We start from the raw sequence: 41,733 nt of genomic DNA on the forward strand, positions 1-41,733 counted from the left end.
TACCTGCTGGACACCGCGCCAAAGGCCGGCGAACAAATCGTCTGGGCTGAATCCAACGCCGTGGTCTACGCCAACAGCGTGCTGGGCGCGCGTACGCAGAAGTACCCGGACTTCCTCGATATCTGCATTGCCCTGTGCGGGCGAGCGCCGTTGACCGGCTGCCATCTCGACGACCCGCGCAAGGCCCGGCTGATCGTCGACGTGCCGGCGCTGGGTCACGTCGATGACAGTTTCTATCCGCTGCTGGGCTATCACATCGGCGGCCTGGCGGGCCGGCGCATTCCGTTGATACGTGGCCTGGAACACGCCGCGCCCACCCTGGACGACCTCAAGGCCTTTGGCGCCGCGTTCGCCACCACCAGCGCCGCGCCGTTGTTCCACATCGCCGGGGTGACGCCCGAAGCCCTTGATCCGGCCGATGTCCTGGAGCGCGACGTCACCTTGGCGCAGGAAAGCGTCGATGCCGCAGGCCTGCTTGCCAGTTGGCGTGAGCTCAACAGCGCCCGGGACAACTGGGTGGACGTGGTGTCCCTGGGCAATCCGCATTTCTCCCTCAGTGAATTCGCCACCCTCGCGACCTTGTGCGCGGGCCGGGTCAAGCATCCGTATGTGGTGCTGGCGATCACCTGCGGTCGGACGGTGTTGGAACAGGCGCGCAGAGCCGGGTATCTGGCCGCCATCGAGACCTTCGGTGCAGTGCTGGTGACCGACACCTGCTGGTGCATGTTGGGCGAACCGGTGATCCCGCCCCACGCCACCACCCTGATGACCAATTCCGGCAAATACGCCCACTACGCACCCGGCCTGGTCGGTCGCGGCGTGCACTTTGCCGCCCTTGCCGAATGCGTCGAGGCCGCGTGTACCGCCGCAACCGCCGGCCAGCCGCCGACGTGGCTGCAACCCACCCGCACCGGGAGCCAGCCCCATGTTTGACTACAGCTTCCAATGGCGCCCGGCCTTGCGCGCCCTGCCCGACATGCTCGCCGGGGCCTGGGTGACGTTCGAGACCGCTGCGCTGTCGATGATTTTCGGCGTACTGATCGCCCTGGTGCTGACGGTAATGCGCCAGGCCCCGAATCGCTTGCTGCGGGGCGTGGGCAATGGCTGGGTGTCCATCGCCCGCAACACGCCCTCGCTGTTCCAGATCTACATCCTCTACTTCGGCCTCGGCTCCCTCGGGCTGCACGTCAGTTCCTGGCTGGCCTTGCTGGCCGGGATCACCTTCAACAACGCCGGCTACCTGGCGGAAAACTTTCGCGGCGGTCTCAAGGCCGTGCCCGGTACGCAAATGCGCGCCGCCCGCTCCTTGGGGATGAGCGCCTTCCAGGCGTACCGGATGATCATCGTCCCGCAACTGTTGCGCATCGTGTTCTACCCGTTGACCAACCAGATGGTCTGGGCGGTGTTGATGACGTCCCTGGGCGTGGTCGTCGGCCTGAACAACGACCTCACCGGTGTCACCCAGGAATACAACGTCAAGACCTTCCGCACCTTCGAATACTTCGCCCTCGCGGCGGTGCTGTATTACCTGATCGCCAAGCTGATCGTCGGGTTGGCCCGGCTGTTGTCCTGGCGGCTGTTTCGGTATTGAGGAGCGTGGGTCATGTTCTCTACAAGCCTCAGCGTTAACGACCTGCTGTATTTGCTCGAAGGGGCCTGGGTCACGCTGCAACTGACCGTCTGGTCGATCCTTTTGGGCACCCTGGCCGGGTTGCTGTTCGGTCTGTTGCGGGCGTTGTTGCCACGGGCCAGCCTGCCGTTGGCCTGGTTGCTGGACGTGTTCCGCAGCGTGCCGCTGCTGATCCAGTTCGTGCTGTTCAACTCGCTCAAGAGCATTGCCGGCCTGAACCTCAGCGCCTTCGCCGTCGGTTGCATCGTCCTCGGCGTCTATGCCGCGGCTTACTTCACCGAGATCGTCCGCGGTGGCGTGCTGGCGGTGCCGTTGAGCACCCGTCGAGCCAGTCGGTCACTGGGCCTGAGCTATGTGCAGGACCTGCGGTTCATCGTCCTGCCGATTGCCACGCGGGTGGCGTTTCCCGGCTGGCTGAACCTGGTGCTGGGCGTGATGAAAGACACCGCGCTGGTGATGTGGATCGGCATCGTCGAATTGCTGCGGGCATCGCAAACCATCGTCACGCGCATTCAGGAACCCCTGCTGGTGCTGTGCATCGCGGGCCTCATTTACTACGTCATGAGCCTGGTGGTCGCCCGCTTTGGCGCACGCCTGGAAAGAAGGTGGCAGGAAAATGATTGAGATCGAAAACGTGCACAAATCCTTCGGTGACCTGGAAGTGGTCAAGGGTGTGAGCCTGACGGTGGACAAGGGCGAAGTGGTGTCGATCATCGGCGGTTCCGGCTCCGGTAAGTCGACCCTGCTGATGTGCATCAACGGCCTGGAACCGATCCAGAAAGGCAACATTCGCGTGGACGGCATCGAGGTCCATGACCGCGCCACCGACCTCAATCGCCTGCGGCAGAAGATCGGCATCGTCTTCCAGCAATGGAACGCCTTCCCTCACCTGACCGTGCTGGAGAACGTGATGCTGGCGCCGCGCAAGGTGTTGGGCAAAAGCAAGCAGGACGCCGAAGCACTGGCGGTGCAACAGCTTGAGCATGTGGGCCTGGGGGACAAGCTCAAGGCCTTCCCAGGCAAGCTTTCCGGCGGCCAGCAGCAACGCATGGCCATCGCCCGGGCGCTGGCGATGTCACCGGACTACATGCTCTTCGACGAAGCCACCTCGGCCCTGGACCCGCAACTGGTGGGTGAAGTGCTGGACACCATGCGCATGCTCGCCGAAGACGGCATGACCATGGTGCTGGTGACCCACGAGATCCGCTTCGCCCGGGACGTGTCCGACCGCGTGGCGTTCTTTTGCAATGGCCGGGTCCATGAAATCGGGCCGCCGGACCAGGTGATTGGCAACCCGATGCAGCCGGAGACGGCGGCGTTTCTCAAGTCGGTGAAATAACGGATGGCCCTATCGCGAACAAGCTCGCTCCCACAGGGGACCGCATTTCAATGTGGGGGCGAGCTGGCCCGCGATGAGGCCCGGCCAGACAACACAAGGATTTGATCCATGCGCTCATCAAAAATCATCCATGTAGTCAGTTGCCACGCCGAAGGCGAAGTCGGCGATGTGATCGTCGGCGGCGTCGCCCCACCACCCGGTGCCACCGTGTGGGAACAGTCACGCTGGATCGCCCAGGACCAGACCCTGCGCAACTTTGTCCTCAACGAGCCCCGTGGCGGCGTGTTCCGCCACGTCAACCTGCTGGTGCCGGCCAAGGACCCGCGGGCGCAGATGGCGTGGATCATCATGGAGCCGGCCGATACCCCGCCGATGTCCGGCTCCAACTCGCTGTGCGTCGCCACCGTGTTGCTGGACAGCGGCATCCTGCCAATGACCGAACCCCAGACCCGACTGGTGCTGGAAGCACCCGGCGGCCTGATCGAAGCGGTGGCCGACTGCCGCGACGGCAAGGTGCAACGGGTCGAGATCAAGAACGTGCCCTCCTTCGCCGACCGCCTCGATGCCTGGATCGAAGTCGAGGGGTTGGGCTCGTTGCAGGTGGACACCGCCTACGGCGGCGACAGCTTCGTCATCGTCGACGCCCAGCGCCTGGGCTTTGCCATTCGCCCCTTTGAGGCCGCCGAGCTGGTGGCCGTGGGCTTGAAGATCACCCGCGCCGCCAACGAACAATTGGGCTTCGTGCATCCGCTGAACCCCGACTGGTCGCACATCTCGTTCTGCCAGATCGCCGCGCCCATCGTCCAGGAAAACGGCATCGCCACCGGCGCCAATGCCGTGGTGATCCAGCCCGGCAAGATCGACCGTTCTCCCACCGGCACCGGTTGCTCGGCACGTATGGCGGTGCTGCACGCCAAGGGCTTGATGCAGGTCGGCGAGCGTTTTATCGGCCGCTCGATCATCGGCTCCGAATTCCACTGCCGCATCGACTCTTTGACCGACGTGGCCGGACGCCCGGCGATCTACCCGTGCATCGCCGGGCGGGCGTGGATCACCGGGACCCATCAGCTGTTGCTCGACCCGGCCGATCCGTGGCCCCAGGGCTATCGGCTTTCGGACACCTGGCCTGGCGCATGATCTTTCAACTTGCACACACCCCTGTGGCGAGGGGATTTATCCCCGTTGGGCTGCGAAGCAGCCCCCTGGTTCCTACTGATACACCGAGTCGCCAGATTTCAGGACCGCTTCGCGGCCCAACGGGGATAAATCCCCTCGCCACATACCGTTAACCACCGGAGACAACCATGAGCAAACGCATCAACTGGAGCGGCGTCTTCCCTGCCGTCACCACCCAATTCAACGATGACTTTTCCATCAATCTGGAAAAAACCCACCAAGTGATTTCCAACGTCATCCGTGATGGCGTTTCCGGCCTGGTGGTCTGCGGTTCGGTGGGGGAAAACACCTCCTTAAGCGCCGAGGAAAAAATCGCCGTGACCGAAGTCGCGGTAGATGCCTCTCGCGGCCGCGTGCCGGTGATCTGCGGCGTGGCCGAGTTCACCAGCGTGCAAGCCGCCAAGGTTGCCAACGCAGTGCGCAAGGTCGGCGTCGATGGGGTAATGCTGATGCCGGCGCTGGTCTATGGCTCCAAGCCCTTCGAGACCGCCGAGCATTTCCGCTACGTAGCCCGGCATGCCGATGTGCCGCTGATGGTCTACAACAACCCGCCGATCTACAAGAATGACGTGACACCGGACATCCTGATTTCCCTGGCCGATTGCGACAACGTGGTGTGTTTCAAGGACTCCTCCGGCGACACCCGGCGCTTCATCGACGTGCGCAATGAAGTCGGCGACCGCTTCGTGCTGTTCGCCGGCCTCGATGACGTAGTGCTGGAAAGCCTCGCCGTGGGAGCCGAAGGTTGGGTCTCGGGCATGTCCAACGTGTTCCCGCAGGAAGGCGAGACCATTTTCCGCCTGGCCCGCGCCGGACGGTTCGCCGAAGCGATGCCGATCTACGAATGGTTGATGCCGATCCTGCACCTGGACGCTCGCGCCGATCTGGTGCAATGCATCAAGCTGTGCGAAGCCATCGCCGGCCGCGGCAGCGCCCTCACCCGCCCACCGCGCCTGGCCTTGCCAGAGGAAGACCGGCTGTACGTGGAACAGATCATGGCCAAGGCCATGGCCAATCGGCCGGTGTTGCCGGATGTGGGGCTTTAAGGTCCGGCCTAACCCGCAAGCCCACCCTGTGGGAGAGGGCTTGCTCGCGGTAGCGGTCTGCCAGAGCCGGCTATGCTGGATGTGCCGTCCCTCTTCGCGAGCAAGCTCATTCCCACAACGTTTCGATGAGGCTTTCCATGAATTACTTCCTGGCCCAGGCCCTGAACAACCGATGGGCCAACCACAGACTGCTCGGCGCCTGCGCGCATCTGAGCGAGGCAGACTACACGGCGCCGCGCACGGGGTTCTTCCCGTCCATCCAAGCCACGCTGTGCCACATCCTGGAAGTGGACCGTTATTACCTCACCGCTCTGGAAGGCGACCGGGACGGCCAGATAAAGGACTTTTCTGAAACCCTGGCCTTTGCCCAACTGAAGCAAAGCCAAACCCAAACCGACCAGCGGCTGGTGGCGTTCTGCGAAGCCCTGCGGGAAACAGACCTCGCCCGCTGCGTCGACCTGGTGCGGGCCGACGGTGTCGTGCGCGAACGAATCGACCGGCTGCTGTTGCACCTGTTCGAACATCAGATCCATCATCGTGGGCAGGTCCACACCATGCTCAGCGCCACCCACGTCGAGCCGCCACAACTCGATGAGTTCTTTCTCGACTGCGACCGACCGTTGCGCAAGGACGAGGAACAGCGGCTTCAACTCGATGAACGGCGGGTCTGGCGCAATTACGTGTCTGGTTGAACCGCCCCCAAAAGGAAACCTTGCCATGAACGTTATCCTTCGTTGCATCGGTTTGGCGTCAATGCTGATGGCCACGGCAGCACTCGCTCACCACGGCTGGAGTGAATACGACGCCAGCACCCCCTTGGAACTCGACGGCACCATCAAGGAAGCCGGTTACTCCCATCCCCATGGCTACGTGCGCCTGCAGACCACCGACAAAACCTGGACCGTCGTGCTGGCCCCGCCGTCACGCATGGAGAATCGGGGCCTGACCAAAGACATGCTCAAAGCGGGTAACCGGGCCACCGTGGTCGGCTATACAAACCGCAACAAACCCGACGAATTGCGCGCCGAACGCATCACCATCGACGACAAGACCACCGAGTTGCGCTGATGCAGGCCTCCCAGGCTGGCGCGACCCAAGGCTGGATGGACCAACTGGGGGATTCATCCCTGGCGCTGGCCATGCGCAGCGAGCTGTGGCTCTACCCGCTGGTGGAAGTCGTGCACATCATCGGCTTTTCGGTGCTGGTGGGCGCGGTGGTGATGTTCGACCTGCGTATCCTGGGGCTATCCAAGGGCATCGCCGTGACTGCCCTGGCCCGTCATCTGCTGACCTGGGCCATTGCGGCCCTGCTGCTGATCGTGCCTGCCGGGCTGATGATGTTCAGCGCGCACCCCCATGATTTTGCCGGCAACGACGTCTTCGTCCTCAAGCTCTGCCTGATCGCGACGGCGGGCCTCAACGCCCTGGTGTTCCACGTTGGAACCTACCGCGGCGTCCAGCAATGGAATATCGGCCACAAGGCACCCGGCCTGGCCAAAATCCAGGCGCTGGTGTCGATGGCGCTATGGATCGCGGTGATCTGCTGCGGCCGCCTGCTGGCTTATACCTGAAAAAATGCGATGGCCGCTGCCGGCCATCGCCAAATCGCCCACCCGGGCGCTCTCAGATCCGTGCAGGAGACACGATGATCTTCACGTTGTGTTCCTTGTTGTTCACCAGTTCCTCGAAGCCCTGCCCGACGATCTCCTCCAACTGGATGCGCCCGGTCACCAGCGGCGAGATGTCCAGGCGTCCGTCGGCGATGAAGGCAATCACATCGGCGAACTCACCGTTGTAAGCCAGCGCGCCAAGCACTTGCTTCTCGGTGGAGACCAGTTCAAAGAAGTTGAACTCGCTCGGTTCCTCGAAAATGCCCACCAACACACATTTGCCGGCCTTGCGGATCAGGTCGATGGCCAGTTTGGCGGTGTGCTTGTTGCCGATGCACTCGAAACTGACATCGGCCCCCAGGCCACCGGTCAGGCGGCGGACTTCGGCCAGGGCGTCGCATTCGTTCGGATCGATCACATGACTGGCCCCGACTTCCAGGGCCTTGGCCTTGCGGGCACCGGACATTTCCAGGGCGATCACCTGGGCCGCCCCGGCGGCCTTGGCGCACATGATGGTGCACAGGCCGATGGTCCCGGCGCCGACCACCACGACGTTCTGGCCCAGCAGGCTCCCGGCTTTTTTCACCGCATGCATGCCCACCGCCAACGGCTCGATCAGCGCGCCGGCCTCGGCCGGGAAATCGGCGGGCAGTTTGTAAAGCAGGTTGGCTGGCACGTTGACCAGTTCCGCGAACGCACCGTTGTTCATCAGCCCGGTGAAGGCCAGGTTCTCGCAAATGTTGTAGAGGCCGTGGGTGCAGTAATAGCAGGTGCCGCAGTGCTGGCAGGCGTCCGCCGCCACCGGTTCACCGACACTGAAGCCTTCGACACCGGCGCCCAGTTCGACGATCTCGCCGCAGAACTCATGACCGAGGATGCACTGGCCCTTGATCCCGGTCAGCGGGTGTGGCGCGTCCACCGGGATGAACACCGGCCCGGCCACGTATTCATGCAGGTCGGAGCCGCAGATGCCGCACCATTGCACGCGGATCTGCACCCAACCGGCGGGCGGCGAAACCGGCAGTGGCACGTCTTCGACGCGGATGTCGTTGCGGCCATGCCAGACAGCGGCGCGCATGCTGCGGGTCGGCTTGATTGAAACGTTCATGACGTTGCCTCCAGAAGTTTTGTTGGGGCGACGAATCACCTCGCCGCCCGCTTGATCAGTGCTGCTCAATGAATGCCAGGATCAACGAGTTGACCTGTTCGGCCGCTTCCATCTGCACCATGTGACCCTGACCGGGCAGCACCTCGACCTGTGCGCTCAATCCTTCGCTGTGGGTCACTGGAATGATCGCGTCGTCGCTGCCCCAGACCACCAGGGTCGGCACCTGGCCGGCCTGTACCACTTCGCGCAGGTCGGTTTGCTGGCGGCCATCGGCGAATAACCTCGAGGACAGCTGTTGCAACGCGGCGTCCACACCCTCCAGGCGCTTGTACTTGAGCATGTCGTCAAGCATTTGCCGGTTGACCAGTTCGGCATTGGAAAACAGTTGCACCAGTTGCGGCTTGAGGGCGTTGCGGTTGGCCGCTTCGACAAAACCTTGCAGGTAGCTGCCGTTGATCTCCGAACCCAGCCCGGCGCTGCCGATCAAGGTCAGGGAACGCACCCGCCGGGGCGCCAGCCGTGCCGTGTTCAGCGACACGGCGCCGCCCATGGAATGCCCGACGAGGTGCACAGCGTTGATGTCCAGGTGATCGAGCAAGGCCAGCACCACGCCGCTCAACTCATCCAGATCGCCCCGTTGCAAGACCTTGCCGGACTCACCATGGCCCGGCAGGTCCAGCGCAATGACCCGGCGCCCGGCCGCCAACGCCTCATGGTTGAACAACCAGTTGTTCAAGTCGCCGCCGAAACCATGCACCAGCAACAACGGCGTACCGCCCTCGCCGCGCTCGAAATAGCGGATCAAGCGGCCATCCAATTCGACTTTCTGCGGTTTCGGCCCACTGTCTTCGTCGGCCGCATCGCCGGGCACAAAGGTCGATTGGAACTGTTCGATGACCGCGTCGATCTCGGCATCGCTGGCTTCGCCGTCGACCACGATGCCGAGCAAGGCGCCGACCGCCAGGGTTTCGTCCTGCCGGGCGATCTGGCGGCGCAGGACTCCGGAAAACGGCGCTTCGACACTGCTGGAGATCTTGTCGGTCTCGACGTCCATCACTTCATCGCCCTTGGTGATGGCCTGGCCCTCCTCCTTGAGCCAGGCATCGACCCGGCCCTCGGTCATCGACAGGCCCCACTTGGGCATGGTCAAGGTATGAATCTGGCTCATCAGCGCTTGCTCCACTCGATCACGTTGAGCACGGCTTGTTCGATCTTCGCCGCGTCAGGGATGTACAGGTCTTCCAGCGAATCGGAGAACGGCACCGGGGTGTGCGGCGCGGTGACCATTTCAATCGGCGCCTTGAGCGCGCCAAAGGCTTTCTGCGCCACCAGCGCCGAAATATCGGTGGCCATGGAACAGCGTGGGTTGGCCTCATCGATCACCACCAGGCGCCCGGTCTTCTCGACACTTTCGAGGATGCTGTCCTCGTCCAGCGGGCTGGTGGTGCGCAGGTCGATGACTTCGCAGTCGATGCCACGCCCGGCCAGGCTCCGCGCGGCGTCCATGGCGGTGTTGACGGTGCGCCCGTAGGACACGAGGGTCACGTCCTTGCCGTCGCGCAGGAAATTGGCCTCGCCAAAGGGGATGGTGTAGAGCTCTTCCGGCACCTCGCCCTGCATGCTGTAGAGCAATTTGTGCTCGCAGAAGATCACCGGGTCGTTGTCGCGGATCGCCTGGATCAGCAGGCCCTTGGCGTCGTAAGGCGACGATGGGCACACTACTTTCAGTCCCGGAATGTGCGTCCACAAGGACGTGAGCATCTGCGAATGCTGGGCGGCGGCGCGCAGGCCGGCGCCAACCATGGTGCGGATCACCAGGGGCGTGGAGGCCTTGCCGCCGAACATGTAGCGAAACTTCGCCGCCTGGTTGAGGATCTGGTCCAGGCAGCACCCGGCAAAGTCGACGAACATCAGTTCGCACACCGGGCGCACGCCGCAGGTGGCGGCCCCGACCGCCGCGCCGACGTAACCGATTTCCGACAGCGGCGTGTCCAGCACGCGTCCGGGGAACTGGTCGTAAAGCCCCTTGGTAACGCCGAGCACGCCGCCCCAGGCGTCGTTTTCACCGGGTGCGCCGGCGCCACCGGCCACGTCCTCACCCATGATGAAGACGCTGGAGTCGCGGCGCATTTCCTGGGCCAAGGCCTCGTTGATTGCCTGCTGATAGCTGATTTTTCTCGCCATGATGGGATTCTCTATTGTTGTTATTCAGGGGGGCGTTCAGGGATAGCTGACGTAGACGTCGGTCAGCAGGTCCGCCGCGGAGGGCTTGGGATCGGACTTGGCCTTGTACACGGCGTTTTCAATCAGCATGTCCACCTCCTTGTCGATCTGGTCCAACTGCTCGACGGTGAGCAAGCCGGCCCGAGTGGTGCGCTCGCGGAACTGCATCAGGCAGTCCTGGTTCTCGCGAAAATGCTTGACCTCGTCGGGCGCCCGATAGGTTTGAGCGTCGCCCTCGAAGTGGCCGTAGTAGCGGGTCAGCTTGACCTCGATCAGCGACGGCCCTTCCCCGGCACGGGCGCGTTCGACGGCGGCCCCGGCGGCTTCATGCACGGCAAAGAAGTCAAAGCCATCCACCGTCACTCCGGGCATGCCGAACCCGGCGGCGCGGTCGGCGATGTGATCGCAGGCCACTGACCAATTGGAGGCGGTGGCTTCGGCGTAGCCATTGTTTTCGGCGATGAACAGGCACGGCAGGTTCCACACCGAGGCCATGTTCATGGCTTCGAACACCGCGCCCTCGTTGGAGCCACCGTCGCCGAAAAACACCACGGCGACGCTGTCGGTGCCCTTGAGCCGGGCCGCCAAAGCCGCGCCGACCACCAGGGGCGCGCCGGCTCCGACAATGCCATTGGCGCCGAGCATGCCTTTCTCGAAATCGGCGATGTGCATCGAGCCGCCCTTGCCTTGGCAGACGCCGGTTTTCTTGCCGTAGATCTCGGCCATCATCCCGTAGACGTCCACGCCCTTGGCGATGCAATGGCCGTGACCACGGTGGTTGGACGCGATGCAATCGTCATCACCCAGGTGGGCCATGACGCCGGCGGCCGAGGCTTCTTCGCCGGCATAGAGGTGGACGAAACCGGGAATTTCGCCGGTAGCGAACTCCACGTGCAGGCGCTCTTCGAAGGCGCGGATGGTGCGCATCACCTGGTAGGCGTGCAGCAGTTGATCGTGGGTGAGCGGTGTCGACATTTTTATTCTCCTGGGGTGTCTTCTTGAAGATTCAGAGGGTGTTGCGGGTGTTCGCGGCCGATGGCCAGCAAACGGTGTTGCGCGGCGTAGGCCAGCGCCGCATTGACGTCGATGCTCAGCGGCCCGCCGGCATCGAGGGTGACCGTGGGCCGGTCCTGCGCGTTGAATTCGATTTCCCGCTCGCCGTCCAGGGCCAGAGTGCCGCTGGAGAGCGACAGGCCATGGGCGACACCGGGTTCCAGGGGGCCGGCGGCGAGCACGCCACAGCCCTGCAACAGCCCCGGCGCGAGCGGCACCAGCAGCGCTTCGGGGGATTGCGGGTCCAGGCGCATCCAGGCGCCACCCGGGGCCTGGCGTGAAACCGGAAACCACAAGCCGCACAGCGCCGACAGGCCAATGGATTGCGGTTCGGCGAAGGTCACGAAGACTTCGGCCAGGTCCTGTGCCCGACTGATGGCCCGGGCGCCGACAAACCGCAGCGACGACACGGCGACGTCCACCAGGGCGACTTCGCGCAGGCCACGTCCGGCATCACAGACCAACAAGCGCTTGTTGCGGCGCAAGCCGATCGAGTCCGGGATTCGGCCACTGGCGTACAACCCTCCGGCCAGGCCGGCACTGGTGGCCTCGCGCAGTTCGGGAAAGGCGTTGTTAGTGCCGGTGGACAGGGTCAGCAATGGGATGTCCCCCACTTCGGCGGCCACCGCCTTGTGGGTGCCGTCGCCGCCAAGTACGGCGATCAACGCCACCTCGCGCTCGGCCATCAGGCGTGCGGCCCGACGGGTGTCTTCGACGGTCTGGCGCAAGGTCAGGTCGAGGAACTCCAGGGCCGGCCAGTGGCTGCTGCGAGCCTGGCGGCTGTGGCTGTTCTTCAGCACGGCGGCGGCCATGCCAATCATGTCGGTGGGCATCAACACCTGTTCGACGCCAGTGGCGCCGAAAGCGGCCAGCAAGCGCTGGATCACCGAGACCTTGTCAGTGCTGGAAAACAGCCCGGCATTGGCGGTCAGGCGCCGCACGTCACGGCCCGATGCGGGATTGGCGATGATGCCCACGGTCAATGGCCGGCGACTCATGACGCCACCGTGGAGAGAGCAGGCACACGGCCTGGGCAGGAAACCATAGACACCTCGTTGTTATTATTGGATGACCCGTCGAGCGGGCTCCAGGGGTAGAGCAAGGGTGGTGCCAGTTGTGAAAAAAACCGGCTCAAAGCCCGGGCCAGAGCGGCCCTTCATGGGATTTTCGATGACGCGAACCAAGCCCCGGTGAGACGCTCCATGTCAGGCTGCACGAGGTTGCGGCGAGACCCTGAGACGTGGCGTCTCACACCACCCGAAGAACCCGTCGAGCTTGTCTGCACCCGGCGAACGGCGCTTAATGTGCGCACAACGATAAGAAGCTGAATCGGAGGCCCCTATGCTTTCCGCTCATTCCCGGGCGCACGTGGATTGCGTCAGCCGCGTGGTGAAAAACGCGAACCAATTGCCACAACTGCCGGTCCCGGACCTGATCCTCGACTCCTGGCGTCGCTCCCTGGAGCAACATCACCTGGACCCCGGTTCGCTGCAGGGTCCGCGCATCCTCTCCCAGGACGTGCTCAAGCAATGCCGCGAGCGCTCCGAGCTGTTCCTCAATATCGCCAGCGAAGAAGTGGCCCGCCTCCATGGCCGGGTCCGCGATGCCGACTACTGCGTGCTGTTGACCGATGCCCAGGGCCAGACCATCGACTATCGGGTGGAAACCACGATTCGCAATGACTGCCGCAAGGCCGGGCTGTACCTGGGCACCTGTTGGTCGGAGGGCGAGGAAGGCACCTGCGGCGTGGCGGCAGTGCTCACGGCCAAGGCCCCGGTGACGGTGCACAAGCGCGACCATTTCCGGGCGGCGTTCATTGGCCTGACCTGCTCCGCCGCACCGGTCTTCGACCCCCAGGGAGAATTGCTCGGGGTGCTGGACGTCTCGGCGGTGCGCTCGCCGGATGATCGGCGCTCGCAGCACCTGATCCGGCAAATGGTGGTGCAGAGCGCCCGGGAGATCGAACAGGCGTTTTTCATGAGCAGCGCCCAGGGTTACTGGGTGCTGCGGGCCCATCGCAACGCCGGCTACGTCGACAGCCAGCCGGACTTCCTGTTCGCCTGGGACGACGACGGTTGCCTGCAAGCCCTGAACCCGGCCGCCCGCCAATACCTGCTGCAGCATTACGGGCAGTTGCCGCAACACATCGGCCAGGTGTTCGACCAGCAGTTGCTGCACCGTGCCCGGGACGAAAGCCTCTGCTCGCTCGATCACACCATGCACGGGCGCTTGAGCGCGCCACGCCAGCGGGCCAGTTCACGTTCGCGGGTGGCGATGACCCCGTTGGAAATCGATCCACGCCTGGCCGACAGCCTGCGCCTGGCGGTGCGGGTCAAGGATCGCAACCTGCCGGTGCTGATCCAGGGCGAAACCGGTTCCGGCAAGGAAGTATTCGCCCGGCAGTTGCACCAGGCCAGCCAGCGCCGTGATCGCCCTTTCGTGGCGTTGAATTGCGCCGCTATTCCCGAAAGCCTGATCGAAAGCGAATTGTTCGGCTACGTCGCCGGCGCCTTCACCGGCGCCTCGGCCAAAGGCATGCAGGGCCTGCTGCAACAGGCCGATGGCGGCACCTTGTTCCTCGATGAGATCGGTGACATGCCCCTGGCCTTGCAGACCCGCCTGCTACGCGTATTGGCCGAGGGTGAAGTGGCGCCACTGGGCGCCTCCCGCCGCAAGGCCGTGGACATCCAGGTGATCTGCGCCACTCACCGCGACCTGGAGACCCTGGTGGCCGCTGGCGAATTTCGTGAGGATTTGTATTTCCGCCTCGGTGGTGCGCGTTTCCAGCTACCACCGTTGCGCGAACGCAGCGATCGGCTGGCGTTGATCAATCGAATTCTCGCCGAGGAGTCGGCGCTCTGCGGGGCAACAGTGCAACTGAGCGGCGCGGCGCTGGAATGCCTGCTCGGTTATCACTGGCCGGGCAATGTGCGCCAGTTGCGCCATGTGCTGCGCTATGCGTGCGCGGTGTGCGAAGCCAGCGTGGTCCAACTCAGCCACCTGCCCGAGTCAATGCACCACACGGACGCCGCCGATCACGGGCCGGAGCCGAGCGCCAGCCCGGAACGCCAGGCACTGCTCGATGCCTTGGTGCGCCACCGCTGGAAACCCACCGCTGCTGCCCGGGCCCTGGGCATTTCCCGGGCGACCCTGTATCGACGGGTAAACCTGCATGGCATCGAAATGCCGGGCCGCAGCCCGGCCTGAGGGCCTATCGTCGCGCCAGTTCATGACGGACACATTGTTCGTAGTAGGTCTGCTTGACTGCGGCCGGCTTGAGACGCGAGGCGCTGTTGTAGGTCTGCTCGGTAATGCCCAGGGCGGTCATGCGCATCCAGGGCCGGGGAAACTTGCGCACTTGCAGCTTCTTGCGCGCGCCGTACAGGCTGACGCCGGAAAGCTTCGACGCCTGCGCCCCTGCCGCGATGTCCGAACCCCAGCGGCACACCGACTGCTGGTTTTGCGTCAGCGCCCTGGCCTGGACCTCAAGCGAAACGGCGGCCAAGAGAAACGTCGCCACGACCCACATAGAAATACGCATAGGTTTGTCGCCCAACTTTCTGAAAGAAAAGAAGTTTGATCCTATGCAAATGAGCAAGGGGCCAGCACCGCTGCACCGACATGTGCCTATGTGAGCTTTTGTGGCGAGGGCGCTTGCTCCCGCTGGGCTGCGCAGCAGCCCCCCCCGAAATCGACCTGACAACTGGGTGCGTCAGGAAAATAAAGGGGCCGCTTCGCGCCCCAGCGGGAGCAAGCTCCCTCGCCACAGGTATCACTGGCCTGCCTTGGCCTCCTGCAACAACTGCTGGATCACCTGCTCCTGCTCGCCGTAGCGCCCTTCGCCAAAATGGCTGTAGCGCACCTGCCCCTTGGCATCGATGAAGTAATGGGCCGGCCAATACTGATTGTTGAAGGCGCGCCAGATCGCATACTGATTGTCGATCGCCACCGGGTAGTGGATGTCCAGTTTGCGTACCTGCTCACGGACGTTGTCGATGATCTTCTCGTAGCCGTATTCCGGGGTGTGGACACCGATCACCACCAGCCCGTCCTTTTCATACTTCTTCGCCCAACCGTTCACATAGGGCAAGGTGTGCTGGCAGTTGATGCAGTCGTAGGTCCAGAAGTCCACCAGCACCACCTTGCCCTTGAGTGATTCGCTGCTCAGCGGGGGTGAGTTCAGCCATTGCACCGCGCCGTCCAGCGCAGGCATGGTGCCCTGGGATTCGAGGGCCGGCATGGAACTTGCGCCAGCCTTGCTCACCACATAGTCGATGGCCTTGGGCACGTTTTCCAGCAGGCTTTTTTCCAAGGTGACCGATTGTTGGGAGGAAGTCGCCGCCAACAAGCGGTCATCCGCCCCGGTGCCAATCGCCACGGCCGCCAGCAACACCACCGCTCCCGTTCCCCGGCGCAGCCAGGTGGTGATCGGCAGCGAGAGTTTCAGGCGTCCGACCAGCCCGCGCCCGGCCAGGATCAGCGTCCCCAGGGACAAGGCACTGCCCAGGCCGTAGGCGAGCAGCAGCAGACTGGTTTGTGCGCTGGCGCCGTGCAGCATGGCCCCGGTCAGGATCACCCCGAGGATCGGTCCGGCGCACGGTGCCCAGAGCAACCCGGTGGCGACCCCGATCAGCACTGAAGCCACAGGCCCGGCCATCCGCCCGGCGCCGGCGTCCAGGCGATTGCCCAGGCTGACCAGCGGTCGCGCCAGCCAGGTGCCGACCCGACTGAAGATCAGCGACAAGGCAAACACCACCATCACCACCAAGGCGACTTGCCGGCCAACGCTGCTGGCACGCAGCACCCACTCGCTGCTGACCACCGCCAGGCTGGAGACCAAGGCAAACGTCAGCACCATGCCGCCAAGGGTCAGCAGCACCGAGCCACGGGAGCGATCGGCCCGGGCAAACAGAAACGGCACCACCGGAAGAATGCAGGGGCTGAGGATCGTCAGGATCCCGCCGAGAAAAGCGATCAGAAGCATGGCAACACCTCAAAATAATAAGCTGACATAGACCCTGTGGCGAGGGAGCTTGCTCCCGCTGGGCTGCGCAGCAGCCCCCGAAATCGACCTGACAACTGGGTACGTCAGGAAAATAAAGGGACCGCTTCGCGCCCCAGCGGGAGCAAGCTCCCTCGCCACAAAAGCAGGTCAGTTCTGGTTGCTGCAGTTGTCGGAAAACTTGCGGTAGTCCAACACCTGCTTGTGGCCTGCCGAATCCAGGTAGGTCATGTGGGCGTTGACCACGCCGCAGGTCGGCTCGGTGTCTTCGCTGAGGGACAGCACTTTCTGGATGTCCAGGTGGGTGCCGTAGGCGTAGGTTTGCGCCTGCACGTTGCTTTCGGCCCGGGCCGACAGTGTGCAAATGTTCAGTGCAGCGAATAGGCAGGCGGCGTAGATGGCTTTGCTGTTCATGGCGATTCCTCGATTCAATGGGTTTACCTGCCGAGGCCTGTTGTGTTGCCTCGATGGACGCCATTGAATGCCGCGCAGGTATCGCGCCTGTATCGAGCCAGGTGGCTTTTTGCATCGCTGTGTATCCGTCGCGCGCCAGATACACTGCAATACAAACCGCCGCGAGCCAGGCCAGCCGGTGCCTGTAGACTGCTCACAACGAAACGCCGAGGAGCTGGACACCATGGATCATGTCGATCACGTGTTGATAGTGGATGACGATCGCGAGATCAGAGAGCTGGTTGGCAACTACCTGAAAAAGAACGGTCTGCGCACCACTGTCGTTGCCGATGGCCGGCAAATGCGCGCCTTCCTGGAAACGACCCCGGTGGACCTGATCGTGCTGGACATCATGATGCCCGGTGACGACGGCCTCGTGCTGTGCCGGGAGCTGCGTGCCGGCAAGCACAAGGCCACGCCGGTACTGATGCTCACCGCGCGCAACGACGAAACCGACCGCATCATCGGCCTGGAAATGGGCGCCGACGATTACTTGGTCAAGCCCTTCGCCGCCCGTGAGCTGCTGGCCCGCATCAATGCCGTGCTGCGCCGCACCCGCATGCTGCCGCCCAACCTGGTGGTCACCGAAAGCGGTCGCCTGCTGGCGTTCGGGCGCTGGCGCCTGGACACCACCGCCCGCCACCTGCTGGACACCGACGGCACCATGGTTGCCTTGAGCGGCGCCGAATATCGTTTGTTGCGAGTCTTCCTCGATCATCCGCAACGGGTGCTCAACCGCGACCAGTTGCTTAACCTCACCCAGGGCCGGGACGCCGACCTGTTCGATCGCTCCATCGATTTGCTGGTGAGTCGCCTGCGCCAGCGCCTGCTGGACGACGCGCGAGAGCCGGCCTACATCAAGACCGTGCGCAGCGAAGGCTACGTGTTCTCGCTGCCGGTGGAGATCCTCGAGGCCTCGGTATGAACCTGTCGTTGCGCTGGCCGCGTACGCTGGCCTCGAGGCTGTCGCTGATCTTCCTGGTCGGCCTGATCCTGGCCCAGGGGCTGTCCTTCGGCGTCCAGTATTACGAGCGCTACCAGAGCGCCAAGTCGACCATGCTCGGCAACCTGGAAACCGACGTCTCGACCTCCGTCGCCATTCTTGACCGTCTGCCTGCCGCCGAACGCCCGGCCTGGCTGCCGAAACTCGCCCGGCGCAACTATGGCTACCTGCTCGACGAAGGCCAGCCCGGACAACCGATGGACCTTGCCGACGCGCCGATCTCGGTCAGTTCGATCCAGGAAGCCATCGGCCAGGCCTACGGCCTGACCTTCAAACAGATTCCCGGACCGAAAATGCACTATCAGGCGCACCTGCGCCTGGGGGACGGAAATCCGCTGACCATCGACGTACGCCCGGCAATGACGCCCCTCTCCCCCTGGCTGCCGATGGTGTTGCTGGGGCAGTTGGCGCTTTTGATCGGCTGCACCTGGCTGGCCGTGCGCCTCGCCGTCGGCCCATTGACCCGACTGGCCGAGGCGGTGGAAACCCTCGATCCTAACGCCCACAGCGTGCGCCTGGACGAGAAAGGCCCGACCGAAGTGGTGCATGCCGCCAAAGCGTTCAACGCCATGCAGGACCGCATCGCTGCCTACCTCAAGGAGCGCATGCAGTTGCTGGCGGCGATTTCCCACGACTTGCAGACCCCCATCACGCGTATGAAGCTGCGCGCTGAATTCATGGACGAGGGGATCGAGAAAGACAAGCTGTGGAGCGACTTGAACGAAATGGAGCACCTGGTGCGTGAAGGTGTGGCCTATGCCCGCAGCATCCACGGCGCCACCGAAGCCAGTTGCCGGATCAGCCTGGATGCGTTCCTCGACAGCCTGGCGTTCGACTACCAGGACACGGGCAAGGACGTGCAATTGACCGGGAAAAACGCCGCCGTCATCGACACCCGTCCCCATGCCCTGCGGCGGGTGCTGGTCAATCTGGTGGACAACGCCCTGAAGTTCGGTGGCTCGGCGCAGATCCATGTGCAGCTCGCCGACAACGGGCAATTGGCGATTCAGGTACTGGACCGCGGCCCCGGGATCAACGAGCAGGAACTGGCCGAAGTGCTCAAGCCGTTCTATCGGGTGGAAAGTTCACGCAACCGGGAAACCGGCGGCACCGGCCTGGGCTTGGCCATCGCCCAGCAATTGGCGATCGCCATGGGCGGCTCACTGACCCTGAGCAACCGCGACGGCGGCGGCTTGTGCGCCGAGTTGCGCCTGGCATTCGCAAGCTGACACAGCCCCTGCGGGAGCCGCCCCCGACCACAGGTCCGCGCCCTTGAAAAAATCGAAACCTTGGACGGCATACGCCGGTCAAGTCCTGTATGAACGTCAACCGCTGTACGTCGCGCCAAGCGACCGCAGCCTGAAACGAGGGACAGGCATGAGCATGACCGTCGGTGATTTTCTGGTGGAACGTCTTTACGAATGGGGGGTTCGCCGTATCTATGGCTATCCGGGCGATGGCATCAACGGCGTCTTTGGCGCCTTGAACCGCGCCCAGGGAAAAATCCGCTTCATCCAGGCCCGCCACGAGGAAATGGCCGCCTTCATGGCCTGCGCCCACGCCAAGTTCACCGGTGAGCTGGGCGTCTGCATCGCCACCTCCGGGCCCGGCGCATCCCACTTGGTGACCGGCCTCTACGACGCCCGGATGGACCACATGCCAGTGCTCGCCATCAGCGGCCAGCAGGCGCGCGCCGCGCTAGGCGGGCATTACCAGCAGGAACTGGACCTGGTCAGCCTGTTCAAGGACGTGGCCGGAGCATTCGTGCAGCAAGCCAGTGTGCCCGCCCAGGTGCGCCACCTGTTGGACCGCGCCGTACGTACGGCAGTGGGCGAGCGCCGGGTCACGGCATTGATCCTGCCAAACGATCTCCAGGACATGGAATACACCGCGCCACGCCACAAGCACGGTACGGTTCACTCCGGCGTCGGTTACCGCAAGCCCAGCGTCGTCCCCTACGAAGAGGACCTGCGCAAGGCCGCCGAGGTCCTCAATGCCGGCAAGAAAGTCGCCATCCTGGTCGGTGCCGGAGCGCTGCACGCCACCGACGAAGTGATCGCCATTGCCGAGAAACTCGGCGCCGGCGTGGCCAAGGCGCTGTTGGGCAAGGCCGCCGTACCGGATGATCTGCCCTGGGTCACGGGCACCATCGGCCTGCTCGGCACTGAGCCCAGCGACAACCTGATGGCCGGCTGCGACACCCTGCTGATGATCGGTTCCGGCTTCCCCTACGCCGAGTTCCTGCCCCCTGAAGGCCAGGCCCGGGGCGTACAGATCGACATTCAGGCGGACATGCTAAGCCTGCGCTATCCCATGGAGATCAGCCTGCACGGCGACAGCGTCGACACCCTGCGCGCCCTGCTGCCGCTGATCGAAGAAAAACCCGACCGCGCCTGGCGCAAGAAGATCGAGCATTGGCGCGAACGCTGGGAGCGGACCCTGGAAAAACGCGCCCTGGTCCCTGCCAAGCCGATCAATCCGCAGCGCGTCACCTTCGAACTGTCGCCCCGGCTGCCGGAGCGCGCCATCATCACCTGCGATTCCGGCTCCTGCGCCAACTGGTACGCCCGGGACCTCAAGATCCGGCGCGGCATGATGTGTTCGCTGTCCGGTGGCCTGGCGTCAATGGGCGCGGCCGTGCCCTACGCCATCGCGGCGAAGTTCTGTCATCCGGAGCGGCCGGTGATCGCCCTGGTGGGCGATGGCGCCATGCAGATGAACAACATGGCCGAGCTGATCACCGTCGCCAAATACTGGCGTACCTGGGCCAATGGCACCTGGATCTGCGCGGTGTTCAATAATCGGGATTTGAACCAGGTCACCTGGGAACAACGGGTCATGGAGGGCGATCCGAAATTCGCCGCCTCCCAGGACATCCCCGACGTGCCCTATCACCTGTTTGCCGAATCCATTGGCTTGAAGGGCATCCTGGTGCTGCACGAGGACGACGTGGCCACGGCCTGGGAAACCGCGCTGGCGGCGGGTCGTCCGGTGCTGATCGAGTTTCGCACCGACCCCGATGTGCCACCGCTGCCGCCGCACATCAAGCTGGAACAGGCGAAAAAGTTTGCCTCGACCCTGCTCCAGGGCGACCCGAACGAGCGAGGCATCGTGGTGGAGACCGCCAAGCAGGTCTTGGGCGCCCTGCTGCCGGGCCAGCGCACGGATAAAGAGTGAGGCACGACGCGATGCCAACCGTTGAGCTGCATCGTCGCTATGAACGGTCCCTGCTCCTGGCGTTCTGCGTGGTGTGGGGGTGGCTGGCCATTGCGCCGATAAAACGCAGCGACTGGCTGGCGGAGAACCTGCTGGTCATAGCCTTATTGGTGGTCCTGGTGACCGTTCATCGGCGATTCAGCTTTTCCCGACTGTCCGCCACGCTGTTGTTCGTCTTCCTTTGCATCCATGAAATCGGCGCCCATTACACCTATGCCAAGGTGCCTTACAACCAGTGGTGGCAGACCCTGACGGGAGGCCAGTCGCTTGATCAATTCATGGGGTTCCAGCGCAACCAGTTCGACCGGCTGGTGCATTTCAGCTACGGCCTGCTGCTGGCCTATCCGCTGCGCGAGGCCTTGCTACGGGTTACGCCAGCAACGGGGTTCAGGGGGTACTTCCTGGCCTGGAGCCTGATTCTTGCGTCGTCGGCGATTTACGAAATCATCGAATGGCTGGGCGGCGCCTACATCGGGGGCGATACCGCCAAGGCCTTTGTCGGCGCCCAACAGGACCCATGGGACTCACAAAAAGACATGGCCCTGGCGGCGCTGGCCGCATTCATGACCCTGCTGGCCGCCGCCGGGGTCAGTTACCTCCGCCAGCGGGACTTCGCCCTCGAATGGACGCTGCGCTTCAAGGCTCGCACCTGACGCAAGCCCCCATATCCGCCGGTTCCTGTGTGATCACGACTAAGTAAATCAGCTCACCAGCCGATATAAGACAGGTGCGGGTGAAATCGCTTTTTGGCTGATGACTTATTTTTATGATTGAAATTGCTGGCAATGACTCAACTGTCCTTTCCCCGGGTTCGCCAACCCGAAGTTTCACCCGTCGCACTTTTCCGGCCATCATGCTCCTGCTGTTTGTCATGTCCGCACTGGCGATCGCCGTGCTGCTCAACATCACCGGCGTCCAGGACCGCCGCGCCCGTGAACAGAGCCTGTTTTTCGCCCAGCAGGCCGTCGAGGGGATCCGCAAAGGTATCGGACGCGACCTGAGCGATTATTCCAAGTGGAGCGATGCCTACCGGCACCTGCATGTCAGCGTCGACAAGGAATGGGCCTACGACCAGGAAAACGTCGGCAGCAGCGTGTATTCGCTCTATGGCTACCAGGCCGTGTTTGTCATTTCGCCGACCGGCCAGACCGTCTATTCGGTGATCGACGGCCAGATGAGTGAGGTCAATGCCGACACCTGGCTGACCGGCGACTTGCGAGCGCTGTTGAAAAAAGCCGCCGCTGCGCAAAATCACGACGAAGTGGTCGTCGAGATGCTCCATCACGAGGACGCCCCTGCGTTTGTCGCCGCGTCCGCCATCACCATCGGCACGGACAGCAGCGTGCCCGAAATCCCCGGCCCGCCCAGCCTGATGCTTTTCGTCAAGGTCCTTGATCCCGGCGCCCTGGAAAACCTGGCGCGGGACTTCGCCCTGCCCGATGCCCATATCGCCAGGACACCGGGCCCCGCCGATACCGCCCAGCTGCTGCTCGACAACCTGACCCTGGAAGCCTTGGCCTGGCGGCCGCAGACCCCGGGCCAGGATCTGCGCAAAATCCTCCTGCCGTTGCTGGCCGTGGCGTTATTCGTGCTGGGGATTCTGGCCCTGGCCGTTCTGCGCCATGCCTTGGCCATGCTCCGCGCCCAGGAACGCCAGTACGCCAGCCTGCTGGCCCATCGCAAGGCGCTGGAACGCAGTGAAGAACGTTTCCGCGACATTGCCGAAGTTTCATCCGATTGGTTGTGGGAGGTCGATTCGACCGGGACCCTGACCTATCTGTCGGAACGCTTCGAACAAGTGACCGGCTTCAGTCCCACGCAGTGGCTGGGCAAACCCCTGCACCGTCTGCTTCACCCCCATGGCGGCTCGATCTCGATTGCCCAATGGCTGCTCGGCGGTGCCAACAGCGACTCCTCGGCGCCGCTGCTGTGCGAGTACACCGCGCGCAACCAGCGCATCCGTACCTGCAAACTCTCGGTGCGGGCCATCGAAGCGGGCACCCTGGGTTTTCGCGGCACCGCCACCGATATCACCGACGAATTGCGGGCACTGGCCCAGATCAAGCACCTGTCCCTGCATGATCCACTGACCGGGCTGGCCAACCGCAACCGCTTGTTCGATTGCCTGCGCGAGCACCTGGACCGAGCCGATCGTCCGCCCCTGGTGCTGCTGAACCTGGACATGGACCGATTCAAGCCGGTCAACGACTCCCTGGGGCATGCCGTGGGCGATAAAGTGCTCAAGGAGGTGGCGCATATCCTCCAGCAAAACGTGCGCGGAACTGATCTGGTGGCACGTCTGGGCGGTGACGAGTTTGTCATTGTCATGCCCGACCCGGGCGATGCCGACGATCTCGATCAACTCTGTGAACGGCTGATCGATTGCATGCAACGGCCCATGCACCTGGACGGCAATACCCTGTACCTGGGGGTCAGCATCGGCGTTGCCTGGTCGCAACCCGGAGACGAACGTGCCGATGAACTGTTGCGCCACGCCGACATCGCCTTGTATGCGGCCAAGGCCGCCGGCCGCAACACCTGGCGCGTGTATGTGGAAGCCATGGGCAACCTGGCCCGCGACCGGCGGCAATACGAACAGCAACTGCGCGACGCCATGCAACGGGATCAACTGGAACTGCGCTACTTGCCTCGCTTCGACGTGAGCGCCGAGCAATTGCACGGTTTCGAAGCCCAGACCTTCTGGCACCACCCCGAGAAAGGTGAACTGGGTGGGGCCGACTTCATACCGGTGGCCGAAACCTCGGGCCAACTGGAAGAGCTGGGTACCTGGATGCTGATCAACGTCTGTGAAGAGGCCGCCACCTGGCCGAGCGCCGTCAACGTCTCCATCGCGGTTTCCCCCCGGTGGTTCAACAGCAGCTTCCTGCTCGACCAGGTACAAGAGGCCCTCCAAGCAAGCGGCCTGGCGCCTCACCGGCTGACCCTGGAAGTGGCCGAAGGGGTTCTGCTGGCCGACCACAAGACCGTCGCCAGCACCCTCCATGCGCTCAAGGACCTCGGCGTGCGGATCAACATCGACAAATTCGGCACCAGCATCGCCTCCCTGCGCGAGGTACTGGACCAGCCGTTCGATGGCATCCGCTTCGATCGCAACATCCTGACGCAGCTGGGCCTGGAGGATGACAAGGAGGGCGTCCTGGCGATGATCCGATTGAGCCGCAGCGTAGGGCTCATGGTCACCGCCGAAGGCATCGAAAACGCCCGGCAATTCAGCCAACTGCGCAACGTGGCCTGCGACCATGTCCAAGGCCCCTACTTCGGCGCCGCCCTGGCCCGCTCGGAAATGGCCTCGTTCTTCACCACCCCGCGGTGGCTGTAACCCACTTCCTACCGCTATCGCGAGCAAGCCCACTCCCACAATAGTGGGCCCGTGGTGAACACAAGACTCATGAACACCCAAGATCACCTGTGGGAGCGAGCTTGCTCGCGATGACGCCGGCACAGCCAACCTCCCTGCAACCCACCCCCTTACAAACTCAACCGCCCCCGCTCTTCCTCAGTCAGCCGCTGGCGGTTCTGTTCGTCCAAAGGCCCCGCACCCAGGACCTGCACCGGGCTGGCCGGGTCGTAGGCCCGAGGCGCTTCGCGGCTGGCGCCGTCGCGGGACGGGGCCAGTTGCTCGGAGCCAAAACTCACCACCTGGACGGTAAACACCGACGCCTGGTTCTGCCGCGCCGCATTCTGCTGCTGACGGGCCACGTCTTCAGCCGCCTGCGTCGCCGAAGACGCCGCCGAACTGGCCGAGGTGATGGCCCCGGTGTTCACCGAGGCCGCCAGCGGCACGCCGGTGGATTTGCCCTGGGTCTGGATGTTGGCCGCGTTCACCACGGTCAACGCCGCGATGTTGACGTTACCCGACACCCGGATTCCCGCCTCGCCCGCATCGATGGTGCCCAGCGGCGCAATCAGGTCGATATCCCCCGGCGCCACTTCGGCAATCGGGTTGAGCGTGGCAATACCAGCACCGGTACTCGGCACCGCCGGCGACAGCGTCACGTTACCCCAGGTGTCGTACAGGCGCTTGGGCGGCGTATACACCACGGTGGTCTTCGAACCGCGACCGGCGTTGATATCGCCCTTGGCCGACCAGCCAAGGATCGAGCCGCCAAAGGTGGTCATGATCCGGCTCTGCCCCAGCAGAATGCTGTTCTGCGCATACAACTGGATATCGCCCTCACCCTGGGTGATGACGCCTGCGGTGGACGGCGGCGCGTTGCCCTCGATGCCGAAAGTCTGGCCGCCGCCCGGGGTCAGCATCTGGATACTGCCGCCGAAATCGGTGTGCACCCCCGCCCCGCCGAACATCGTGATGTCGCCCTTGTAGGTGATCGGATTGCCCGCCACGTCCTTGGTCGGGAACAACAAGTCGATAGCCTCACGGCCCCGCAGATAGCTGCCCTGGCGCACGCCACCGACTTCGTTGTACTCACGCCCGCCGGCCTTGAGCTCGGCGAAGTACACGTCGCGGGCAAACACCCGCTGCTGCTCGGCCGGCAGTGCCGCGAAGTAGCTGCGGGCCTGCTCGGTGTCGCCGCTGAAGCCGAAGCGTTTCTCCAGCCAATCCACCAGTTCCGCCTCGTAGGTCTTGGCGACCTTGCCGTCCTGGTTCGCCAGCGGCACACCGGCCAGGGCCTGGTTCGCCGGGTCCAGGTAGGCCTTGACGAAGCGCTCGTAATCCGCGCCGTTGAGGCCCACGCCAGCTTGCAGCACCAGGCTCGCGCCAGGGCGCGAATCTCCCGGCACCACGGCGCCGAGGCTGGTGATGCTGACCTTGTCGTCCATCAGGATATTGCGCCCGGCGGTGATTTCCAGCAGGCCGGGACCGGCGACGTTGAAGTTGCTGTAGAGGATGTCGCGCCCGGCCGAGACAATGGAGATGTCGGTGGGGTTGTTGTGGATGAAGAGGTTGCCGGCGCTGGTGTACTGCCCCGTGACAAACTCACCACCCTGGCCGCCACTCAGCGGTGTTCCGCTGCTGACAATGTCCCGCCCGGCCATCATCCACACCGACCCGGTTCCTTCGTAATAAGTCTGGCCGAATCGGCTGTCATTCGGGGTGGTGAACGTCATCGTCCGCCCGCTATTGACGGCCAGCAAGTCGCCCTTGAGCGCATAGAAACGGGCAGGATCGGTGTTGCTCGCCCATTCGTCGGACGCGCTGCTGCTGTCAAAAGCAAACAACGGCAATGTATTTGCGCCTATAGAGACACGATTGGCATCGGCGGAGAGATTACTGACCACCACAGTGTTACCGACAAGCCCCATGAAGGCCGGCCGAAATGGTGTGGCCATGGCCGTGGACGAGGCACCAGAGCGACTGACCGTCAGGTCACCGCCATAGATGGAGTCACCAGCGAGGAACTGCAACTCGCTGTTGATGCCGGGGGCAAGCAGCAAGGCTGAGCGATAGCCGTTACTGGAGTTACCGGAGCCTGCGACCTTGGCCTGGCCGTAGTAAAGACTGCCACTGGCCGCAACGGCCCGCAGAATCGATGGGTAGACTACCGCCAAGTCCGTCTCGCTCCCAGAAATCAGCGGCGTCAGATTGCCCCCCGATGACCAGAGATCAATCGCAGTATTAGCCGTCCACAACGAAAACCAGCTCACGCCCGAGCCGTTAGTCGCACCATTTTTGAAGGGCGACACGCTCATCATCGGCGCCCGGCCTGGGTCGGCAACGTCCATCACGACCAAGTCGCCCAACGTACGCAGATCGAAGGTAGCATCACCAGGCATGAGGGTCAGTCCACCGGTTGCAGCTCCTCGTGTGGACTTGAAGGAGTCGTAGGCCCGTGTTTCTCCAGGGGATTGCACTGGGGCACTGTTGCCGTAGAGCAGGTCGATACGACCAATGGCACCACCATCGATTTGGGCGTGTCCTCGCAAATTGATGACCGCGCCGTTGAGATGCCCCATGGTGAACGAGCTCTCGGGATTCAAAACACCACCCACACGCAGGTTGAGATCGCCACCGCCGGTCAATTGCAGGCTGCCATCAGAGCCCACACGTCCGGTGCTGCCCACCGCCAACAGCAGCCCCTGGCTACGAGGGTTGATGTTTGAGTTGAAGTCGTTACCGGCGAGCCGGTTCAACACCCCCGCGTCACCCTTCACCTGTACATCCAGATCACCGCCACCCAAAGTCCCGAACCCGGTGAAAGCGGCCATTTGATCAGCGCCACCCGACACCGTCGACGCGGTATGACTACCAAAGTTGATCCACCAGGCGGTCGGCTGGCTGCTCGCTGAATCACCATTGCCCTGGCGCCAGAGCCAATTGCCTACATTGGCCGAATCCTGGCCCATGTCGGTAGGGTTCGGTCGCCCGTTAGAGTTGACAGGCGCCGTCAGGTTGCCACTGAGGTCACCGCCGACCTTAAGCAACAGGTTACCGCCCGCGTCCGGATACCAGGCGCGATAGAGACTTTCAGCGCCGCCATCGACCAGCTTTTCGTTACTGCCATCCTCGTCGGTGAGCACCTTGCCATTGGCGCCCAGGGCCTTGGGCTGGTTGTAGGGATCGCCTGGGAACGTCGGTGCCGACGAGGTGCCGGCGGTGTAGATGCCGAACAACGAATCCATGCGCAGGCTGCCACCGCTGAGCAGTTCCAGGTCGCCGGTGCCGGTGCGGATGACGCTCGGACGGACACTGCCGGCAACCGCTTCATACTCCACGTCTGCGGGGGCACAGACACTCGGCGCCGCGTCGCAGAGTGACTGGACCGAATCAAACTGGAAAAACTGCGCAGCGGCCTGGCTGATCAGCTCGCCGGCCTTGACCTCAAAGCCGGAACCTGCCAATTCCTCCTCCGCTGCCTTGGTCCATCTGTAAGAAGCTTGAAGCGCGCAAATACCAGCGAAATCCGCACAGAACGCGTCAACCGAGTCGTAGCCAAAATTGCTCACGATTGTCAGGTCGACGGTTTGTCCGAGCGCTACCGTGAACCCCGCGCCCGCCAGCTCATCGACCCCTAGTTGAGTCCACTGATAGGTGCCCTTGGCCGGCACGGATTTGCCAAACATGCCGTAGTGGCTATCGGCAAGACGCAAGTCGCCTTGTACCGGATCGGGCTGGACGATCCTGCTGTCCGCCGCCGTCGTATCGGCCCCGGCCACCAGCCGCAGCGACCAGGATTGCGAACCCTCGGCGAGCATCGGGGCGATAGCCCATATGCGGCCATTGCTGCCGGCGATTTCCGGACGTAGCTGGATCGACTCGACGCCATCCGGCAACTTCACATCGGTGCCCGAGGGGATCAGCGAACCACGGTTCAGCGCCAGGCTGCCGTCCAGCTTGAGAATATTGCTCTGGACATTGCCCGCGTCGGCCACGTTGGGCAGCGCCACGCCCTTGGGCCAGGTGAAACCGAGCAAAGCGGTGGCGCCGCTCAACACGCTGCCAGCGCCCAACTGCGAGCCGGCTTCGAGGGTCTGGGCCCGGCTCAGCAAAGTGCCGGCGGCAAACAGCAGGTTGCCGGAGGCGTCGTGCACCGCAGCCGCCAATACCGTGCCGGCCGGCAGTTCCAAGGGTTGTTCCAGGATCGCCGCCACTGGCAACCGGGTGCCGGCCGCCAGGGTCACGTTTTTGATGGGTAAGTCGTAGTTGAGCGTGGTTCCCGCAGGGAACGCCGTACCGTCGGCCAGGGTCACGCCGGCACCGGGGACGACGATGTCGCCACCGGTGAAATCGATGCCGGGCAGCAACACCCAGCCTTTGTCATCCTGAGTGGCGGGCGGCGGAGCGAATCCGTCGTTGATGCTGCCGTAGATGCTCAGGTCGCCCCCGGCGCGCAGGGTCAGCGCGCCGGCCTCACCGGAGCCGTACACGGCGGTTTGCCGAGTGTGCGGGTTGACACTGGCGTAGCGATAACCGGACAGGTCCAGGTCGCCCTGCACCACCAGGTCACCGTCGGCCGTCGCACTGACGATCTCGACGCCGGGCCGCAGGTGGAACGCATCGGCGTAACGGGCGTTGTTCAGGCCGGCGAGTCTACGTTGCATCAAATCGCTGTTGGCCAGCGCCGCGTTGATGAAGGCGAGGCTGTCCTGATGCTTGCCATCCAGGTAGGCCTGGTCGATGACCTGATAAGGACGGCCACTGGCCGCCGGATCGCTGCCAAAAGCTGCGTCGTTGTATTGCCACATACCATTGACGGCGATGGACCGCGCGCCCTGGATATCCAGGTTGCCGCTGGCGTCGATGGCGATGTCACCGTGGGTGGCATCCGGGCCGGCGCGCCGGGCATTGAGTTCCAGGGTGCCGCGAGCGCGGCCATCATGCTGCCCCGCAGGCGCCGCGGTGCCATGGCGCAAATCGATGCGCGCGCCGTCGGCCAATGTCAGCACGCCGCCCCGGGAGGTGAGGTCGACCATGGCGCGGTTCGGTGAGTCGATGATCTTGCCGTAGCTGTCTACACGCAGGCGATTGCCGTGGGCATCGAGCACCGCGCTGCTGCCCAGGGTCAGGGACCGCCCGGCGGCGAGCCGGATGCTGCCGACCCGTTCGCCGCTGGCGTCTACCTTGCCATTGACCAACAGGTTTCCATTGTCGACCGATACGCTGATGGTCGAGGCCTTGAGTTCGTTGCCGATCACCAGGTCGCCCTGCTTGAGCTGGAAGCCACGGGAGCCGTAGACCTGCCCATCGTTCAAGCGTTGGTTCAACGCCGCGAACTGCTCGCTGAGATCGCCGCTGCCGCCCAGGCGCTGGGCCTGGATTTCCACGCCGCCGGCCAGGTACGGCATGGCGGTGCCGCCGGCGTCATATTCGCCCGTGCTGCTGCCGAGAATCCGACCCTGCAAATCAACGATCCCGGCGGCCTCGTCCAGGGCCACGGCACTGAGCCGGCCAGCCTGGTTGTTACGGGCCGAGAGGTCGATGCTTGAACCATCCGCCTGGCGGATGTTGCCGTTGCGGCTTTGCAGGATCACCTCACCACCGGCGCTGTAACGCGTCACATCGTTGAAGGTGACTGCGCGCCCAGCCAGGTCGATCTGCGCCGCATCCGTCAGGGTCAGGTCATCCGTCGCGCTGAGGGTGAGCTTGCCGCTGGGCAGCACCACTGCGCTGGCGAGGTTGAGGCTCGCGCCCTTGAGGGACAGCTCGCCCCCTAGCCCGGAGACAGCGCCAGGCTTAGCGGTTGTGCCCGTTACATTGACCACGCCGCCTGCAGTAATGCGGTTGACCGATCCGGCTTCACCCGTGAGCAACGGCGTGAGGATATTCAGGTTGCCGCCGCTGTAGACGTAGCCTGTTTTTGCGTCATAGGCGCCCTGGCTTTGATACACCGCCAGGCTGCCCTTGTGATTGGCGGTCAGGCGTTCGCTGGCGCTGAGGTTGACGTTGGCGAATCCCAGGGCCAGGCGGTCCAGGGTGCTGACCGAGCTGGGCTGGGCGAAGTCACCGTAGCCGAATTCGATGCGCTGGGCCTGGATGTCCAGGCGACCGGCACCGGTACCGGCCCCACCGGCAATCACCGAACCCGGCGCGCCGACATCGCCGTTCCAGATCAGGTTGGTGGTGCGAATGGTCGCCACATCATTGGCGCTACCGGCACCATAGATGGCAGGGGTGCTGAGCATCAGATTATTCAGGCGCGACTTGCCTGTTGTCGGGTCATAGGTGTCGAGACTGACGGTACCGTAAAAATTCAGCGCCTGACTGGCCGACAGTTCGAGGGTTTCCAGGGCCGGAGCACCGTACTCGGTGTCCCCGCGCAACAGGCGATCGAGCACGGTCTGGCTCAGGGTCAGCCCCGCCGGCAAGACCTGGTGCGTTGCCGCAGCGCTCAGGGCCTGGGCGGTGCCAACGTTGATGTTGCTCAGGGCCAGCGTCAGGTGACGGGTGCCATAGCGCACTTGGTCGTCCAGTTCCAGGCTGCTGCCCGAGGCGGCGACGATACTGCCTTCAGAGTGAATCTTCGTCACGCCTGTGCACGGTGTCAGGCTGCAACCGCCGATACTGACCGAACCCATGGAGCCCGATTGCGGAGCCAGCACGTTGAGCAAGCCGTTGGAAGCCGCCAGCAAATTGTAATTCTGGTTCCTCACATTGAGGTTATAGATAAAGCCATCACGGGCATCGTACGCCGCCTTGCCTTGCCCGAGGGTGTTGATGGCGGCGCCTTGTTCCACCAACAGCTCGCCCCCGTCGGTCAGCAGAAAAACCTCCGGTGCCGCCAGAGTCGCGCCTTCACGCAAAGTCACACTGCGGGAGACCCTTTGTGGCGTGACGTAGTTACCCCCTTGGCCATAAAGAATTGAAAACTGGCCGCCGATCACTTGGCGCGAGGCGTTCAATGCATTGAGGCTTGCGGCATTGAGGGTCACACCTTCGAAACCGGCCGTGGCCCCGCGCCCGTCGGCAACGACCTCCAGTGCGCTACCGGTGCCACCCACCACTGCAACGGTACCGCCGTATCCACCCGTCTGAGGCGCGAACTTGCCAATACCCTTGAAGGAGAACGCCTGATCCCCAGCGCCCCTGGCCAGGTTCAGCTTCAAAGTCTTGGCATCCACTGGCAATAAAGCCCTGGGGACACCCAGGCGTCCGGCGTCGGCCACGGCAAACTGGGCGTAGCTGGTTTCGTTGTATTGCGAGTAGCGGCGAAGCACATTTCCCGACGTCAGAATGACCTGACTGGACAAACTGTTGCGCTGCCCGGTATTAGCCACCGACAGTACCCCAGCGGTGGTCCAGGAGCCGTTGCGCATCTGTTGCGCAGCCGTTGTCACCCCCTGCCCCGCCAGGCCATTGACTTCGACCCGGAACGCTCCCGGCAACAAGGCGTAGGTGGAGGGCATCAAGGTATAGGTACCCGCGGCCAATCCCGGAACGCCAGCACCAATGGTAATTTGCTGGCCTACCCTGGGGTCCACTGCGCCACCTTCGGGGGCGACTGGTGCATATTGGCTCTGGTTGCCCGGCACGATGGCATAGACCGGGTTGCTGGATAGGCCCGGCAAGGTAAAACCGCCGTTCGCGCCGATTTGTACCAGCGGATTGAAACGCGCGTCGGTGGAACCCCCTCGGCCGGAGATAAACCCGGCGCCGAGCAAGTCACCACCCCCCGAGAGGTCGAGTACCGAGCCTTCCTGAGCAACCACCGACTGCCCCCCCAGAATCACGCCGACATTGAGGTCACCATTGTCGGAGGGCACTGCGCCTTGCCCCAGCAGAACGACTTTTTTGCCTGCGTACTGGTAACTCTGCCCATCGACAGTACCGCCATAAGGCAGGATCAGCCCTAGGCCGCTGACGGAGGTCAAACTGTCCGGCAACAAGTCCAGCCGGGCAGATATGCCCGCCGAGCTATCATTTGTACCGACTTCAAGCAGCCCAAGCGGAGCCCGTACGACACCCCCTTGTTCGATCTTCGCACTGCCCAATTGCAAGCGACCGAACACCGAATAAGGCACCTGGGGGACGACCTGGGTGGTACGGCCGATAACCAGACTGCGCGTCGGATCGTAGAGAGGGATGTTGTTAACGGGATCGCGCCCCCAGCCATACCCTGCCAAAACACGAGCGCCTACGCCGGTCGCTGGGTACAGTTGGGCGGCCTGCAGGATCATGTCCGCAGGCGTCACCAGTTGAGTTGTGAAACCTAAAGGCAACCCTTCGTTCGAGAACCCGGCCAGGAATCGCACATCTCCCCGACTGCTTAACTGAACCCGGTCAAAACCTGTGCGCTCCAACTCGACGGTGCTGCCGTCGGCCTGCCGCACGGTGCCCTTGCTACTGAACGTCACGTTACCCTGCACATCCAACAGGTCTGCGTTGACAGAAAACACGGCCTTGTTCGTCTGCAATGATACGCCGCCGTCGACCACCGGTCGGACGTAGTTATCCTTGTTTGGAAGGTTGGCCGCGGGGCCCGACAGCAGTACATGGGAAGCATTGAGTTGAGCCCGGGTATTTGGCGCGGCTGCACTCGTGACAAAGTTGCGGGCATACAGGCTCAGGCTTTGGCCAAGGGACAGCGACACGTCACCATCGATACTCAACAGTCCATTGCTCAACAGCGCCAGGCTGTCGAAACCTCCCGACTGGACCTGATCAACACCCAAGCGCCCGTGGCCGTAAACCAACGAGTCCGCCGCTGTCTCGGCATTACCCTCCAGCAAGCTCGCAGGCGCGGTCTGTCCCAACACCAACTCACGCACCTTCATCGCTCGGTCGCTGGCGGCGTTCTTCACGTAGTAAGGCGTTTCCAATGCCACCGACAACTTGCCGCCCGCCGCCCCTGTCCCGCCCGAATGGGCGCTGAATGCGCCATCCAGGTACAAACCATTGGCCGACGCCAGGGAAATGCTGCCGCCATTGCTCGCCACCGAGGTGCGCCCCTGTCCGGGAATATCCAGCACGGCCTGGCTGCCATCCGCTTGCAGACGCGCGCCCTCGCGCACCACCACAAACAGTTCGGATGCGGAAGCCGAACCTTTCTCGGCGTCGATCTGGCCGCCGATGACAATCTGCCCGCCATCACGTACCAGGCCATAGGTCTGACCGCGCATATCCTGGGCGGTCACGGCCCGACTGGAGACATCGATCAGAGCCTGCTCGCCCAGCCAGATGGAGCGACCGTGGCCCTGAGCGTTGACGGCTTCACCCTCCGCACCGATGACACTCAACCCGGTGAGGCTGACCCGCCCACCCCACGCATTGAGGGTACCGTTGGCGGTGAGTTGACCGATGCTGCACACATCGATGCCCTGGCCCGGATCGACGCTGACCACGCTGCCCTTGCCCAGGTTCAACACCGTGCTGGCCATGTCGGCGGCGCTGGAGTTCGCGGTACCGGCAGTGAGACTCAGGCTCGCGCCGCGACGCTGGGTCATGACACCTTTGATCGCATCTTCCTGGTACAGCTCCGGCGTCCAGCGCTGCAACGCATCGGCCGGCTCCGCGCCGCTGCCGGTGTTCAACGCCTGCTCGCCAAAGCGGTACACCGGCATCGTCACATCGACCTGGGCCCCGTCGGCCACGGTCAGACCTTCGTTACCGGTGATGTCATAGGCCGAGAAGCCTTTGTCAAAAAAGTCTCCGCCCAGTTGCAGGGTGCCCGGTTCAAGCGGCGAGCCGCTGTCGCCGATCAGCACTTTATGGGCCGCCAGCGTCAAGGTCCCGCCGCCATTCACGCCGGTGCCGCGCAGTTCACCGTCAAGGTTCAAGGCGCCGTTATCGGACGATGCGCCGGTACTGGCGGTCAGGGTCAGGTCACCGCCCTTGCCGCCGCGGGTCTTGCCATCGGCCATGACCGCAGCACCGGAACTGACGTCAATCCGACTGCCCTGACGAACGTCAATGTCGCCACTGCTGCGCACGGACACCGTGCCGCCGTTGAGGAACGGCAGGCCTTGGCGGTCGTTGCCGTCAAGCAGCAAATTGCTCCACCGCCCAGCGGTGTTCAGCATCACGCCCTCGCCCAACGTGACCCCGGCACGCTGACCGGTGGCGGGCGAAAGCACGACGTCTCCCATCTGGAAGTTATCGGTTCTGACCTGCTTAAGAACGTTACCCAAGGCAATGCGACCGCTGCGAGCCGTCAGGTTGGCGTTGACTTCCACCTGTGGTGCATAAAGCGTGATGTCGCCGCCATCGGCCACTTTAAGCGTGCCATCGACTTTGATACCTTCTGCCGCCGCCACCTTGACCGCGCCGAGCTGAAAGCCATTGAGCAGTTCGTTATCCAGCACCAGCTTGCCTTGCCGATCGGTGTCGACCACCGAGGTCAGGTCCTGGCCCGCGGCAATCTTGTCGGTCACCTTGCCGACGGTGACCTGATCGAAGGTGGGGTTCAAACCGCTGTTGATCACGCGTGCAGTCTTGTCATAGATCGGCGTGTAGCTGCCCACCCACAACTGCGCCCGTCGGGCCACGGCATTTTGCGATTGCTGGTAACCGTCGAGGTTGAGATTCGGCGCCTGAGTCTGGCGTTCACCCTGGTAGACCTCACCAACGATTTGGCCTTCCAGCACCGCGTTGCGGGTCGACACCACCAGCTTGCCGGCATCGCGGCCGACGGTGTAGCCGGCTTCGAAACGCTCGCGTGGGGCAATCAGCGGGTTGTAGTAGTAATCGGTCTGGCCCCAACGCTGGCTGTGGTCTTCGTAGCCCTTGTAGATACCGGTGTAGAGAATGTCCCCCGGCGCCTTGGACAATTCATGCAAACGCCCATCAGCGCCCTTGAGCCAGGACTGCCGCAAGTAGCCGCTCTGCACATCCAGGGTACCGCCAGACAGGTTCAGTTGCGCTGCCTGCTGGGTCACCACGTCGTTGCCAGTGAACGTCAGGGTGCCGCCTTGAGCAGCCCATTCACCGGCGCTGTGGCCTCGGGTCCCCAAGTAACCGCCGACTTCCAACAGCCCACCCGCCGTGTACCAACGGTCGGTGGCGTAGCCATTGGTGCCTGCCGGCACGTAGATCAAGTCACGCACATCCACCCAGACATCGTTGTTGGTCAGCTTGCCGCCGTCGCGGTTGACCGGCGCATCGCGCTGTTCATTGCCCTGCACGTTGACCTTGATGGAGTTGGACTCCATCGCCACCTTGACGCCAATGGCGCCGGATACGTCGATCACCGCGCCATCGCGCACCAGGCTGCGCCCGGCGGCGCTGACCGCGACCTGGCCGCCGGTGGCCAGGGTGATGGAGCCGTTCTGGAAGTCGACGCTGCCGCCACTGACGATCTCGACCCGCGACTGATCGGTGCGGTCGACCACGCTGCTGAGGTTGTTGAACTGGCCGGTGATCAGGTTGTTCGGCGTGCCATCCAGGCCGGCCGGTCCGGCATTGCGCTGACTGTCCAGGGCACTGCCGCCGGCGGCGTCGAGCAACACCGCCGTGGCGCTGCCCAGCCCCAGGGTCACGCTGCCAGTGCTGTCGCTGAAGGCGTTGAGCAGGTGCACGGTGCCGCGGGTGTCCACCGAACTGCTGGCCACGGCCACGCCGTTCTGCTGCACATTGTGTCCGGTGAGGGTGATGTCGCCGGTGCTGGCCTGGATCAGGCCGCTGTTGATCACCGTGCCGGCGCTGCTGCCCGGCTTGAGGGACGTCGCCACCTCGTTGCCACGGGTGGTGGAACGCAGGTTACCGCTGGTGCCCTGGCCCCGGCGGATGTAGAAGCTGTCGCCCGCCGCCAGGGAGGTCTGGCCCTTGGCGGTGATGATAGAGCCGGCGTTCTCCACTTCGCTACCCAGCAACAAGGCATAACCACCACCGGTCGTAGAGGTAGAGGCGCGGTGGGTTTCGATCAGTGCGCCCTGCTGCACTTCGACCTTGCCCGCCGCGTCGGTGAAGGTCGGCTGGGTGCCAGTGGCATCGACGTACAAGCCGCGCTTGCTGAATTGCTCATCGCTGATGTTGGCCGCCACCGCCGCCAGGTTGCGCACGTTGACCTGGCTGCTGCCGCTGAAAATGATGCCATTGCGGTTCACCAGCATCACCGTGCCGTTGCCCTTGATCTGGCCCTGGATCTGGCTCGGTCGCGCCTGCGGATCGTTGACCCGGTTGAGCACGGCCCAGTCCGACTGCTGCTGGAAATCCACGGTGGTGTTGCGCCCGACGTTGAAGGTTTCCCAGTTGAGAATCGCCTTGTCGGCGGTCTGCTCGATCTTCACCGTGGTCTTGCCGCCGGCCTGGGTCTGCTGCGGTCCCTTGGCGTTGAGCCAGCCCTGGGCCAGGCTGTTATCGACCTTGAGCCCGCCCTCGCCCAAGCCGTCGGGCACGGTCTGGATTTGCCCGAACGCGGCCTGCCTTCCTGCCGCTTGCGCCGCCTGCTGGGCCGCGATGGCGGCCACGGTGTTGTTGAGGTTGGTCAGCGAACGCTGCAGCTGCGCATTGGCCCGTTGCTGTTGGGCCAAGGGCGGCGGCATGCCTGGCAACGCCGTCGTGGGCCGTGCCGCGCCACCGGCAGGGGACGCGCCCTTGGCGGCAAACCAGGCCGAACTGAACGCGGTCGCCGCCTGGGCATTGCCAGCCACCATCAGCAGGGCAATGGCCTGGGCCAGCGGCTTGAGCCGCAACATCGACAACTCGCCATCGCGACGTGGAGCATTCAGGTTCGTCTGGGGTTTGCAGCGCAGCATCCTACTCATCCTTTCGGGTTCGCTCTAAGGGGGCGCAACGCAGTGCTATCAAGCTGCCAGCGTTGGTTATAGGGGATAGGCGGTTACAGCCGCTCGGGACCGAACGGATGTCATGAAAATTTCATGTGGCTGTGTTGGCGCGGGTATGACGCAAAAAGTCAGCAACGGCTTTCACCGTTGCTGACCGGCTGTTGCAGGTCGTTCAAGCCTGGGCTTACAACGGACGACCGATGGCGTTGCAGACACTGGTGTTGCCGATGCTCAGACCGCTGGAAGCCGTGACGAAGGAATCACGAATGGCAGTTTTCCAAGCCGAAGGCAGTGGCACGAAACGGTTGGCGGTGATGGCCGAGTCGTTGTTGGTCAACGAACCGTAGTGACGGCTGAAGAAGTTGCGAACCTGAGTGGTCTGGGTCGCATCGGCGTAGCACTGGCTGAAGATCACGTTGGTGAAACCCAGGATTGGGTAGCCGGTGGTTGGGTAGAGGCGCAAGCTAGGATCAGCCGGAATGGTTTCATCGATCACTTTTTGGGAAGTGAAAATAGGCACCCAGGCGTTTGGTTTTGACCGGTCGGCAACAGCAGGAACCGTAACGGCATTGATAGCTGCCGACACGTTGGCTGGTGCAGGGGAAAGACCGCCAACACGAGCGACCTTGGTGGCGTCGTCCAGACCGGCCAGGGTAGTAGCGGCGTAATCCGGGCTCATATAGGTGATACGACCCTGCGCAGCGTTCAGTGCAGTCATCACGTTAGCACTGCCGGAGGCGGAAACGGCACCAGCTGGCAGGCCACCGCTGTAGCTGGAGGCGAAGGTGGTGGTGACACTGAAGGTGCCGGTTTCAGCGCACTTGGCATTCAGGAAGCGGGTGAACAGCTCGGTGGTGCCGCTGCTTTCTGAACGGTAAACCACGGTGATTGCGCCAGTACGGCCCGAACCAGTGATCTGGCTCCAGTCGGTCAGACGGCCGGAGAACACGCCGCACAGTTGGTTGACGCTCAGGTCGACGTTGGCGGTGCCAGTCTTGTTGAACGGAATGGCAACCGAAGTGGCGACCGAAGGCACTTGGATCAATGGACCCCAGGCGGCACCGTGGGCACTGACGTAGGTGCTCAGTTCAGTGGCGCTGAGCTTGGAGTCGCTACCAGCCCAGTGCACTTTCTTGCCGCTGGTGTCGCCAGGCACGAACTTGGTGTAGTCGTTGGTCAGGAAAGCAGCCTTGCCAGCACCGCTGCCCACGCCGATGTAGGGGGCAAAACCGGCAGGCAGTACGCCGGAAGTCTGATAGAGCGGCTGAGGCAAGGTAGCACCACCGCCGTTGACATCAGCCATGGCAGCCTGAGCGGCGCAGAGGCCGGCGAGGGTCAGGGATACCGCGAGAACGTTGCGCTTAAACATGAAGAATCTCCTTTCATCGTGTTCGTACGAAGGTTGGGTGACGCGTGCTTGCCGTCATGGCGCTCGGTCCTGTGCCGATGGCGATGGGGTGAGGCCATGGGTTAGAAATTCGCAGTTTCCGGTGACAGATAAAGGAAAAAACCTCGGGAGCCGAGGGCTGTTTTTCGGGTTTTTTCCTCGGGTGTTCGAGGGCTCTGCGCCGTGGGTTCAGGCGGATTTTCCAGGGGGATGGCGAGGGTTGGCCGTGGAGGGGGCGGTGGACGGTTGCCGGGCGACGGAAGATGACAGAACGAGGAACCCGAGTTTGGCGAGGGTGAGGCTCGGGAGGTGTCGCGTCACTGCCAAACAACGGGCTGCTTTTGTGGCGAGGGAGCTTGCTCCCGCTGGGTTGCGAAGCGACCCCAAACCGGCTGACTGCGATCTGTCTGTTGTACTGGAAAGTCAGGTTTTGGGTCTGCTGCGCAGCCCAGCGGGAGCAAGCTCCCTCGCCACGGTTTTGTGCGCGGTGGGCTATTGAACCAACTGATTGATCTCGATAATCGGCAGCAACACCGCCATGACGATCACCAGCACCACCCCGCCCATGACCACGATCATCAGCGGCTCCAGCAGCGCGGTCATGCCCATGGCCCGGCGTTCGATGTCGCGGGACAGGGTTTGTGCGGCGCGTTCGAGCATCGGCGGCAGGCAGCCGGTTTTCTCGCCGCTGGCGATCAGGTGGATCAGCACCGGCGGGAAGACTTTTTCCACCCGCAGCGCCGCCGCCAGGTTGACGCCTTCGCGGACCTTGGCCGTGGCCTCGCTGACGCTCAGGCTCAGACGGTCGTTGGACAGCGTCTGGCGCGCCGCCTCCAGGGCTCGCAGCAACGGCACCCCTGCTCCGCCGAGAATTGCCAGGGTCGAGGCAAACCGCGCGGTGTTGAGGCCCAGTACAAAACGCCCGATCAGCGGCAGGCGCAACACCCGCGCGTGCCAACTCAGCCGCGCCGCCGGTTTGCGCAAGTACATACGCCAACTCCAGAAGCCACCGGCCAGCACGCCAAAACACAACCAGCCCCAGGCACGAATGAAATCACTGGCAGTGAGCATCGCCACGGTCAGCGCGGGCAGGTCTTGCCGGGCCTGGGAGAACGCGCTGACCACCTGGGGCACCACGTAGCTGAGGAGGAAAATCACGATGGCGATCGACACCAGCCCCACCACCCCAGGGTAGATGAACGCCGTGAGGATCTTGCCCCGCAAGTTGTTACGCTCTTCGATGTAGTCCGCCAATCGCTCCATCACCTGGGCCAGGTCGCCGGACTCTTCACCGGCGGCAATCAACGCCCGATAGATTTCCGGAAAATCCCGGGGGCGTGCCGCCAGGGCTTCGGCCAGGCGCATGCCGCTGCGCACATCGGCGCGCACCGCGCTTAAGGTCTGGGCGATGTGCTTGCGCTCGGCCTGCTCCACCGTAGCGCTCAATGCGGCCTCCAACGGCAGGCTGGCGCCCAGCAGGCTCGCCAGTTGGCGGGTGGCCCAGGCCAGGTCGTTGTCCGAGAGCTTGGCGCTGAACAAGCCTCCGCCGTTGGCCGGTGGCGTGTTGCGCTCGACCTGCACCTGCAATGCCGTCAGCCCACGGCTGCGCAACAGGTTGAAGGCTGCCCCCTGGCTGTCGGCTTCCAAATGTCCGGATTCGATCTTGCCCTGGGCGTCGGCGGCCTCGAAACGGTAGCGATTCATCAGGCGTCCCGTGTCACGCGCAGGATTTCTTCAGGGGCCGTGGTGCCACTGCGCACCCAGCGCTCGCCATCCTCGCGCATGCTGAACATCCCGGCTCGACGGGCAGCGGCGCGCAGTGCCTGCTCCCCTGCCCCCTGGTGGATCAGCGTGCGGATGTCATCGTCAATGCAGAACAGTTCATGGATCCCGGTGCGCCCGCTGTAGCCGGTCTGGTTGCAGCTCGGGCAACCCACCGGGCGCCAGGTGCCGGGCGTGGCCGGATCCGGTTGCTTGCACTGCGGGCAGAGCCTGCGCACCAGTCGCTGGGCCAGCACGCCGAGCATCGACGAGGCCAGCAGGAACGGCTCGACGCCCATGTCGATCAAGCGGTTGATGGCCGACACCGCGTCGTTGGTGTGCAGCGTCGCCAACACCAGGTGACCGGTGAGGGAGGCCTGCACGGCGATTTGCGCGGTTTCCAGGTCGCGGATTTCGCCGATCATGATGATGTCCGGGTCCTGGCGCAGGATCGCCCGCAACGCCAGGGCGAAGGTCATGTCGATCTTGGCGTTGACCTGGATCTGGCTGATGCCCGGCAGATCGTATTCCACCGGGTCTTCCACCGTGAGGATGTTGTGGACGCTGGCGTCCAGCCGGGCCAGGGCGGCATAGAGGCTGGTGGTCTTGCCGCTACCGGTGGGACCGGTGACCAGGACGATGCCGTGGGGCTGACGGATCAGGTGATCGAGCTTGCCCAGCACGTCCGGGTCCATGCCTAACGTTTCCAGTTGCAGGCGTCCGGCCTGCTTGTCCAACAGCCGCATCACCACCCGTTCGCCGTGGCCGGTGGGCACCGTCGAGACGCGGATATCGATCGGGCGCCCGGCGACGCGCAGGGCGATGCGTCCGTCCTGGGGCAGGCGTTTTTCGGCGATGTCGAGCTGGGCCATGATCTTGATCCGCGACACCAACGCGCCGTGCAGGGCCTTGCGCGGCGAAACCACATCGCGCAGGGTGCCGTCGACGCGGTAGCGCACCACCGAATGGCTCTCGTAGGGTTCGATGTGGATGTCGCTGGCCTCGTCTCGTGCGGCCTGGGTCAGCAAGGCGTTGATCATGCGGATCACCGGCGCGCCGTCCTGGGTGTCCAGCAGGTCGGTGATCTCGGGGATGTCCTGCATCAACCGGTCGAGGTCCACTTCGTTTTCCGCCGCGCCCACGACGGCGGCAGCACTGCCCGTGTCGGCATAAGCACTGTTGAGCAGCCCATCGAGCTCCTCGTCGCGCACCCGCTCCAGCCGCACGTCGCCGAACTGACGACGCACCTCGCTGATGGACCAACCCGGCGTGGACGGGCACACCATCAGCACCGCCCCCTCTGCGGACTGACGCAGTACCAGGCGCTGGGCCTTGGCCCAGGCGTATGGGAGGGTGTTCATGGGCACACTTCCTCTACGACTGACCCACCCACCACTGTGGCGAGGGAGCTTGCTCCCGCTGGGCTGCGCAGCAGCCCCAAAACCAGGCACCTCGGTGTGCCAGGCAGATGGCATGCAATCTTTTTGGGGTCGCTTCGCAACCCAGCGGGAGCAAGCTCCCTCGCCACGAAATTCAGCAGGTCGGTGAGACGACGCACCTCGCTGATGGACCAGCCCGGCGTGGAC

27 protein-coding genes (1 of these 27 only partly in view) are annotated in these 41,733 nt (G+C 63.7%); 15 read left to right on the top strand and 12 right to left on the bottom strand.

Going from position 1 to position 41,733, the window contains the following annotated elements; all coding sequences use genetic code 11:
• From BM300_RS08625 to BM300_RS08665, 9 genes are all read left to right on the top strand, one after another.
• A protein-coding gene (locus tag BM300_RS08625; RefSeq protein ID WP_092462539.1) for a cis-3-hydroxy-L-proline dehydratase crosses the window boundary here: on the top strand, window positions 1–933 show its 3' portion. 843 nt of this gene lie to the left of the window's left edge; 933 of the gene's 1,776 nt are visible here — the last part of the coding sequence; its start codon lies off the left edge, out of view; its stop codon occupies window positions 931–933.
• On the top strand, window positions 926–1,591 hold the full coding sequence (locus BM300_RS08630; RefSeq protein WP_060742046.1) for an amino acid ABC transporter permease: 666 nt from the start codon (window positions 926–928) through the stop codon (window positions 1,589–1,591). The genes BM300_RS08625 and BM300_RS08630 overlap by 8 nt, the downstream gene beginning before the upstream one ends.
• Before the next feature lie 12 nt (window positions 1,592–1,603).
• Window positions 1,604–2,254, top strand: coding sequence for an amino acid ABC transporter permease (locus tag BM300_RS08635; protein ID WP_092462541.1), 651 nt, complete (start codon window positions 1,604–1,606; stop codon window positions 2,252–2,254).
• Complete coding sequence (locus BM300_RS08640; protein ID WP_063320807.1) at window positions 2,247–2,969, top strand: amino acid ABC transporter ATP-binding protein; 723 nt, start codon at window positions 2,247–2,249, stop codon at window positions 2,967–2,969. The genes BM300_RS08635 and BM300_RS08640 overlap by 8 nt, the downstream gene beginning before the upstream one ends.
• 108 nt (window positions 2,970–3,077) lie before the next feature.
• Window positions 3,078–4,106 (top strand): trans-3-hydroxy-L-proline dehydratase, encoded by a 1,029-nt coding sequence (locus BM300_RS08645; RefSeq protein ID WP_092145828.1) that lies wholly within the window; start codon window positions 3,078–3,080, stop codon window positions 4,104–4,106.
• A gap of 167 nt (window positions 4,107–4,273) precedes the next feature.
• Window positions 4,274–5,191 carry a dihydrodipicolinate synthase family protein gene (locus tag BM300_RS08650; RefSeq protein ID WP_063320805.1) on the top strand — a complete coding sequence of 306 codons (918 nt, stop codon included), beginning with the start codon at window positions 4,274–4,276 and terminating at the stop codon, window positions 5,189–5,191.
• 137 nt (window positions 5,192–5,328) lie between these two features.
• Window positions 5,329–5,883 (top strand): DinB family protein, encoded by a 555-nt coding sequence (locus BM300_RS08655; RefSeq protein WP_092462544.1) that lies wholly within the window; start codon window positions 5,329–5,331, stop codon window positions 5,881–5,883.
• A gap of 25 nt (window positions 5,884–5,908) precedes the next feature.
• Window positions 5,909–6,259, top strand: coding sequence for a DUF6152 family protein (locus BM300_RS08660; RefSeq protein WP_092462546.1), 351 nt, complete (start codon window positions 5,909–5,911; stop codon window positions 6,257–6,259).
• Window positions 6,259–6,762, top strand: a complete 504-nt coding sequence (locus BM300_RS08665) for a DUF6644 family protein (protein WP_092145834.1) — start codon at window positions 6,259–6,261, stop codon at window positions 6,760–6,762. The genes BM300_RS08660 and BM300_RS08665 overlap by 1 nt, the downstream gene beginning before the upstream one ends.
• Window positions 6,763–6,814: 52 nt before the next feature.
• Here BM300_RS08665 and BM300_RS08670 read toward each other — a convergent pair whose 3' ends face one another.
• The 5 genes from BM300_RS08670 to BM300_RS08690 all read right to left on the bottom strand — a co-directional run bounded on the left by BM300_RS08670 (window position 6,815) and on the right by BM300_RS08690 (window position 12,183).
• On the bottom strand, window positions 6,815–7,879 hold the full coding sequence (locus BM300_RS08670; protein ID WP_225917632.1) for a 2,3-butanediol dehydrogenase: 1,065 nt from the start codon (window positions 7,877–7,879) through the stop codon (window positions 6,815–6,817).
• A gap of 85 nt (window positions 7,880–7,964) precedes the next feature.
• Entirely contained in the window at window positions 7,965–9,077 is a 1,113-nt protein-coding gene (locus BM300_RS08675) for an acetoin dehydrogenase dihydrolipoyllysine-residue acetyltransferase subunit (protein WP_092225197.1), read from the bottom strand.
• Entirely contained in the window at window positions 9,077–10,093 is a 1,017-nt protein-coding gene (locus tag BM300_RS08680; RefSeq protein WP_014339122.1) for an alpha-ketoacid dehydrogenase subunit beta, read from the bottom strand. Before BM300_RS08680 ends, BM300_RS08675 begins: the two co-directional genes overlap by 1 nt.
• A gap of 36 nt (window positions 10,094–10,129) precedes the next feature.
• On the bottom strand, window positions 10,130–11,107 hold the full coding sequence (locus BM300_RS08685; protein ID WP_063320801.1) for a thiamine pyrophosphate-dependent dehydrogenase E1 component subunit alpha: 978 nt from the start codon (window positions 11,105–11,107) through the stop codon (window positions 10,130–10,132).
• Window positions 11,108–11,109: 2 nt separating this feature from the next.
• Complete coding sequence (locus BM300_RS08690) at window positions 11,110–12,183, bottom strand: ATP-NAD kinase family protein (protein ID WP_092347837.1); 1,074 nt, start codon at window positions 12,181–12,183, stop codon at window positions 11,110–11,112.
• Window positions 12,184–12,526: 343 nt separating this feature from the next.
• Here BM300_RS08690 and BM300_RS08695 point away from each other — a divergent pair, with 343 nt between their 5' ends.
• The gene (locus tag BM300_RS08695) at window positions 12,527–14,392 is read left to right on the top strand and encodes a sigma-54-dependent Fis family transcriptional regulator (protein ID WP_092347834.1); all 1,866 of its coding nucleotides are present in this window, start codon (window positions 12,527–12,529) and stop codon (window positions 14,390–14,392) included.
• Window positions 14,393–14,396: 4 nt separating this feature from the next.
• Here BM300_RS08695 and BM300_RS08700 read toward each other — a convergent pair whose 3' ends face one another.
• The 3 genes from BM300_RS08700 to BM300_RS08710 all read right to left on the bottom strand — a co-directional run bounded on the left by BM300_RS08700 (window position 14,397) and on the right by BM300_RS08710 (window position 16,601).
• Complete coding sequence (locus BM300_RS08700; protein WP_063320798.1) at window positions 14,397–14,726, bottom strand: hypothetical protein; 330 nt, start codon at window positions 14,724–14,726, stop codon at window positions 14,397–14,399.
• 231 nt (window positions 14,727–14,957) lie between these two features.
• Window positions 14,958–16,169: a cytochrome c biogenesis protein DipZ gene (locus tag BM300_RS08705; protein ID WP_092462548.1), complete on the bottom strand. Its 1,212-nt coding sequence runs from the start codon at window positions 16,167–16,169 to the stop codon at window positions 14,958–14,960.
• A 168-nt stretch (window positions 16,170–16,337) separates the two neighbouring features.
• Window positions 16,338–16,601, bottom strand: coding sequence for a DUF2790 domain-containing protein (locus BM300_RS08710; protein ID WP_092462550.1), 264 nt, complete (start codon window positions 16,599–16,601; stop codon window positions 16,338–16,340).
• A 223-nt stretch (window positions 16,602–16,824) separates the two neighbouring features.
• Here BM300_RS08710 and BM300_RS08715 point away from each other — a divergent pair, with 223 nt between their 5' ends.
• From BM300_RS08715 to BM300_RS08735, 5 genes are all read left to right on the top strand, one after another.
• Window positions 16,825–17,565 (top strand): response regulator, encoded by a 741-nt coding sequence (locus tag BM300_RS08715; RefSeq protein ID WP_003202589.1) that lies wholly within the window; start codon window positions 16,825–16,827, stop codon window positions 17,563–17,565.
• A complete protein-coding gene (locus BM300_RS08720) occupies window positions 17,562–18,872 on the top strand; it encodes an ATP-binding protein (protein WP_092225189.1) in 1,311 nt (436 codons plus the stop codon). Before BM300_RS08715 ends, BM300_RS08720 begins: the two co-directional genes overlap by 4 nt.
• Before the next feature lie 148 nt (window positions 18,873–19,020).
• The gene (locus tag BM300_RS08725; protein ID WP_092462552.1) at window positions 19,021–20,820 is read left to right on the top strand and encodes a thiamine pyrophosphate-requiring protein; all 1,800 of its coding nucleotides are present in this window, start codon (window positions 19,021–19,023) and stop codon (window positions 20,818–20,820) included.
• An 11-nt stretch (window positions 20,821–20,831) separates the two neighbouring features.
• A complete protein-coding gene (locus BM300_RS08730; protein ID WP_092462554.1) occupies window positions 20,832–21,512 on the top strand; it encodes a DUF2238 domain-containing protein in 681 nt (226 codons plus the stop codon).
• Between the two features lie 113 nt (window positions 21,513–21,625).
• Entirely contained in the window at window positions 21,626–24,199 is a 2,574-nt protein-coding gene (locus BM300_RS08735) for a bifunctional diguanylate cyclase/phosphodiesterase (RefSeq protein ID WP_092145855.1), read from the top strand.
• Between the two features lie 149 nt (window positions 24,200–24,348).
• Here the strand turns inward: BM300_RS08735 and BM300_RS08740 are convergent, their stop codons facing one another.
• The 4 genes from BM300_RS08740 to gspE form a co-directional block, all read right to left on the bottom strand.
• The gene (locus tag BM300_RS08740; RefSeq protein WP_092462556.1) at window positions 24,349–36,969 is read right to left on the bottom strand and encodes a filamentous hemagglutinin family protein; all 12,621 of its coding nucleotides are present in this window, start codon (window positions 36,967–36,969) and stop codon (window positions 24,349–24,351) included.
• A gap of 214 nt (window positions 36,970–37,183) precedes the next feature.
• Window positions 37,184–38,368 carry a substrate-binding domain-containing protein gene (locus BM300_RS08745; protein ID WP_092462558.1) on the bottom strand — a complete coding sequence of 395 codons (1,185 nt, stop codon included), beginning with the start codon at window positions 38,366–38,368 and terminating at the stop codon, window positions 37,184–37,186.
• Window positions 38,369–38,878: 510 nt separating this feature from the next.
• Window positions 38,879–40,090 (bottom strand): type II secretion system inner membrane protein GspF, encoded by a 1,212-nt coding sequence (gene gspF / locus BM300_RS08750; protein ID WP_092462560.1) that lies wholly within the window; start codon window positions 40,088–40,090, stop codon window positions 38,879–38,881.
• A complete protein-coding gene (gspE, locus tag BM300_RS08755) occupies window positions 40,090–41,508 on the bottom strand; it encodes a type II secretion system ATPase GspE (protein ID WP_092145863.1) in 1,419 nt (472 codons plus the stop codon). The genes gspF and gspE overlap by 1 nt, the downstream gene beginning before the upstream one ends.
• Window positions 41,509–41,733 lie beyond the last annotated feature (225 nt).

The sequence above is a fragment of the Pseudomonas sp. NFACC46-3 genome (assembly GCF_900114515.1).
GTDB lineage: Bacteria > Pseudomonadota > Gammaproteobacteria > Pseudomonadales > Pseudomonadaceae > Aquipseudomonas > Aquipseudomonas fluorescens_Q.

Coding starts and splice junctions, on each gene's coding strand:
- BM300_RS08725 (WP_092462552.1), top strand. CDS start 19,021: ATGAGCATGACCGTCGGTGATTTTCTGGTGGAACGTCTTTACGAATGG.
- BM300_RS08690 (WP_092347837.1), bottom strand. CDS start 12,183: ATGAGTCGCCGGCCATTGACCGTGGGCATCATCGCCAATCCCGCATCG.
- BM300_RS08675 (WP_092225197.1), bottom strand. CDS start 9,077: ATGAGCCAGATTCATACCTTGACCATGCCCAAGTGGGGCCTGTCGATG.
- BM300_RS08720 (WP_092225189.1), top strand. CDS start 17,562: ATGAACCTGTCGTTGCGCTGGCCGCGTACGCTGGCCTCGAGGCTGTCG.
- BM300_RS08655 (WP_092462544.1), top strand. CDS start 5,329: ATGAATTACTTCCTGGCCCAGGCCCTGAACAACCGATGGGCCAACCAC.
- BM300_RS08660 (WP_092462546.1), top strand. CDS start 5,909: ATGAACGTTATCCTTCGTTGCATCGGTTTGGCGTCAATGCTGATGGCC.
- BM300_RS08630 (WP_060742046.1), top strand. CDS start 926: ATGTTTGACTACAGCTTCCAATGGCGCCCGGCCTTGCGCGCCCTGCCC.
- BM300_RS08705 (WP_092462548.1), bottom strand. CDS start 16,169: ATGCTTCTGATCGCTTTTCTCGGCGGGATCCTGACGATCCTCAGCCCC.
- BM300_RS08745 (WP_092462558.1), bottom strand. CDS start 38,368: ATGTTTAAGCGCAACGTTCTCGCGGTATCCCTGACCCTCGCCGGCCTC.
- BM300_RS08735 (WP_092145855.1), top strand. CDS start 21,626: ATGATTGAAATTGCTGGCAATGACTCAACTGTCCTTTCCCCGGGTTCG.
- BM300_RS08740 (WP_092462556.1), bottom strand. CDS start 36,969: ATGCTGCGCTGCAAACCCCAGACGAACCTGAATGCTCCACGTCGCGAT.
- BM300_RS08685 (WP_063320801.1), bottom strand. CDS start 11,107: ATGTCGACACCGCTCACCCACGATCAACTGCTGCACGCCTACCAGGTG.
- gspF (WP_092462560.1), bottom strand. CDS start 40,090: ATGAATCGCTACCGTTTCGAGGCCGCCGACGCCCAGGGCAAGATCGAA.
- BM300_RS08715 (WP_003202589.1), top strand. CDS start 16,825: ATGGATCATGTCGATCACGTGTTGATAGTGGATGACGATCGCGAGATC.
- BM300_RS08670 (WP_225917632.1), bottom strand. CDS start 7,879: ATGCGCGCCGCTGTCTGGCATGGCCGCAACGACATCCGCGTCGAAGAC.
- BM300_RS08710 (WP_092462550.1), bottom strand. CDS start 16,601: ATGAACAGCAAAGCCATCTACGCCGCCTGCCTATTCGCTGCACTGAAC.
- BM300_RS08680 (WP_014339122.1), bottom strand. CDS start 10,093: ATGGCGAGAAAAATCAGCTATCAGCAGGCAATCAACGAGGCCTTGGCC.
- BM300_RS08730 (WP_092462554.1), top strand. CDS start 20,832: ATGCCAACCGTTGAGCTGCATCGTCGCTATGAACGGTCCCTGCTCCTG.
- BM300_RS08650 (WP_063320805.1), top strand. CDS start 4,274: ATGAGCAAACGCATCAACTGGAGCGGCGTCTTCCCTGCCGTCACCACC.
- BM300_RS08695 (WP_092347834.1), top strand. CDS start 12,527: ATGCTTTCCGCTCATTCCCGGGCGCACGTGGATTGCGTCAGCCGCGTG.
- BM300_RS08645 (WP_092145828.1), top strand. CDS start 3,078: ATGCGCTCATCAAAAATCATCCATGTAGTCAGTTGCCACGCCGAAGGC.
- BM300_RS08635 (WP_092462541.1), top strand. CDS start 1,604: ATGTTCTCTACAAGCCTCAGCGTTAACGACCTGCTGTATTTGCTCGAA.
- gspE (WP_092145863.1), bottom strand. CDS start 41,508: ATGAACACCCTCCCATACGCCTGGGCCAAGGCCCAGCGCCTGGTACTG.
- BM300_RS08640 (WP_063320807.1), top strand. CDS start 2,247: ATGATTGAGATCGAAAACGTGCACAAATCCTTCGGTGACCTGGAAGTG.
- BM300_RS08665 (WP_092145834.1), top strand. CDS start 6,259: ATGCAGGCCTCCCAGGCTGGCGCGACCCAAGGCTGGATGGACCAACTG.
- BM300_RS08700 (WP_063320798.1), bottom strand. CDS start 14,726: ATGCGTATTTCTATGTGGGTCGTGGCGACGTTTCTCTTGGCCGCCGTT.